This window comes from Kiloniella laminariae DSM 19542 (assembly GCF_000374005.1).
Taxonomy (GTDB): domain Bacteria; phylum Pseudomonadota; class Alphaproteobacteria; order Kiloniellales; family Kiloniellaceae; genus Kiloniella; species Kiloniella laminariae.
In genome coordinates this window covers 1-57,671 of record NZ_KB893139.1, presented here as the reverse complement: position 1 = coordinate 57,671, position 57,671 = coordinate 1, and the positions used below count along the sequence as shown (strand labels likewise).

The 57,671-nt window shown below is 51.9% G+C and carries 52 protein-coding genes and 1 riboswitch (1 of these 53 running past the window's edge); of the genes, 25 read left to right on the top strand and 27 right to left on the bottom strand.

The features are described 5' to 3' along the window. On the bottom strand, positions 1–54 hold the 5' portion of the coding sequence (locus B152_RS0109485; protein WP_020592177.1) for a GNAT family acetyltransferase. 363 nt of this gene lie to the left of the window's left edge; the window shows 54 of its 417 coding nt (coding positions 1–54); it begins with the start codon at positions 52–54; its stop codon lies off the left edge, out of view. A gap of 219 nt (positions 55–273) precedes the next feature. Then, positions 274–474, top strand: a riboswitch (FMN riboswitch). Between the two features lie 137 nt (positions 475–611). Here B152_RS0109485 and ribB point away from each other — a divergent pair. Together ribB and B152_RS0109475 are read left to right on the top strand one after the other, a co-directional pair. Beyond that, a complete protein-coding gene (ribB, locus tag B152_RS23155; protein ID WP_051083003.1) occupies positions 612–1,331 on the top strand; it encodes a 3,4-dihydroxy-2-butanone-4-phosphate synthase in 720 nt (239 codons plus the stop codon). 155 nt (positions 1,332–1,486) lie between these two features. Beyond that, positions 1,487–1,975 (top strand): DUF1203 domain-containing protein, encoded by a 489-nt coding sequence (locus tag B152_RS0109475; RefSeq protein ID WP_020592175.1) that lies wholly within the window; start codon positions 1,487–1,489, stop codon positions 1,973–1,975. A gap of 61 nt (positions 1,976–2,036) precedes the next feature. On the opposite strand, the gene B152_RS0109470 is transcribed toward B152_RS0109475, so the two are convergent. The 4 genes from B152_RS0109470 to B152_RS25275 all read right to left on the bottom strand — a co-directional run bounded on the left by B152_RS0109470 (position 2,037) and on the right by B152_RS25275 (position 5,211). Beyond that, positions 2,037–2,702: a hypothetical protein gene (locus tag B152_RS0109470; RefSeq protein ID WP_020592174.1), complete on the bottom strand. Its 666-nt coding sequence runs from the start codon at positions 2,700–2,702 to the stop codon at positions 2,037–2,039. A 245-nt stretch (positions 2,703–2,947) separates the two neighbouring features. Next, positions 2,948–3,529, bottom strand: a complete 582-nt coding sequence (locus B152_RS23150; RefSeq protein WP_020592172.1) for a FlgO family outer membrane protein — start codon at positions 3,527–3,529, stop codon at positions 2,948–2,950. Between the two features lie 111 nt (positions 3,530–3,640). Continuing rightward, the gene (locus tag B152_RS0109455) at positions 3,641–4,435 is read right to left on the bottom strand and encodes a hypothetical protein (protein WP_020592171.1); all 795 of its coding nucleotides are present in this window, start codon (positions 4,433–4,435) and stop codon (positions 3,641–3,643) included. Between the two features lie 143 nt (positions 4,436–4,578). Beyond that, positions 4,579–5,211 carry a hypothetical protein gene (locus B152_RS25275; protein ID WP_157231018.1) on the bottom strand — a complete coding sequence of 211 codons (633 nt, stop codon included), beginning with the start codon at positions 5,209–5,211 and terminating at the stop codon, positions 4,579–4,581. A gap of 260 nt (positions 5,212–5,471) precedes the next feature. Here B152_RS25275 and B152_RS26620 point away from each other — a divergent pair, with 260 nt between their 5' ends. The 3 genes from B152_RS26620 (at position 5,472) to B152_RS0109435 (ending at position 7,924) form a co-directional block, all read left to right on the top strand. Further along, on the top strand, positions 5,472–5,894 hold the full coding sequence (locus B152_RS26620) for a DUF2834 domain-containing protein (protein ID WP_020592168.1): 423 nt from the start codon (positions 5,472–5,474) through the stop codon (positions 5,892–5,894). 103 nt (positions 5,895–5,997) lie between these two features. Beyond that, complete coding sequence (cysQ, locus tag B152_RS0109440; RefSeq protein ID WP_020592167.1) at positions 5,998–6,861, top strand: 3'(2'),5'-bisphosphate nucleotidase CysQ; 864 nt, start codon at positions 5,998–6,000, stop codon at positions 6,859–6,861. Positions 6,862–6,901: 40 nt separating this feature from the next. Then, positions 6,902–7,924 carry an L-threonylcarbamoyladenylate synthase gene (locus tag B152_RS0109435; RefSeq protein WP_020592166.1) on the top strand — a complete coding sequence of 341 codons (1,023 nt, stop codon included), beginning with the start codon at positions 6,902–6,904 and terminating at the stop codon, positions 7,922–7,924. A 23-nt stretch (positions 7,925–7,947) separates the two neighbouring features. Here B152_RS0109435 and B152_RS0109430 read toward each other — a convergent pair whose 3' ends face one another. After that, positions 7,948–8,553: an HAD family hydrolase gene (locus B152_RS0109430; RefSeq protein WP_020592165.1), complete on the bottom strand. Its 606-nt coding sequence runs from the start codon at positions 8,551–8,553 to the stop codon at positions 7,948–7,950. A gap of 141 nt (positions 8,554–8,694) precedes the next feature. Between B152_RS0109430 and B152_RS0109425 the strand changes: the two genes are divergently transcribed. From B152_RS0109425 to pdxR, 6 genes are all read left to right on the top strand, one after another. Then, entirely contained in the window at positions 8,695–10,167 is a 1,473-nt protein-coding gene (locus B152_RS0109425; RefSeq protein WP_020592164.1) for an FAD-binding domain-containing protein, read from the top strand. Positions 10,168–10,265: 98 nt separating this feature from the next. Then, the gene (locus tag B152_RS0109420; protein WP_020592163.1) at positions 10,266–11,726 is read left to right on the top strand and encodes an FAD-binding oxidoreductase; all 1,461 of its coding nucleotides are present in this window, start codon (positions 10,266–10,268) and stop codon (positions 11,724–11,726) included. Further along, on the top strand, positions 11,723–12,205 hold the full coding sequence (locus tag B152_RS0109415; protein WP_020592162.1) for a GNAT family N-acetyltransferase: 483 nt from the start codon (positions 11,723–11,725) through the stop codon (positions 12,203–12,205). The genes B152_RS0109420 and B152_RS0109415 overlap by 4 nt, the downstream gene beginning before the upstream one ends. 113 nt (positions 12,206–12,318) lie before the next feature. Next, positions 12,319–12,747 carry an organic hydroperoxide resistance protein gene (locus B152_RS0109410; RefSeq protein ID WP_020592161.1) on the top strand — a complete coding sequence of 143 codons (429 nt, stop codon included), beginning with the start codon at positions 12,319–12,321 and terminating at the stop codon, positions 12,745–12,747. Positions 12,748–12,973: 226 nt separating this feature from the next. Continuing rightward, the gene (locus B152_RS0109405) at positions 12,974–13,426 is read left to right on the top strand and encodes a MarR family winged helix-turn-helix transcriptional regulator (protein WP_020592160.1); all 453 of its coding nucleotides are present in this window, start codon (positions 12,974–12,976) and stop codon (positions 13,424–13,426) included. 136 nt (positions 13,427–13,562) lie between these two features. Beyond that, positions 13,563–15,062 carry a MocR-like pyridoxine biosynthesis transcription factor PdxR gene (gene pdxR, locus B152_RS0109400; protein WP_020592159.1) on the top strand — a complete coding sequence of 500 codons (1,500 nt, stop codon included), beginning with the start codon at positions 13,563–13,565 and terminating at the stop codon, positions 15,060–15,062. Between the two features lie 8 nt (positions 15,063–15,070). Here the strand turns inward: pdxR and B152_RS0109395 are convergent, their stop codons facing one another. Then, a complete protein-coding gene (locus tag B152_RS0109395) occupies positions 15,071–15,520 on the bottom strand; it encodes a hypothetical protein (protein ID WP_020592158.1) in 450 nt (149 codons plus the stop codon). A gap of 191 nt (positions 15,521–15,711) precedes the next feature. Between B152_RS0109395 and B152_RS23140 the strand changes: the two genes are divergently transcribed. After that, on the top strand, positions 15,712–16,035 hold the full coding sequence (locus tag B152_RS23140) for a PilZ domain-containing protein (protein ID WP_020592157.1): 324 nt from the start codon (positions 15,712–15,714) through the stop codon (positions 16,033–16,035). Between the two features lie 146 nt (positions 16,036–16,181). Here the strand turns inward: B152_RS23140 and B152_RS25270 are convergent, their stop codons facing one another. The 3 genes from B152_RS25270 to B152_RS0109375 all read right to left on the bottom strand — a co-directional run bounded on the left by B152_RS25270 (position 16,182) and on the right by B152_RS0109375 (position 23,527). Continuing rightward, positions 16,182–20,402, bottom strand: a complete 4,221-nt coding sequence (locus B152_RS25270; RefSeq protein WP_157231015.1) for an ATP-binding protein — start codon at positions 20,400–20,402, stop codon at positions 16,182–16,184. A 134-nt stretch (positions 20,403–20,536) separates the two neighbouring features. Beyond that, complete coding sequence (locus tag B152_RS0109380) at positions 20,537–21,529, bottom strand: GlxA family transcriptional regulator (RefSeq protein WP_020592155.1); 993 nt, start codon at positions 21,527–21,529, stop codon at positions 20,537–20,539. Between the two features lie 423 nt (positions 21,530–21,952). Further along, on the bottom strand, positions 21,953–23,527 hold the full coding sequence (locus tag B152_RS0109375; protein WP_026261425.1) for a trimethylamine methyltransferase family protein: 1,575 nt from the start codon (positions 23,525–23,527) through the stop codon (positions 21,953–21,955). Positions 23,528–24,254: 727 nt separating this feature from the next. On the opposite strand from B152_RS0109375, the gene B152_RS0109370 reads away from it, so the two are divergent. Both B152_RS0109370 and B152_RS0109365 read left to right on the top strand, forming a co-directional pair. After that, the gene (locus B152_RS0109370; RefSeq protein ID WP_020592153.1) at positions 24,255–26,774 is read left to right on the top strand and encodes a GcvT family protein; all 2,520 of its coding nucleotides are present in this window, start codon (positions 24,255–24,257) and stop codon (positions 26,772–26,774) included. A 306-nt stretch (positions 26,775–27,080) separates the two neighbouring features. Beyond that, a complete protein-coding gene (locus tag B152_RS0109365) occupies positions 27,081–28,151 on the top strand; it encodes a hypothetical protein (protein ID WP_157231014.1) in 1,071 nt (356 codons plus the stop codon). 200 nt (positions 28,152–28,351) lie between these two features. Here B152_RS0109365 and B152_RS0109360 read toward each other — a convergent pair whose 3' ends face one another. The 3 genes from B152_RS0109360 to B152_RS0109350 form a co-directional block, all read right to left on the bottom strand. Further along, positions 28,352–29,860 carry an FMN-binding glutamate synthase family protein gene (locus B152_RS0109360; RefSeq protein WP_020592151.1) on the bottom strand — a complete coding sequence of 503 codons (1,509 nt, stop codon included), beginning with the start codon at positions 29,858–29,860 and terminating at the stop codon, positions 28,352–28,354. A gap of 196 nt (positions 29,861–30,056) precedes the next feature. Further along, positions 30,057–30,614 (bottom strand): TetR/AcrR family transcriptional regulator, encoded by a 558-nt coding sequence (locus tag B152_RS0109355; protein ID WP_020592150.1) that lies wholly within the window; start codon positions 30,612–30,614, stop codon positions 30,057–30,059. Between the two features lie 3 nt (positions 30,615–30,617). Further along, on the bottom strand, positions 30,618–31,130 hold the full coding sequence (locus B152_RS0109350; RefSeq protein WP_211212179.1) for a dihydrofolate reductase family protein: 513 nt from the start codon (positions 31,128–31,130) through the stop codon (positions 30,618–30,620). A 266-nt stretch (positions 31,131–31,396) separates the two neighbouring features. Here B152_RS0109350 and B152_RS0109345 point away from each other — a divergent pair, with 266 nt between their 5' ends. Together B152_RS0109345 and B152_RS0109340 are read left to right on the top strand one after the other, a co-directional pair. Continuing rightward, positions 31,397–32,422: a glycosyltransferase family 61 protein gene (locus B152_RS0109345; RefSeq protein ID WP_020592148.1), complete on the top strand. Its 1,026-nt coding sequence runs from the start codon at positions 31,397–31,399 to the stop codon at positions 32,420–32,422. 39 nt (positions 32,423–32,461) lie between these two features. Further along, the gene (locus B152_RS0109340; RefSeq protein WP_020592147.1) at positions 32,462–33,424 is read left to right on the top strand and encodes a UDP-glucuronic acid decarboxylase family protein; all 963 of its coding nucleotides are present in this window, start codon (positions 32,462–32,464) and stop codon (positions 33,422–33,424) included. A 142-nt stretch (positions 33,425–33,566) separates the two neighbouring features. On the opposite strand, the gene lpdA is transcribed toward B152_RS0109340, so the two are convergent. From lpdA to B152_RS0109320, 4 genes are read right to left on the bottom strand one after another with little or no spacing between them, the layout of a single operon-like run. Then, positions 33,567–34,961 carry a dihydrolipoyl dehydrogenase gene (gene lpdA / locus B152_RS0109335; protein WP_020592146.1) on the bottom strand — a complete coding sequence of 465 codons (1,395 nt, stop codon included), beginning with the start codon at positions 34,959–34,961 and terminating at the stop codon, positions 33,567–33,569. A 3-nt stretch (positions 34,962–34,964) separates the two neighbouring features. Then, on the bottom strand, positions 34,965–36,338 hold the full coding sequence (locus B152_RS0109330) for a dihydrolipoamide acetyltransferase family protein (protein WP_020592145.1): 1,374 nt from the start codon (positions 36,336–36,338) through the stop codon (positions 34,965–34,967). Between the two features lie 2 nt (positions 36,339–36,340). Beyond that, complete coding sequence (locus B152_RS0109325; protein ID WP_026261423.1) at positions 36,341–37,354, bottom strand: alpha-ketoacid dehydrogenase subunit beta; 1,014 nt, start codon at positions 37,352–37,354, stop codon at positions 36,341–36,343. Positions 37,355–37,356: 2 nt separating this feature from the next. Beyond that, positions 37,357–38,589: a 3-methyl-2-oxobutanoate dehydrogenase (2-methylpropanoyl-transferring) subunit alpha gene (locus B152_RS0109320; RefSeq protein WP_020592143.1), complete on the bottom strand. Its 1,233-nt coding sequence runs from the start codon at positions 38,587–38,589 to the stop codon at positions 37,357–37,359. A gap of 149 nt (positions 38,590–38,738) precedes the next feature. Between B152_RS0109320 and B152_RS0109315 the strand changes: the two genes are divergently transcribed. Then, entirely contained in the window at positions 38,739–39,236 is a 498-nt protein-coding gene (locus B152_RS0109315; protein WP_020592142.1) for an Lrp/AsnC family transcriptional regulator, read from the top strand. A gap of 38 nt (positions 39,237–39,274) precedes the next feature. Here the strand turns inward: B152_RS0109315 and B152_RS25265 are convergent, their stop codons facing one another. Next, positions 39,275–40,021, bottom strand: coding sequence for a transporter substrate-binding domain-containing protein (locus tag B152_RS25265; protein WP_020592141.1), 747 nt, complete (start codon positions 40,019–40,021; stop codon positions 39,275–39,277). Positions 40,022–40,282: 261 nt separating this feature from the next. Beyond that, entirely contained in the window at positions 40,283–41,872 is a 1,590-nt protein-coding gene (locus B152_RS0109305; RefSeq protein ID WP_157231013.1) for a hypothetical protein, read from the bottom strand. A gap of 319 nt (positions 41,873–42,191) precedes the next feature. On the opposite strand from B152_RS0109305, the gene bmt reads away from it, so the two are divergent. Further along, on the top strand, positions 42,192–43,277 hold the full coding sequence (gene bmt / locus B152_RS0109300; RefSeq protein ID WP_020592139.1) for a betaine--homocysteine S-methyltransferase: 1,086 nt from the start codon (positions 42,192–42,194) through the stop codon (positions 43,275–43,277). Positions 43,278–43,507: 230 nt separating this feature from the next. After that, positions 43,508–44,314, top strand: coding sequence for a substrate-binding periplasmic protein (locus B152_RS0109295; protein ID WP_020592138.1), 807 nt, complete (start codon positions 43,508–43,510; stop codon positions 44,312–44,314). An 80-nt stretch (positions 44,315–44,394) separates the two neighbouring features. On the opposite strand, the gene B152_RS0109290 is transcribed toward B152_RS0109295, so the two are convergent. From B152_RS0109290 to B152_RS0109275, 4 genes are all read right to left on the bottom strand, one after another. Beyond that, positions 44,395–45,111, bottom strand: a complete 717-nt coding sequence (locus B152_RS0109290) for an HAD family hydrolase (protein ID WP_020592137.1) — start codon at positions 45,109–45,111, stop codon at positions 44,395–44,397. Positions 45,112–45,120: 9 nt separating this feature from the next. Then, positions 45,121–46,329, bottom strand: coding sequence for a choline ABC transporter ATP-binding protein (gene choV / locus B152_RS0109285; protein WP_020592136.1), 1,209 nt, complete (start codon positions 46,327–46,329; stop codon positions 45,121–45,123). Positions 46,330–46,345: 16 nt separating this feature from the next. Continuing rightward, on the bottom strand, positions 46,346–47,206 hold the full coding sequence (choW, locus tag B152_RS0109280; RefSeq protein ID WP_020592135.1) for a choline ABC transporter permease subunit: 861 nt from the start codon (positions 47,204–47,206) through the stop codon (positions 46,346–46,348). A 268-nt stretch (positions 47,207–47,474) separates the two neighbouring features. Then, a complete protein-coding gene (locus B152_RS0109275; protein ID WP_211212178.1) occupies positions 47,475–48,437 on the bottom strand; it encodes a choline ABC transporter substrate-binding protein in 963 nt (320 codons plus the stop codon). Between the two features lie 391 nt (positions 48,438–48,828). Here B152_RS0109275 and betI point away from each other — a divergent pair, with 391 nt between their 5' ends. The 3 genes from betI (at position 48,829) to B152_RS0109260 (ending at position 51,566) form a co-directional block, all read left to right on the top strand. Next, positions 48,829–49,461 carry a choline-binding transcriptional repressor BetI gene (gene betI, locus B152_RS0109270; RefSeq protein WP_026261421.1) on the top strand — a complete coding sequence of 211 codons (633 nt, stop codon included), beginning with the start codon at positions 48,829–48,831 and terminating at the stop codon, positions 49,459–49,461. Positions 49,462–49,544: 83 nt separating this feature from the next. Further along, positions 49,545–51,011: a betaine-aldehyde dehydrogenase gene (betB, locus tag B152_RS0109265; RefSeq protein WP_020592132.1), complete on the top strand. Its 1,467-nt coding sequence runs from the start codon at positions 49,545–49,547 to the stop codon at positions 51,009–51,011. Positions 51,012–51,122: 111 nt separating this feature from the next. Next, entirely contained in the window at positions 51,123–51,566 is a 444-nt protein-coding gene (locus tag B152_RS0109260) for an HIT domain-containing protein (RefSeq protein ID WP_020592131.1), read from the top strand. Positions 51,567–51,861: 295 nt separating this feature from the next. Here the strand turns inward: B152_RS0109260 and B152_RS25260 are convergent, their stop codons facing one another. Together B152_RS25260 and znuA are read right to left on the bottom strand one after the other, a co-directional pair. Next, entirely contained in the window at positions 51,862–52,536 is a 675-nt protein-coding gene (locus B152_RS25260; RefSeq protein ID WP_020592130.1) for an ATP-dependent Clp protease proteolytic subunit, read from the bottom strand. Between the two features lie 159 nt (positions 52,537–52,695). After that, the gene (znuA, locus tag B152_RS0109250; RefSeq protein ID WP_026261420.1) at positions 52,696–53,787 is read right to left on the bottom strand and encodes a zinc ABC transporter substrate-binding protein ZnuA; all 1,092 of its coding nucleotides are present in this window, start codon (positions 53,785–53,787) and stop codon (positions 52,696–52,698) included. 149 nt (positions 53,788–53,936) lie between these two features. Here znuA and B152_RS0109245 point away from each other — a divergent pair, with 149 nt between their 5' ends. From B152_RS0109245 to B152_RS0109235, 3 genes are all read left to right on the top strand, one after another. Further along, positions 53,937–54,434, top strand: a complete 498-nt coding sequence (locus B152_RS0109245; protein WP_020592128.1) for a Fur family transcriptional regulator — start codon at positions 53,937–53,939, stop codon at positions 54,432–54,434. Positions 54,435–54,531: 97 nt separating this feature from the next. Continuing rightward, complete coding sequence (locus B152_RS0109240) at positions 54,532–55,437, top strand: ATP-binding cassette domain-containing protein (RefSeq protein WP_020592127.1); 906 nt, start codon at positions 54,532–54,534, stop codon at positions 55,435–55,437. Positions 55,438–55,439: 2 nt separating this feature from the next. Next, entirely contained in the window at positions 55,440–56,240 is an 801-nt protein-coding gene (locus B152_RS0109235) for an iron chelate uptake ABC transporter family permease subunit (protein WP_020592126.1), read from the top strand. Here the strand turns inward: B152_RS0109235 and B152_RS23115 are convergent. Together B152_RS23115 and B152_RS26615 are read right to left on the bottom strand one after the other, a co-directional pair. Next, positions 56,237–57,202: a LysR substrate-binding domain-containing protein gene (locus B152_RS23115; RefSeq protein ID WP_020592125.1), complete on the bottom strand. Its 966-nt coding sequence runs from the start codon at positions 57,200–57,202 to the stop codon at positions 56,237–56,239. The genes B152_RS0109235 and B152_RS23115 overlap by 4 nt on opposite strands. A gap of 325 nt (positions 57,203–57,527) precedes the next feature. Continuing rightward, positions 57,528–57,656: a hypothetical protein gene (locus tag B152_RS26615; RefSeq protein ID WP_083921885.1), complete on the bottom strand. Its 129-nt coding sequence runs from the start codon at positions 57,654–57,656 to the stop codon at positions 57,528–57,530. Positions 57,657–57,671 lie beyond the last annotated feature (15 nt).

The window sequence follows — 57,671 nt, the reverse complement described above, 5'->3', positions numbered from 1 at the left end:
CCAGAGATCAATGACACCTTTGGCATCGCTGTCACGATACAGTCTGATATCCATAAACGGGTACTTTCATAAAAAATTTACTTCACAGAGGCCTCGGGAGAAGAATTATTCCTCCCACAGAAGGATCTGTACAGAACAAGTCCGGCAAGCGTCGCGGATTTTATCAAAGAAGGCGTTTCCTGCTTGCCCCGGATCAAGAGAATGGTCTAGGCTTGTCCTGTTTTTCGCAGCAGAGGGATTTTCTCTTTCTGGGAAAAACATGTGCATTTAGGCGCTTGTTCTCAGGGCAGGGTGAAATTCCCGACCGGCGGTAATCTGTAGAGATCCCGATTGATCCGGGAAGAAACAGAAAGCCCGCGAGCGCCCTTGGTAATCCGGGGTTTCCTCTATGGGAGATACTGAAGAACCAAGGGGTCAGCAGATCCGGTGAAAAACCGGAGCCGACGGTAACAGTCCGGATGGGAGAGGATAGGCGGAACCTTCAGATGGCAACATCTGTGGAGTTCTGGCGCGTGCAGGGTATTTCAGACGGCGCAATCCGTCTGGAAAACCGTGACCTTTCTGAACACGCCCTGATTCTGGTTTACGCCGCTTTTTTAGGAGTGACAACCATGAATCAGATCGCAAACGATCATACTCAAACTCACCAGTCCCTACTGGCGCAGTTCGGCACGGCCTATGACCGTGTGGAAAAGGCGCTTGCGGTCCTGCGGGCCGGACAGGGTGTTCTTGTCGTCGATGACGAAAGCCGGGAAAACGAGGGAGACCTCATTTTTCCCGCAGAAACCCTGACCAATGAACAGATGGCCATGTTGATCCGGGAATGCAGTGGCATTGTCTGCCTTTGCATGACAGATGAAAAACTGCAGGCTCTCGACCTGCCACAGATGGTCAGTGACAACAATTCCTCCATGGGCACCGGTTTTACCGTAACCATTGAGGCCAAGGTTGGCGTGACCACTGGTGTGTCCGCTGCAGACCGCGTGACCACGGTCAAGACGGCCATTGCCGATGACTGCAAGCCGGATGACCTGGCCCGCCCCGGTCACGTCTTCCCCTTGCGGGCCATGCCCGGTGGTGTCCTTCAACGCGAAGGTCATACCGAAGCCACCTGTGACCTCTCCCGCATGGCTGGCTGGAAACCTGCCGGAGTTCTCTGTGAGGTAACCAACCCTGACGGCACCATGGCCCGCCTGCCCGAGATCATTGCCTTTGGCAAGCTTCACGGCTTTCCGGTTGTCTCGATTGAGGACATCATCCTCTATCGCAGACGCGAAGAATCCCTGGCGGGAAATGACAAATCTGCTGTGGCCCGTGCCATCGCCGTTTAACCTCCCGGTGCACAGGCTGACGATAAAAGACAAAGGCTCCTTAACCGGGGCCTTTGTCTTTTAAAATAACAAAGCAAGATTCAGATATTGGCTTTGGTGATCCCCCCGCATTGTCTCTCTATTGGACAAAATCAGGAAACACCAAAGGAGCCGTTATGGGCACTCGGAATAACACCGCCATCAAGTTTATCGCCATATCAAGTGCTGAGGCTTTGGCATATCAGGGAAGAATGCCGGACGAAAACGGACAGAAGCCGGAAGTTCATATTTCCGATGGTCAGGGGAACCCCTGTCGTCACTGCTTAAAGTACGTGGCAAAGGACGACGAGGTTCTGCTTTTGTCCTATCGTCCGTTCAAGACACAACAGCCCTTCGCCGAAGCAGGACCAATATTTCTTCATGCCAGCGCCTGTGACCGGGCCGAAGAAAACAGCGAGGTGCCCGAAGTGTTGCAAAACCGAGATGCCATCCTGATCCGAGGGTATGATGCCAGTGAACGGATTATTTACGGTACCGGACAGATTGTTTCCAGCGAAACGCTGAAAGAAAAAGCACAGCTTCTGCTTGATAGATCCGATGTCGCCTATATCCATGCCAGATCCGCGACAAATAACTGTTATTCCTGCCGGATCGAGCGCGGGTGATTATAAAACTAAACATCAGCCAGTTTGAAAAACTGGCTGATGTTTAGTTAAAAAAGATAGGTTATTTCTTTACTCTAATTTCACTCAGAAAGGTGTTCGCATCTGAAAGAGAGTAAACGTTTGATTTTCTCTCATCACAGACGAACCCTTCCAACAGGTCTGTCGCTCCAGGTGTATCAGACATTCTCTCTCCTTTTTTTGCATCCCTGGCAAACACTAGACATGCGCTATCTTCATTAGGAACTAAAAAAGTAAAACAATTATAGCTAGAGCACTGAAGAGTCGTTACTTTTTCTAAATCAATTTTTTTAAAACCATCCCAACTGTGGATTAGTTCTTTTGTATAATCCTCTTTATTCTTCCAGTATTGATAACTTTTAATCGGAGCGTAGTATATGAAAGAAGCCCTATCACTAGAATCATCTTTCCAGCTCCAAAAAGCTAAATAATAGTATGCAACATTATTGCTAGACAGATAACGGTTACAATTTTTCTCATTCGCTTTTGATAAAATCTCTCCGCCAAGATTGACCGGACATTCACTCGCGGAAAGTTCTTTCCCCTTTTTTCTGTCCGTTTCCGAAGTCGTCTGACACCCAGCAAGCAAAGCAGACAGTAAGACAAAAATTCCCAATTTTTTAAACATACAATACCCCAATTTTTTTTCAATCAGCCTGGCAAGGGCTTTCTTTTCCTGTGATGCGTATAGACTTGACCCAAAATTCACTGTTCAGCGAAAAACCCGCTGACCAGCTATTCCGAATCAAGAAGATACACCTCGTTAAACAGAGGATAATGGACAACATTTACGGGAAAACAAAAAGGAAAAACACCCTGCAGAAGTAAAAATAAAACAGAACTGATCTGGTCTGGAAAGATAACCAGATTCAAAAACGACAAGGTTGCCTGAGGTATAAAAAGTTTGGTCAGAGATACCTATTTGTTAAATTCGGCCTCCCACTCGCAGAGTAATTACTGCACCAAGACCCAGCCGCCTTCGGTTTGTTTTGGCAACATCGCATCCAGATCCGGATCAAGCGGCAATTTAAAATCTGTCGCCGAGAGAATGCGGCCATCACCCGCCCGCAGGAGCTTGAGATTGACATAGACCGTATCCACACCGACAGAATAGGTTCCGGTCAAAACCGCCTGGGCATCCTGGCGGCCAGCGAGGAATGCCAAATCGCGCGACAGCATAAGCTCACCCTGTGCAGGGCGAACCGCAAGGGAATCCCGCATCTTCACCTCCGATACCGCATAGCCAAGCTGGGCAATTCGACCAGAGAGCTGTTCACCAACCGTCCGACCAAAAGTCGAGCTGGTCTCGAGCGCATCAACATTGACAATCGAAGCAACCAGAACCGACGCATTGCGGTCCAGCGGCTGGTTTGAGCTGTAAACCAGTGTATCTGCCGCATTATAGACTTCGGGCAGCAATTTATCGCTGCTTGTGACACTGTGTTCCGGCGCAGGTTCACTGTAGACGTTAAAATATTCGGGGGCACAGGCAGAAATGCCCAGTGAAAGGAATGCGGATACAGCAAATTTATACATTATGGATCTTCCTACTCCCCCGCGACGCAGGTCTCTTCTGATTGTTGCCCTGCAGTCTGGATCTATTGTCTCATAAACTTAGTGTCTTTTGCACAATACCTATTGCGTCACCTATTGCGTCACAATCGCAATCGGCCTGACTTCTAGCGGCTGGTCTGCCGTCGTACCGGTACTGCGGATTGGTCGATCCGCAGCTGTACTTGTCATATAAAGCGAAAGTTCTTCAGGCCGGACATAAAGTACTTCTGATTTCTGGTGTAAAAGTTCGTCCCCATGGGCCACCGCTGTGGTCAAAACAATCTCTGCATCGGTTACAGCACCATCACTGACCAGTTCCTGCAACAATGCAGCAGCACCAATCCCGGCACCAAGGGTTGAAAGCCTGCCCCAGTTACCGTACTCGGTAATGCCTATTGCCGTTGCTATCCCCAGAATGGAATAGGGAGACGCAGGCAAACGCATGCCTTCCTCGTCATAGAAAAAACTCTGGACCTGATAATTGACAATAATCGCCCCTTTGGGCGAAGTTACCACTGGTACACCCTGCTCCAGCAACCGCGTTTCCAGTATCCGTTTGAATGCCCGGCTGAAGGGCATATCCACCGGGCCGGGCTGAACATAAAAAGGTCTGGAGGATACATAGCCCGGAACTGAACCGCTGCCCGTATCGCTGGTAACCTCGACAGAGTTATTAAGAGACGCCACCTGAAAATCCGGTACGACTGCAAGATCGGCCGCAATCCTGTCAGCGGCACGTTCTCCAAGCAGGTTCCAGTCATTCCAGGTCAGGACCTTGTATTGGCTGTGATCGGTTCCTGTGGCCTGATCGCGCGCGACCCAGGGCTTTGCGCAGGCAGACAGGGCAAGACTGGCAAGGGCCAACATGATCACAGCAGGCTTCCGCATAAAGCTCTCCACTAAACAAATTCAGTACACAAGAGGACTATTTCAATCATCCGGTTACTGCTTCTGTTTATCGGAAAACTCTTTCTTTAGCGTTAATAAACCCTAAATATTAGCTCAAATGATCAGGTAAGGGTGATGGGAACTCAATTAACGCCCCCTTCAGGAACCCACCCGGTTTGCCACTGCTCCAGGGGGGCTATGGTCGCATTTTCTCCATTCTTGAAAAACGAACTGTCAACCGACCATTTGCTTCCCTCTTCACGGCCCAATGGATCAACCTCTTCGATCACTGCTGTTGCATGCAGAATATTCCCTGTCACCCAACTGCGTAAAATCGGTCTGCGCAGCTCGTGATACCGGAGCAAACCATCGCGTTGCAACAGGCCGATAAAGTTGCTGGCATTTACCGCTTCATCAATACAGTCGAGCTGATTATCGCCGACATCCCCCATAAAGGTCCCTGCCTTGTCCCCTGAAGTACCGTTTTGGCTACCTGCGTAATATTCAAGTTTTCCGACCGCCATCGCAAGAGCAAGCCGTTCAGCCTCCGGGTCCAAGTCTTTATTCTTGAACATCGCCTGGATTTCTCCCCACTGGGTTTCATCCAGACGCAGCTCCCCTTTGAGGGTACAACCATGACCATAACAGTATCCCACCTGTTCAGGTGTATAGCTGCTTGAAAGGTGGGACAGAGCATTCTCTGATGGTTTGGTGACACTGCATGCCGCCAACAACGATAAAGTAGCAAAAGCAATGATCAGAAGATTCTTGTTCAAGGTAAACTCCAACAGATGGTCGGGCCGAGTTTTACTTACCTCTGTTGCGAGGAAGAAGTCAGGCAGATTATTTTCGATCTTTCAAAAAAATACCAGCAGGTAATGCCACTTACTATCTTTCATTGCAACAAAATCTACTTTCACCTGAGCTCTCTAATGCTTCCCCATAGCAGGAAGCAGAAATTCAGTCCGGATTTAAAGCCAAGAAGAATATAGAAGTGATGCATTGATCAATGCACATTCTTTCTTGTTGAAAGCAAATGAATTTCAATGGCATAAATAGGTTTCATTACAAAGTGTACTACCAAATTCAATTGGGAGGCAAAGATACTGTGCCAAAATCAAAGCCACTTGTTTTTATCTACTTTACTTTATCCATTCTCGGATTATTAGCAACTTGGTACTATAATTTTCAATACTTCTCCACAAGTGACAGCCTCAATTTTGGACCATACCTTAAAGCTCTTCTGGCCAACTCCGCTACTACAGCTGTAACTATAGACATTTACTTTACTGCTGTCGTGTTTTCGCTTTGGGTTTTAGTTGAGTCCAAGCGGGCGGGTATGAAATGGGCATACATATATATACTTCTCTGCTTCGGAGTAGGGATAGCTTTCTCTTTCCCTTTGTTCCTTGCATTTCGCGAAAAAAAATATCAGGAGATGTCTTCTCAGAAGGCCTAGATATAATATGCGAAACCCCTCAAAGGCTGGACAGTTCCCTTCTGATAAGTTAGGAGCAGTTTCATTACTTTAATAGCCTGCTGCCGAGCGAGGAAATAAGATCATGAGCACCTTACAGATCCCAGCGGAAATTCCGGTTCACGATGACAATCGCGATCTGATGAATGCCCTGCTCATGATTGCCCAACGTGCGGGCGAGATTGTTATGGAAGTCTATAACCGTCATGGCGATATCCAGGTTCAGACCAAAGACGATGCCTCTCCCGTTACTGAGGCTGACCAAGCTGCTGAAGCCTTTATTCTCGGCGCACTCAATACCGTCACCCCTGAAATTCCGGTGGTTTCGGAAGAAGCGGCCTCTCAGGGAGAAATTCCCTCGATTGAAGACGGACTTTTCTGGCTGGTTGATCCGCTTGATGGCACCAAGGAATTTATCAACCGTAACGGCGAATTCACCGTCAACATCGGCCTGATCGAAAACGGTGTTCCTGTTGCTGGTGTCGTCCATGCCCCAGCCAAGGGTCAAACCTGGGTTTCTGCCGATCTCTGTGTCTTCTTCGAAGAAGGCTATGAGCCTATTGTTGCCCAGGTCCGGCCAATTCCCGAAGAAGGTGCAACCGTTGTTGCCAGCCGTCGCCACGGCGATAACGAGGATCTCGCCGCCTTCCTTGAAAATCGCAAGGTCTACGAACAGATCTCGGCAGGTTCCTCGCTGAAGATCTGCCTGATTGCTACAGGACGTGCCGACCTCTATCCCCGCTTTGGCCCAACCATGGAGTGGGATACTGCAGCTGCGCACGCCGTGCTGCTTGCCGCGGGCGGGCATCTGAGCGATGCGGATGGCGATCCCCTGACCTATGGCAAACACAATTTCCGCAACCCTTATTTTGTTGCCGAAGGTGAACATCTCGATGCCGGGTTTGACCTGTTTGAAGATGACGCTAACGAAGAACAGGATGAAGCCTGAGCTTCATTGTCTATCCTAGCTAAACGACCGGGGCCATACCATGACAGCCACTCGCTCAGGAACATATGACAATATCATCACCGCAGACACTGCCGGATTCGATCTTGCCTGCGACCTGCTCCGTGCTGGTGGTCTGGTCGCCTTTCCAACAGAAACCGTCTATGGTCTTGGGGCAGATGCCACCAACGGCAAGGCCTGCGCGGGCATTTACGAAGCCAAGGGCCGACCCAGCTTTAATCCGCTGATTGTTCATTTCTCTGATAAGGCCGCAGCAGCCAAACGGGTTATTTTCACCAGTCAGGCCGAGAATCTGGCCCAGGCCTTCTGGCCCGGCCCGTTGACACTGGTTTTACCCCGCCAGGAAAATTGCGACATCGCCCCGATTTGCTCTGCCGGACTTGACAGTCTGGCTGTTCGGGTTCCCGGACATCCGCTGGCGCATCAACTGCTCGAACAGCTTGCCTTGCCCCTCGCCGCGCCCAGCGCCAATGCCTCCGGCAGGATCAGTCCAACGACGGCAGAACATGTCGCCAGCTCTTTGGGCAATCGGGTGAGCTGTATCCTGAAAGGACCAGCCTGCGCCGTCGGTCTGGAATCAACCGTAATCGACCTGACAGGCCCCCAGCCTGCATTACTGCGTCCCGGTACCCTGACCAGAGAACAGATCGAAGCAGTTATCGGCCCAATCCAGCTTGGCCAATCGCTGATGGAAAGCAAAGCCGAAGAGCTTTCAAGGACAAAGCAGGCAGCTTCCGGCCTCAAATCCCCAGGTCTGCTGAAAAGCCACTATGCACCGCGTCTGCCGCTCCGGCTTAACGCCACCCACGTACTCGCTGATGAAGCCCTGCTTTCTTTTGGCTCTACTGTGCTTGCCGGGGCTGCCGTTACCCTGAACCTCAGCCCGGCGGAAGATTTGCGCGAAGCTGCAGCGAACCTATTCGCCGCCCTGCACGAACTGGACAGCAGAACGGACATCGTCGGAATTGCTGTCGTGCCGCTCCCCGAACAGGGCCTTGGCCTTGCCATCAACGACAGACTGAAACGCGCCGCCGCGCCGCGTTGAGCCTGATGCGGGGACAGGTTTGATTAAGCCGGGAAATTATATCTCTTCAGGCTTGTCTCCAACGCGGCCGGGTCCGTAAAGTGGATCGTTTCGAAACCGAGATCCTTTGCCACCATGATGTTGTCGGCCCGGTCATCGATAAAAACACAGTTCTCGGACTTTAGCGAAAAATCTGTCAACAGGCGGAGATAGATCGCCGGATCAGGTTTGGCCAGTTTGACTTCACCTGATACCGTGATCCCGCGAAAGCGCTTTAGAAAGGCAAATCGTTCCAGGGCAAAGGGAAAGGTTTCCGCTGACCAGTTGGTCAGGGCATAAAGTGGCACCCCGGCATGATGAAGCTGTTCCAGAATCTCTACCGTGCCCTCAATCTGTTCCCCGAGTGTTTCCGGCCAGCGGGTCAACAACGCTTCAAGCGCGGCATGATATTGCGGGAATTTTTGCTGCAGTTCACCGATGACATCTTGAAAAGCCTCGCCAGCATCGAGCCGATGGTTCGCTTCAAAGGTAAAAACCCGTTCCAGAAAGCGTTCCATCTCGGCCGGATCACTGAAAATCTGGCGATAGAGATAGCGCAGGTTCCAGTCCACCAGAACACCACCGAGATCAAACACGACTGTTTTTGCCATCCTTTATTTCTTTCCCTATGATCCAGAAGACTTCAGCCCCGGAATTATTCGCAACACACAAGATAGTCGAGAGAGTTCAACTATAGCCTTTAAAGTTGATATAATTTTCAATACATTCGGTCATAGAGCAATATATTTTTGATGACAATGCCTACCCCCGTTATTCACTGGTTCCGCCGCGACCTCCGTCTCGCTGACAACCCGGCTCTCTTTGCGGCGAGTCAAAATGGCTCCCCGGTTATCCTGCTCTATGTCCATGATGACACCACAGCCGGAGACTGGACCAGCGGGGCTGCTTCGAACTGGTGGCTGCATCATAGCCTGCAAAGCCTGACCCGCGACCTTGCCCCCTATGGCAACCGGCTTGTCTTCCGCACAGGACCTGCTGTCGAAGTTGTCCGGGATCTGGCCCTGGAAACAAAAGCCAGCGCCGTGTTTTTCACCCGCTGTTACGAACCCTGGTCCACAGAAGAAGAACGCATGCTGGCACAAGAGCTCGGGGCTGTTGGTATCGCGGCCCGACGCTTTGGCGGAAACCTTCTCTTTGAACCTGAAAGCCTGAAAACCGGGGCGCAACACCCCTTCAAGATCTATACCCCTTTTTACAAGGCCGCCTTGAAACAGCTTCAGACCGAAGGCATAAAACCCCGCCCGGAAATACTTCTCGCCCCTGAAAGTTTTCCCCCGGGTGATGATCTCGCCAGCTGGCAACTTTGCCCCGCAAAACCGGACTGGAGCAGCGGGCTGGCTCAGAACTGGCAGCCCGGGGAACAGGGCGCCGAAGCAGCACTGGAGCACTTCATCGACGGCGCGATTGACAGCTATGGCCGAGATCGCGACTGGCCCGGTATCAGGGGAACATCCCGCCTCTCTCCACATCTGCACTTTGGCGAAATCAGTCCCCGTGTCTGCTGGCACCACGCCCTGACCAGCAGTGCAATTGAAAACGGCTTTCCTTCACAAGGCGCAGAGGTGTTCCTGAAAGAACTGGTCTGGCGAGAGTTTTCCCACCACCTTCTCCATCATAACCCTGACCTTCCGACCCGACCCTTTCGCGAAAAGTACGCGGCTTTTCCCTGGCGCAGGGATAAAACACATCTTGCCGCCTGGCAACGTGGCCTGACGGGCTATCCGCTGGTCGATGCAGGAATGCGCGAGCTCTGGCACAGTGGCTGGATGCACAACCGGGTACGAATGATCACAGCTTCTTTTCTGATCAAGCACCTGCTGATTGACTGGCGGGAGGGCCAGAAGTGGTTTTGGGATACGCTGGTGGATGCAGACCTCGCCAACAATGCGGCGAGCTGGCAATGGGTTGCTGGCTGTGGCGCTGACGCCGCCCCCTATTTCCGGATTTTCAATCCGGTCCTGCAGGGCGAAAGGTTCGATCCCGAAGGCAGCTATATCAAACGCTGGCTTCCCGAACTGGCGCGCCTTCCGGCAAAATATATCCACGCCCCCTGGCAGGCTCCGGCAAGTGTGCTGAAACAGGCAGATATCACACTGGGCAAGGATTATCCGCATCCAATTGTCGATCATTCTGCCGCGCGTAACCGGGCACTCGCTGCGCTTAAATCTCTGGAATCACTATTGGACCAGAACCCTGCAGGGTAAAAGCTGTCGCTTTGATCTGGCGCTCGACTGAAAAGCACACTAGATTTAAACAGACGTAACTTCTGCCCCTAAACCTTTATAAAAGCTCCTGTTCTGCCATGGCCTCACATTCAACCGGCGCCCCGCTGCCCACCCTGCCCGAAGGCTTTCTTGCAGCTCTGAGGCAAATTGTGGACGACAAGGGGCTTCTGACCGCAGCAGAGGAAATCCTGCCTCACGTTACCGAACAGCGTGGACGCTTTGTCGGTGCGACGGCCTGTGTGGTCAAACCCGCAACAACGCAAGAAGTCGCAGAGGTTATGAAGCTTTGCTGCGATCACAACGTTGCTGTCGTTCCCCAGGGAGGCAATACCGGGCTGGTCAGCGCCGGGATTGCCTTTGCCGAAGACCGGGCGATTATTCTCAGCCTCAGCCGCATGAACAGGGTCAGGAACCTCGACCCGCTCAACAATACCATGACCGTTGAAGCAGGCTGTATTCTGCAGAATATACAGGACGCCGCAGCTAGGGTTGATCGTTTTTTTCCGCTTTCGCTGGGATCGGAAGGCACCTGCCAGATCGGCGGAAACATCGCCAGCAATGCGGGAGGGATCAATGTCATCCGTTATGGCAATAGCCGCGCCCTGGTGCTCGGGCTGGAAGTTGTGACTGCTGAAGGCGAAGTCTGGGACGGCTTGCGCTCTCTGCGCAAGGACAACACGGGCTATGACCTCAAGCAGCTGTTTATCGGTTCTGAAGGGACACTGGGCGTCATCACTGCCGCCGTATTGAAACTTTTTCCGGCCACCAAAGAACGCAGCACTGCCTTTATCGCGCTGGGACAGCTGGAAGATGCCCTGCCTCTGCTCAGCCTGGCGCAGTCTGTCATTGGTGAGGCGTTGAATTCTTTCGAACTGATCCCGCGCATCGGTATGGATTTTGCCCTTAAACACGCGCAAGACATTACCGATCCGCTGGCGCAACCCCACGACTGGTATGTCCTGCTTGAAGCCAGCGCCGGGACACAGCAGGCCAACCTGCCGACCCTGTTTGAAAGCTATCTGGAACTGGCACTCGAAAAGGGCTGGATCACCGATGCCGCTCTGGCCCAGAATACAGCACAGGCCGACAGTTTCTGGCGCTTGCGCGAAAACATCACCCTCTGCCAAAAGGCCGAGGGCGGATCGATCAAACACGATATCTCCGTCCCGCTTTCGGTGATCCCCGCCTTTATCCGCAAAGCCAATGCGGCGGTCGAGGCTTACCTGCCCACTATTCGCCCCTACCCCTTCGGTCATATCGGCGATGGCAACATCCACTATAACCTCAGTCAGCCCATCGCGATGGACAAGGACGAATATCTCGCCCACTGGGACGCGCTCAACCGCATTGTCCATGACATCGTCGTCGAAATGGGGGGCAGCATTTCAGCAGAACACGGTATTGGTCGGGTCAAACTTAAAGAAAACCTGCACTATAAATCCCCACTGGAAATCAGGATGATGCAGCAGATCAAGCAAAGCCTTGACCCAAAAAACCTGATGAACCCGGGTAAGCTTTTACCAGATACCAGAAAATGATCATCAGAAAATACAGAACTGAAGAAGCAGAAACCCTGTTCCGGCTTTTCCGTGATACCGTGCGCAAAGTCAATATACGTGATTACAGCCCGGCCCAGATCGCTGCCTGGAGTAGTGGGGAGTTCACCCCGGAAGGCTGGCAGGACAGAACCACCGGGTACACAATTCTGGTCGCCGAAGATGAACAGAACCCAGGTTCTGTCAGCGGTTCTATTGGAGGTTTTGCCGAGCTTGATATCGATGGCCACATCGACTGTTTCTACGTCAGCCACAGACATCAGGGACAGGGTATCGGCAAGTTGCTGATGCAACGGCTGGAAAGCGAGGCAGAAAGCCGGAATCTCCGGCACCTCTATGCCGAGGTAAGTATCACCGCCCGCCCCTTTTTCGACAAGCAGGGTTTTCAGGTTCTTGCCGAGCAGCAGGTCGAACTCCGCGGCGAAAAATTGACCAATTTCCGGATGGAAAAACTTCTCTAGACGGCCCCTGTTTTGTTTCCGTGAAAATAATTGAGAATTTCCCTTGAAGAATATAAATTGTGCACAATATAATTAATCACAATTTATATTCTTCATGCAGACAGGAGCAAAACATGACACCCGAGAAAATTCTCTACACCGCCCGCGCTGAAGCAACTGGAGGTCGTGAAGGCCATATCAAGTCGGATGACGGCGCTTTGGATCTCGCCCTGACAACGCCAAAAGAACTTGGGGGCGCAGGCAAGTTCGGCGTAAACCCGGAACAGATGTTTGCTGCGGGTTATGCAGCCTGTTTTATCGGCGCGCTCAAGGTTGTAGCCGGACAGGAAAAAATCACCCTGCCTGCTGACACCAAAATTGCCAGTGAAGTGGGGATCGGCCCGATCACAGGTGGTTTTGGCATTACAGCCTCTCTGAGCATTTCCCTGCCCGGCATTGAAAAAGCCAAAGCAGAGGATCTGATCGCCAAGGCGCATCAGGTCTGCCCCTACTCCAATGCCACCCGTGGCAATGTCGATGTAAAACTGAGCCTTGCCAGCTAAAGAACAGGTCTTGTGTCCGGATTGCCCGCTTTAAAGCAAGACGGGACACAAGGGGCACGGTGTTCAGGATTGAAAGATTGCCCTTCTATTCAATATTTCAATCCTCCTGCAGGTCGGGGGAAAATCCCCCTTTCCCCCGACCTGATTGTGGCCTAGTTTTTATTGGGAAAGCTGGTTCCCGAGACATTTTTCAATCAACTCGTCCAAGATGCCAAAGAAAATCAAGATGCAGATGCAAGAGACGCCCAAATTATCCTGCCTGGAGGAACAACTCTGTTTTGCGCTCTACTCCAGCTCTCAGGCAATTATCCGGAAATACACTCCTTTTCTGTCTGAACTGGATATGACCTATCCACAGTATCTGGTCTATCTGGCACTGGAACCCCAGCAACAGATCCCGGTCAAGGATCTGGGCAAATCGTTGCATCTCGATTCAGGCACCCTCTCTCCTTTGCTCAAACGCATGGAAAAATCAGGACTGGTGACCAGAGAACGCAGCAGCGAAGACGAACGCAAGGTTATGGTCGGCCTAAGTTCAAAGGCACGTTCTCTTGAACAGAAAATAACCGAAATGCAGCAGGCCGTTGCCTGTTCCAGTGGCCTTGACCTCAAAACATTCCAACAGCTGCTTACACAGTTAAAACAACTGAACCATACTCTGCGCCAGAACGGTTCCTGACTTCCTCCTGATTACTCCCAAAAAATGAGTTTCGACACCAGAATAGCAGCCAAAAGTCTATATCCAGATAGATATCCCTGTTATATCCAGAATAATGAAATATCATGTTACATATCTGGATAGCCTGTAGAAGACCATGACTGATCAAATTTTTGTCCTCGACCGAAACAGTGAAGAATCTTTACAGCTGCAAATCCGGCGGCAACTGGTTAACGGCATTCTGGGCGGGACCTTGCCTCCCGGGGCTGCAGTCCCTTCAAGCCGAAAGCTCGCCGCTCAGCTCAAAGTTTCACGCATAACGGTTACACAGGCCTATCAAGCTCTGATTGATGACGGCTTTCTTGCCAGCAAAGAGCGTAGCCGCATCTGCGTCAGTGACCGCCTGACCTTGCCAAGCCATTCTCCCTTCGAGACCGAAGCCCCTCCCTCCCTTGTGGGCACACCAGCAAAAACTGATTTTACAGCACATCTGAGACGCCAGCCAACCCGACAGGCCAATATTGAAAAACCGGCTAACTGGCGTGACTACCCCTACCCCTTTGTCACCGCTCAGGTCGACAAGGCCCTCTTCCCCATCACGGCCTGGCGGGATTGTTCCCGGCAGGCGCTGAGCCTTAACGCCATGGCTGACTGGACCGAGGACCGTTTGGGAACGGATGACCCCTTCCTGATCGAACAGATCCGCACCCGCCTCCTGCCTGCGCGGGGGATACACGCCCGTGAAGATGAAATCCTGGTAACTGCCGGGGCGCAAAATAGCCTCTTTATGCTCACCCAGCTTTTTCTCGACAAAAACAGTCTGGCGGGGATCGAAAATCCCGGTTACCCCGACCTCAGAAATATGATCGAACTGACCGGGGCCGCCATGCGCCAACTGGAAGTGGATGAACAAGGATTGATCCCGGATCAACAGCTTACCGGGTGCAACCTGCTCTACATCACACCAAGTCACCAGTTCCCCACCACTGTCACGCTGCCAATCGAACGTCGCCGTGCGCTGCTGGCAAAGGCCGAGCGGGAAAATATCATTATCATTGAAGACGATTATGAACCGGAACTGAACTTTATCGGTACCCCGACACCCGCCATCAAATCCCTGGATCAGTCAGGACGGGTTATCTACGTCGGCAGCCTGTCGAAATCATTCTTTCCCGGCTTGAGGCTTGGCTATCTTGTCGGCCCAGCCGAGGTCATTCGCGAAGCCAGAGCCCTGGCACGACTGATGCACCGCCACACCCCGACCAACAACCAGCGCACTATGGCGCTGTTTCTGGCTCTGGGGCATCACGATGCTCTGCGTAAACGTCTGCACAGAATTTACAAAAGCCGCTGGCTCGAGATCAAGCAGGCTTTGGAAACCTCAGAAATCGGTTTTTATGTCCAGCCTGCCTATGGTGGCTCCAGCATTTGGGTCAGAGGTCCACAGGACCTCGACAGTAATATCTTGCGGGAGAATGCCTTGAAACAAGGCGTTGTTCTTGAGCCCGGTAATGTCTACTACTCCGGTGACAAACAACCCAAATCAAATTTCAGACTGGGCTATACCGCGATTGAGAAAAAATTTATTGGCGAAGGAATCCTGCAACTGGAAAAGGCGACAAGGCAAAGCTTGAGCCCGAACAGAACACGCGCCTGATTTATATTTTAATGAAAGACAGAGGTGTAAGGAACCGGTGCAAGATCCTCTTCATCCAGCAAGACGTCCATCGGAACGGTCTCACCATGCTCCTCAAAATCATCGCTATGCATGAAATAAGACAGCATGCCCATGCCCATAAAAGAAGAAGGACGGGGCATGCGGGACTTCACTGCCTCTGCTGTGTCGATGCTCTCAACATCGTCTTCATCTTCAGCACAGAGATCCATCAAAGGTCGGGATCCCGCCTCGGTCATCCGCAAGGCCTGATTGAGATCGGAAGATTTATATCTAGTTGAATTCTCGTACAGGATCGAATTGGCAAGCATACCCTGCAAGTTGTGAACAGCCTGCTCGGAATGCTCAGGCACATAGAGCAATTCTTCCTCCATCTCGAGGAAAGTTTTTCCATCAAGGCAGGTTTCAGCGTAATTCATTTCTTCGGCAACAGCGAGCATGACAATCTCCGTACAAGCTCTGCTATTTTAGGGAATTAAATCTAAAATTTACGTTAAATATTTCTTGACAAAAATTAACCATAAAACAAGGCTCCAGGGATCATATACCCACGATTACACTTTAAAGATTTTTTAAGCCCAATAAGGTATCCATGTGTAATACAGGACCGTAAAAAGAAAGACTCCCGGCAATGACTGACTCAAATGAAGACCGCAGAACTTTCCCTCGTGCTGAGGTCGTTATGGCCGGCAGTATGAAAGGAAGTTATGATCGTCGGGATTGCGCGGTAATAGACATCTCCCTTACCGGTGCCAAACTTGAGCTGGATAAACCGCTGGACAGTAAATCAATCCAGACAATCAGGTTCTCCCAGACAACGGCCCTGAATGTTTCGGTTGCCTGGCATAAAGGCACCAGTGTTGGCGTTACCTTCACCGATGACCCTCATGATATTGCAAATGCGCTTGAACGCCTGTTGCCAGACAGCTGCTTTGAACCTTTCAGCAAATCCTAAGCTTTTCTGTTTCTTGACTGATCGGCTAATCTTTTTAGGGATCAAGCTGACGGCTGCTAAACCAAAAGCAGATTTTGGCCCCCGTCCACGTCATGAAGCAAGACAGGCCATACAAGCGGCCCCCTGTTAACTGGATCGATTCCTGATCACAGTCCATCCAGCTTCTCCAGCAGACCTTTAAAGATATCAAGGGCAGGATCCGGAACGGCAGGATTGTTTTCGGTTTCGTCACCTCTATTCCGGGCTCCAGCCTGTTTCATTCTTTGCGAGGTCTCGGCCAGGCCTTCCGGCGAAACGTCCCCGATGTCGCCAACACAGGCAGAGATTTTGGAAAAAAGCTCACCCGGATTGATCGGTTTTGAAACGTATTCATTCATTCCCGCATCCAGGCAAAGCTCGCGGTCTGTCTCCATCGCATTCGCCGTCATGGCAATAATTGGAATTGTCGCCAAGGCACGATCCGACAAAGCCCTGATACGGCGTGTGGCTTCAAGCCCATCCATCACTGGCATCTGCATATCCATCAGCAGAAGATCAAAACTTTCGCCAGAGGTGACAGTATCAAGTGCTTCCTGACCATTTCCAACGACATGCGCCTGATGTCCGGCTTTGGCCAACATGGTCACAGCCAGTTTCTGGTTTATCCTGTTGTCTTCCACCACCAGAATTTTCAAATTTTGTTTTTTCAGAGCCACTTCGCGCAGGGAGAAGCGTTTTTCCATCGCAGGCTCATCGCGTTCATAAAAGGCAAGGCGAAGAAAATTTTGCAACGAACTATGGTTTATCGGTAACGCCAGCGTGCCGTGATAACCAAGCCCTTTGGCCCAAAGCTGGATCTCGCTGGATTTATGCTGGATCAAAAGTGCCGAATAGAAAGTCTTTTGTTTCCCGAGCTTTTCAAAAGCAGCAGCCAGGGTCTTCAGCTCGGAGTTACCGCAATCGTCACTGGCCAGAAACAGCGAAATGTCTTGCTGTTCAAGAATTGCAACCGCTTTGCTGCACTCGTTGGTCACCTCAACCCGAATACCTGCTTCGCGCAAATAGCGACAGAGATGCTCGGTACAAAAATTGTTTTCCATATAAAGCAGTGCAGACTCACAGCCGAGTTCTTCCTCGGGTTTTACTGTCCCGACCAGCTCAATGTCCCGCGAAGATTTAGTCAGCTCGACAGTAAACCAGAAAGTGCTGCCCTGCCCGATCTGGCTTTTGATCCCGATCTCTCCACCCATGAGGTGGACAAGCTGTTTACAAATAGCCAACCCCAAACCTGTCCCGCCAAATTTCCGGGTCGTCGAGGCATCTGCCTGGGTAAACTTCTCAAACAGATGTTTCTGGACATCCTTGCCAATTCCGATTCCGGTGTCGCGTATTTCAAAACGCAGCCTCACCTTGGTACTGTCGACCGGTGCCTCATCAGCTGAGACATTTACACTGACACCACCCTGCAGGGTAAATTTCATTGCGTTGCCGAGCAGGTTAAGCAGGATCTGACGCACGCGGCCTCCGTCAGCGACGATATGCCGATCAAGATCCGGCGGGAGGTAGGCCGAAATTGCCAGTTCCTTGTCGTTCGCCCGCGAGGCAAGCAGGTTCAGACTTGATTCAACAATCCCGACCAGATCAACTTCCGATACCGACAGCTCCATCCGCCCGGCCTCGATCTTGGAGAAATCAAGCACATCATCAATGATGTTCATCAAGGCCTGACCGGACTCATTGATCATCTTGGCAAATTCGTACTGCTCTGAATCAAGGGTGGTTTCCAGCAGCATTTCCGCCATCCCCATCACACCGTTCATCGGCGTCCGGATTTCGTGACTCATGGTCGCCAGGAATTCGGATTTTGCCTTGTTCGCAGCTTCAGACAGATCCCGCGCGACACTGAGTTCTTCTGCCATATTTGCCAGTTCACCACTCTGGGTTTCCAAAGCTTCATGCGCCATCTGCAGATCGTTTAGATTCTGTTCAAGAGCCAGTTCGGCATTTTTATGTTTGGTGACATCCAGCAAAACACCATCCCACTGTGCTATGCCAAGGTCGTTATGACTTAATTGGGCAATCGACCTCACCCAGCGGGGCTGGCTATAATTATCCGGGGCCTGCTTAAATCGCATCTCGAAATCAAGCCGTTGCGTCTCGGCACCGGCTTCCGCCATGGAAGTCAGCCAGAGCCGATAATCATAGCCATCAAGTGCCGTTGCCAGAAGATCAGGATTGATCTTGATCGAGCTGGCACTTATGCCTGTGATTTTTCGTATCCCGTCACTCACATAGGGGAAAGATATGTTTCCTTCGTCATCAAGCGTCAATCGATAAACGGCGCCTGGCAGGTTCGACGTCACCGCCTGCTGGAATTCTTCGGCAGCCCGTCTTTCTGTCACGTCGCTAAAGGTCAGAACCATCCCGTTATCAATCACCGGGCTTCCCGAAACTTCAAGAAACTGCCGATTGGACATATGTAGAGGCAGGAAGAAAGGTTCCCCACGGATCAGCAAATCCAGCAAACTTTCATCCTGTTTCTGTTTGCCTTTCACACCATAATCACGGTGGGCCTCGATTTGCTCGACAATTTTATCAATGCTGGCGCCGACAGGAAAAGCTTCGAAAGAAATGCCAAGAATACGATAAAAAAGTGGATTGTTCACAGCGATAATGCGCTGGCTGTCAATCATGCAAACGCCCTGATCAATCGTGTTAAGGGTTGTTTTCAAAACCGAGTAATGCCGGGAAATTTCATCCGCACGCTGTTTAAGATCAGATATATCCCGCCACGAGATCAGCTGCCCTTCCTCGCCCAGGGTGATAATCGGTGTTATCGTGACCTCAACCGGGTACTCCTGGTCAAAGGATGAACACATGGTCCACTCAAACCGGCTTATACCTTCGGCTAATGCCTTGTCAGTCATGGAAAGCAGCTTGAAAGAAGACCGTTCTCCATCTGCCTGGAACTCGGGTGCAAGATCCTCCATCTGCAGAGACAGCAACTCGGTCTTGTCCTTACAGCCACTCATCCGTACAGCGGTCTGGTTGCAATCCAGAAACCCGGTTTTCCCCTTGAGTAAAAGCGCATCGGAAGAATGTTCAAACAGGGTTTTGAAACGCTCTTCCGTAATTACCCGGTTTGTCACCTCGCTTGCACTGCCCCGATAGCCGAGAAACTCGCCATCATTTGATAGCAGGGGAACACCGCTGATATTGATCCAGATCGTCTGTTCCGTAACATCCAGACTGCGGCAAAGCAGATTTCTAAAGGGTTGACGGCGCTTCAGAGCATGAAGGATTTTCCCTGAATCACTTTTCTCATCTTCAATAATCAAACTGGAAACGGCTTGGCCAAGATATTCTTTATCTGCCCGCCCGGTGATTTTGGTAACCTGGGGGCTGACAAAACACAGGTGCTGATTTTCATCGCTCTCCCAGAGCCAGTCGGAAGCAACATCGGAAAAAGCCTGTAATCGCGTTTTACTTTCAACCAGGGCATGATTGACCCGGTGCAGTTCACTCGAACGCAATTGCGCCAGACGGGCAAGATGAAAAAGCCCTGACAGTAGAAACGTTAACAGCAAACCGCCGACAAGTCCCCAGACAGGGTATTGCCGGCGGTTTTGATCCAGGACTGTCTCGTTTGGCCAGACTTCTATATTCCAATGCCTGTTTCCAGGAAAAGGCAAAGGCACAGACTGCTTGTAAGCAAGACCAGCGTGGCTTTGTTCGGTAAGCTTATAATAGAGCTGCTTGTCCCCATCGAGAATTGAAATCGAATACCCCCTGGTGCCAAGTGGTTTGGTCACAAAATCCAGAAAAACCGGAAGTTCGATTATCCCGGCAATCAAGCCGTTATAGTGACCTTCAAAATTCAGCGGAAAGTCAATAATAACGGCGCTGCCGGACTGAACCAGCTCGATTGCTTTTGAAATATGCATCCGCCCCTTGCGGGCATGGTTCTTGATGTCATTGCGGCGCCACTCAATTTTGTTGAGATCCAGTCCCAGGGCACTTTCGTTCCCCTTCAGGGGGATAACCCATTGAATGATATTTTCTGGATCAACCCATTCAACAGCCCGAAATCCCGGGAAATCCTCGACAATTGCCCGGGCATCATGATCCCACTTTCTCCGGTCAAGTTCACCGGAAATATGGGAGCGTTGTGCAAAACGTTCCAGAACATCAACCCGGCTTTCGATCCCGTTGAGGATCTGTTGCCGGAAAAGAGTAGCTTCATAGGAAGCATTTCGATGAAGCGTTTCCTCGTTGATGGTATTTAGAAAAACCCACAGGGAAACACTGGCACAAACACCCGTCAACGCGACCAGAAAGGTTGCGGCCTTGGTCAGTTTCATCAGCAAACTCAGTTTATAGCGAGACAACCACACCGTCTCCGCGAGGCGGTGATCACGGGCAGTTTACAAGAGGGTAGGTGAACGCTTCTTTAACAAAAAAAAGCAAACATTACCAGTTCCTGCGCGCAGGCTCTGCTTATTCGAGTTAGGCTTGGAAACGGTTAATCCTCGTCGTCTTCTCCGGCAAGACTCGGCAATCCTCGCTCCTTGCGGGGTGTACGACCAAAGAAATCACGATAACATTTGGAAAAATGCGAAGCAGACACAAAACCACAGGCCAGAGCCACATCAATGACCGACATATTGGTCTGCAACAGCAACAGGCGAGCCTTGTTCAGGCGAAGTTCCAGATAATACCGCGCCGGAGAACGGCTCAGGTACTTGCGGAACAGACGTTCAAGCTGTCGGGTTGACAAGCCAGCGTCACGAGCGAGCTGGATCCGGGTCAGCGGTTCTTCCAGGTTGTCTTCCATCAGTTTGATAACCGCGAGAAGTTTGGGATGGCGAACCCCGAGGCGGATCGGCAGGGACATCCGCTGCTGATCGTGCTGGTCGCGAATACGCTCGTGCATGAACTGATCGGCGACTTCTGATGCCAGTTCATGACCATGCTGGGCCGAGATCACATTGAGCATCATATCAAGAGCCGCCGTTCCTCCTGCACAGGTAAAGCGGTTGCGATCAATTTCGAACAGCTCTGGCGTAACTTCTATTTCTGGAAAATCTTCCAGAAATCCAGCAAGGTTTTCCCAGTGGATGGTACAGCTGTAGCCATCCAGCAGCCCCGCTTTGGCCAGGATATGCGCCCCAGTACAGAGAGCCCCGACATCAACGCCAGTCCGGTCTACCCGACGCAGCCAGGAATAGATCCGCCGATCATCAACTTTCTGGACATCTTCACCGCTACAGACCACCACGGTGTGAAAATGCTGTAATTCGTCGAGCTTGGCATCCGGTGTAAAGGGGATACCACAGGAAGAGCGAACGGGAAGGTCATCGACAGAAACCAGGCTCCAGCTGTACAGCCTTTTGCCGGACTCACGGTTTGCCAGACGCAGAGGTTCCAATGCCGAGGTAAAGGCAATGAGCGAGAAACGGGGAACCAGAAAAAAGACTATGCGTTGGGGTAGTTCCTGCGGGGCCTTACGAATCATTTTATGCTCACCTGACACGTGTGTATTTTAAAACCCATTAACTGATCTTGACGCAAAGGCCTTAACGAAGGCTTTCCTTGCGGACCTGTCTCCAGAAAAGGAACAGAAGCAGCTGTTCCGTGACCTGATGTTGCTCTGGTCGCGAAGAACCCGGAAACAAAACACCAGAAACACAGAAGCATAACAACTTTCGGCTTCCTTCACCAGAAATGACGCATTCAGAACAGTTAATCGTTATTTCGTTTTTACTGTTAAGACGCCAGATATCAGAAAGAATAGAGGTCGACAAGCCGCGTCATCATACTTTCACGCGGTTTTTTCAATAAAAAAGAGGCAGCACCCGGCTGCCTCTTTTGTTAAGTCGATTAATCGCTGTTATTTTTCAATATCTATCCAGCGACATAATCTTTTTACTGGTCGATCTTAAGTGAAAGCATCCGGCATGGATGTTTTTTTATTGGCAATAAACTCCAGTACTGCCTCATCAATCGCCGGATCAAGCTCCGGTGCCACATACTCTTCCAGAATCTTCTTCACCAGCCCACTTGCCCGCTGATAGGCATCTTTGGAGCCTTCGGATTCCCACTGCTCAAAAGAGTTATTATCGGCAATGGTCGACCGGAAGAATGCTGTTTCAAAGTTGGCCTGGGTATGGGCACAGCCAAGGAAATGGCTGCCCGGACCAACTTCGCGGATCGCGCTCATCGCCTGACCGTTTTCAGTCATGTCATAGCCATCCAGCATCCGCTGCATCATGCCGAGCTGATCCGCATCCATCACCAGTTTCTCATAGGAGGAAATCAGTCCTCCTTCGAGCCAGCCAGCGGCGTGCAGGGTAAAGTTAACCCCGGCTAGTGCTGTCGGGATAATGGTGTTGGCAGATTCATAGGCGGCCTGTGCATCCGGCGTCTTGGACCCACAGAGCGATCCGCCGGAACGGAACGGCAGCCCCAGACGACGGGCCAGCTGTGCCATGCCATAGAGGACCAGCGCAGGTTCAGGCGTACCAAAGGTCGGCGCCCCGGACTGCATGGAAATCGAGCTGGCAAAAGAGCCGAGTACAACAGGCGCGCCCTTGCGGACCATCTGGGCGAAAGCAATCCCGGCCATGGCTTCGGCCAGCGTCTGGGCCATAACACCAGCAGGTGTCACAGGCGCCATGGCACCGGACAGAATAAACGGCGTAATGATACAGGCCTGCATGTTACGCGCATAAACTTTCAACGCTCCAAGCATGGTATCGTCAAAAGTCATCGGCGAGTTGGCGTTGATCAGGCTGATCATCACCGTGTTGTTTTCAACAAACTCGTCGCCAAAAACCAGTTTGGACATGGCAATGGAATCTTCCGCACGTTCCGGCGCCGTGACAGAACCCATATAGGGTTTGTCCGAATAACGGATGTGCGAATAGAGCATGTCGAGGTGACGCTTGTTCACCGGAATGTCGACCGGTTCACAGACAGTTCCGCCCGAGTGATGCAGTGCTGGCATTGCATAGGCCAGCTTCACAAAATTGCGGAAATCCTCAATCGTGGCATAGCGGCGCCCACCATCATAATCCCGGACAAAGGGAGGACCATAGACCGGAGCAAAAACCGTATTGTTCCCGCCGATGATGACACTGCGTTCACTATTGCGGGCGTGTTGGGTAAACTGGCTCGGCGCATGTTTGCACCACTGACGCGCCAATCCACGGGGAAAGCGAACGCGCTCCCCCTGAACATCACACCCGTTATCTTTCAGAATCTGGAGCGCTTCGGCATCATCCCTAAACTCGATCCCGATTTCCTCAAGGATGATTTCCGCATTTTCCTCGATAATTTCAAGCGCTTCTTCGTTCAGCGTTTCGAAATAAGGAATCTTGCGGGTAATGAACTTCAGCTGTGCCGATGAACCGCCAGAGCGGGCAGCACGACGTGACGCCGCTCCCCCGCCACTACGACCACGGCCAGCGCGACCGGCACGACCAGCCTGTTGTTCTGTATCACTATCACTCATAAAAAGCCCTCCCATAGACTCTTCGAAATATTCCCCCCGGACCGTTTCCTCTCTGTCGAGTTTGCGACAGTCTGAAAACCAAAAGCGGCAAGCGGGAGAAACTGGCTGTTTCCTGGGAAAAAAAACCACTGACCGTTGGCTTGTTGCGTATCATTAAAACAGATTTTGACGTTTTTTTGTACGAAACTTTCCTCTCGTCCGGAAAGAGCAGGTTTTAAAGAAACGAGTCGCTTTGCTGCAGGAGACATATTTTTTCACTTTTATTCCGCAAAAGGACAAAGAGGCAGATCAGAAAAAAGTTTGTACTCGTCCCCGGCAAACTTCAGCGAACCAATTCCAAAATGACTTCTATTTCAGCCATCTGGTACTACCATTCTGTTGCCGCATCATCCGCGAATACACCCTTCGTCCCGCCCGGTTGTTGACTGTCCCAGCAAGTATACGGTTCCCAATCCGAGCAGGATGAGAATGGAAAAAATGTCGCAAAAAATCATTCGTGTCGTAATATGCAATGCTGATGACGCAAACCGATAGGACGTTTACAGACCTGTTCTCCATCATCATGGCGCGTACTTCTGACAAGGGTCTGTTGTATTGAACAGCTGCCGACCACAAGGTCACCAGGGCTGATCGATTTTCCACTACCCGTCATCAGAAGCACAATGAAACAATCTGGAACGCGTGTTGTGTTAAGACACGTTAGTCGCATTAAACTTGGAGTCAGGCGATGAAATCTCACTACAAAGCCGTGGTTATCGGTGGTGGTGCTGTCGGCGTAGGTACCCTGTACCACTTGGCGAAAAAAGGTTGGTCAGACGTTGCGCTTCTCGAGCGTCACGATCTCACCTCCGGTTCCACCTGGCACGCCGCCGGTCTGCTTCCCCTGTTCAACATGAGCTACTCTGTTGGTAAAATCCACCAGTACTCGGTTGATCTTTATGCTTCGCTCGAAGCCGAAACCGGTCTGCACTCCGGCCTGAAACAGGTCAGCAACATCCGTCTGGCCCGTACCCAGGACCGTATGGACGAGTATCGCTACTATGTCGGCGTTGCCAAAACCCTTGGTGTGAACGTGCGCTGGCTTTCAGTGGAAGAACTGAAAGAGATCTGGCCGCTTTGTAACACTGACGGCATCCTTGGCGCGATCCAGCACATGGACGACGGCTACGTTCAGCCTGCTGAACTGACCCAGGCCCTGGCCAAAGGTGCGCGTAACCTCGGTGCCGAGATCCACCAGCACACTGCGGTCATCGGTATGGAACAACAGGACGATGACAGCTGGCTGGTCCAGACCGATAAAGGCGACATCACCTGTGAGCACGTCATTTCCTGTACGGGTAACTTTGCCCGCCAGACCGGTGCCATGGTTGGCCTCGACATTCCGGTTATTCCGGTCGAGCACCAGTTCATCGTGACCGAAGCTCACCCGGAAATCAAAGCCCGTCACGCGGCTGGTCTGCCTGAAATGGGCGTTCTGCGCGAGTCTGATTCCTCCTGGTACATGCGTGAAGAAGCCGGCGGCCTGCTGCTCGGCCCTTACGAAGTTGGCGCGCCGTGCTGTTATGTTGATGGCCCGGCCAAAGATGCGAAGTATGAGCTGTTCAACGAAGAACTCGAACGCCTTATGCCTTACATCGAGACCGCTTTCACCCGTGTTCCTGCCTTTGCTGAGGTCGGTATCAAGGAAGTCTACAACGGCGCGATTGCCTACACTCCTGATGGCTCCCCGATCATCGGCCCGGCTTGGGGTCTGAAAAACTTCTGGCTCAACGAAGGTCACTCTTTCGGTATCACCGCGACCGGTGGTGCAGGCTGGCAGCTAGCAGAATGGATCGTCGACGGTGAACCGACCATCGACATGTCCGGTGTTGATCCCCGCCGTTTTGGCCCTTACGCAAGCCGTGGCTTCCTCAAGGTTAAAAACGAAGAAGCCTATTCCAACGTCTTTACCCCGCACTTCCCGGACGAATCCCGTCCTGCAGCGCGTGGCCTGAAACGTTCGCCCTGTTATGACCGCATGAAAGAGCGCGGCGCTGTCATGGGCACAATCTATGGCTGGGAACGTCCAAACTGGTTTGCTCCGGAAGGCTATGGCCTGACCGCAGAACAGCTCAACCAGGACGACACCATCACCCGTGAAAACCACGCTCCTGCCGAACCCGGCAAGCTGCCTGTGGAAAAATGGTCCTTCCGTCGTTCCAACTACTTCGAGTTCGTAGGTCAGGAATGTAAAAACGTTGAAGAGAACGTCGGTCTGCTCGACATGTCCGCCTTCTCCAAGTTCATCGTTCAGGGCCGTGGTGCCGAAGCCTGGCTGGAAAGCCTGGTGGCCAACAAGATCCCGAAAAAGATCGGCCGTATGGCACTGACCCACATGCTGACCCTGCACGGCGGTGTCCGCGCGGAATTCACCATCCTGAAAACTGGCAAGCAGAGCTACTATCTGGTTTCCGCGGGTGCTCAGGAACGTCACGACTGGGATTATCTGACCAAGCTGAAGCCAACTGACGGCTCTGTTGATCTGCAGAAAATCACCACCCAGCAGGGCGTGTTTGTTATCGCCGGACCAAAATCCCGTCTGCTGATGGAAAAACTGTCTGACGCCGATTTCTCCAACCAGGCTTTCCCGTGGCTGACTGCGCAGCAGATTTCTGTCGGTATTGCTCCGGTTACGGCCGCCCGTGTTAACTTCGTTGGTGAATACGGCTGGGAATTGCATCACCCGATCGAAATGCAGAACTATCTCTTTGATGTTCTGATGGAAGCTGGTGAAGAATTTGGGATCAAGCCGTTCGGTATTCGCGCCATGGATTCCATGCGTCTGGAAAAGTCCTATCGTCTGATCCCGACCGAAATGTCGATCGAGTACGCTGCTCTTGAAACCGGTCTCGACCGCTTTGTCCGCCTGGACAAGGAAGAAGACTTCATCGGGAAAGCGGCTCTGGCTGCCTGGAAAGAACGCGGTTTTGCAAACCAGTTCGTCACCATGGAAGTTCACGGTATCAAGGACGTCGACGCCCGCGGTTCCGAGCCGATCTATCTCAATGGCGAGATGGTTGGTCGTGTGACCTCTGGTGGCTACGGCTGGCGTACCGGCAAGTCCCTCGCCCTGGCGATGGTCCGTCCGGATCTGGCCGACATCGGCACCGAGCTGGAAATCTACATCCTCGGCGATCTCTACAAAGCAACTGTTATCGAGGAATCACCCTACGATCCCGAAAACAAAAAGCTCCGCGCTGTCGAATAATCCCGGCAACCGCGTACTCGCTGAGAGTAACAAATCAAAAGGCGTCGGATTTTCCGGCGCCTTTTTTGTTTAAGAACGTTAGCCTATTATTTCTGAAAAATTAACCGTTCCGGTTGTACAAAACAGTCCTTTAATCCTCTAGTACAAAGAGGAACGCAATCACGAGGCTTCGCGATCATGCTCGGGAGAATAGTTCTCACCATAATAGGCATTATAGTTGCCACACCGATTGCGCTGATCCTCCTCACCATGTGGTTGCAACGTGGCGAGCATGAACCAACCTTCTATGTCCGAGTTACTGTCGACATGGTCGTCAATGATCAACCCGTACATATGGAGCGAGTGATTACCTGTGAAACTGTAGCCTTGGGCAATGCGGGGTTGGAAACCTTATTCAAGCGCGCTTATACCGAATACCGCCCTTATCCCTTGGCATTTGGTGAACGCTTGCCCGATCAAAGTGCCGTGATGATGTGGACCCCTTATGAATGTGATCGTGAGGAATTTCTGGATACAGAGGGCAAGACACAAATTCGTGCACGTCAAAATGCCCCAGACTATGTTCCGCGTATTGGCTGGACTCCAAGTTATAGCCCAATTGAAACTTTAGAATATTATATCGACCGGAAATCCTTCACACACCCGAACCGACGCATTAAAAATATAAAAATCCACAGTGAGTTGCTTTCTGATAGTGGATTTCCCTTCTATAAACCGATCGAAAAACCTTCAAAACCAGATGATTTTGTTTGGTTCACTGGAATTAAACCACCAAATAAACACAAGAAGGTGCTCTTTGTGGCTTTTTATGCTCAAGTTCTAACAGAAAAGAAATGGCGCGGCTATAATACGCTAATTGATGCAGAGCTTGATAGTTACAACAGCCCTCAACGTGTTGCGCATCGACCTGAATTAAATCAAAACTCACCAATATACCTTATTGATAAAATGTTTCGCGATCTTGGCTATTCTCGTGAATTAGCAACGGGTTATGGAGGGCACGGCGTAAGTTCTCAAAGCTTGAATAAAAATACTCCAGTTCTTGGTTTTGGTGTCGACTTAAGTGAGCAAGATTTAATCGTTCAATTATTACCTGAAGATGGTGTCATAACCGTTTCAAATAATAATACTTGGGATCGCCTTGTTTTCCGGAAGGAACCTGATGGTCAAAAAAGAAATGACAGCTCTTGGATGAAATATTCAGACAAAGATTTTCTTGTTAATGGTCAGTTAATCAAACCAAATAAATTCAATACTTCAACTTATTTTTTGTTCGATCCAGAATCACAGGATCTTTTTTCTGTCAAAAGGTCCTTATTCCAAGTTTACCCCGAAAGGGATAACCCCCTTTTCCAAAGCGCTAATGAAGGGCAGTAACCCTCACCCCTTGCCATTCAATTATTGGGTATTCACACCCGGTTCAATACATTGCCTTACTCGGGCGACCACGAAATTGTTGAGAAATCCCGGGAAGTGAAACGAGCCTTGATTTTGTAATCCACCAAGTCAGACACAATCTTCTCGAATACCCACTTCCCATGCCCCAAGCCGGGCCTGCCAAATCGCGTTTCTAACCGTCACTCCGCCGCCTTGATCAGTTCTGGTTCGGGATAGAGGTCGGCCATGGAGATGCTGCGGCCGTTGTCCATCACCACGCGGGCATGTTTGCGCTTCAGACCTCGGACATCTGCAGCGCCACAGCTGTGGGCAATAGTACCGACTTCCTTGTGCATGTTTTTGGCGTACCAGGCCACACGCTGGGCCTTGTCAACAGGATCAAGGCCAAACTGCAACTTCTTGTCGTGGGTGGTAATGCCCGTCGGGCAGGTGTTCTTGTTACACTGCAGGGCCTGGATACAGCCCAGCGCAAACATAAAACCGCGTGCGGAATTGACAAAATCAGCCCCGGCGCAATAGGCCCAGGCTACATCCGAAGGGGTAATCATCTTGCCACTGGCACAGACCTTGACCCGCTCGCGCAGGCCATGACGTTTGAGGGTATCGACCACCAGCGGCAGGCTTTCACGCAGTGGCATACCCATATTGTCGATCAGGCTCATAGGGGCTGCACCCGTGCCGCCATCAGCGCTGTCGATGGTGATAAAGTCCGGGGCAGTTTCCGGCCCGCGTTTATTGATTTCCACGCAAAGCAGATCAAAAAAGTCATAAGCCCCGACCACCAGCTTGAAGCCAACCGGCTTGCCAGTGATATCTCGGATATAGGCCAGCATATCAAGCAAGTCACCTTCGCTGCGCACCTCGGGATGGCGGTTTGGGCTGATGGCATCAAGACCAACAGGCACACCACGAATTTTAGAGATTTCCTCGGTCACCTTGGCTCCGGGCAGAATCCCGCCCTTGCCCGGTTTGGCGCCCTGACTGAGCTTGAGTTCAAACATTTTTACCTGCTCATGTCCGGCAACCTCGCGCAGTTTTGCTTCGTCAAAACCACCTTCGGGTTTGCGCACACCAAACTTGGCTGTGCCGATCTGGAACACAATATCGGCCCCGCCTTCGAGGTGATAAGGCGACAGACCGCCCTCGCCCGTGTTCATCCAAATCCCCACCTTTTTTGCACCAGCAGAAAGCGCCCGGATTGCAGGGATAGAGATCGCACCGTAACTCATGCCCGAGATATTAAAGATGCTTTCGGTTTCATAGGGTTGCCTGCAATAGGGGCCGATGACCACCGGGCCGGGCTCAACCGCGTCTTCGTCCAGGGTGGGAAAAGCGCAGTTGACAAAGTAGACCGTGCCCGCCGGACGCAGATCGCGGGTCGAACCAAAGGCCACAGTGGAATCAACATTCTTGGCGGCGCGGTAAACCCAGGAACGTTCGGCCCGGTTAAAGGGCATTTCCTCGCGGTCGAGGGCAAAAAAGTACTGGCGAAAGAACTCGCCCAGATGCTCAAAGAGATAACGAAAGCGGGCAATGACCGGATAGTTGCGTCGCAAGGTACTTTCGGTCTGGGTCTTGTCCTTGATATAGGCAAAGACCAGCCACAGCACCCCGACACCAATGGCCGTGATAAAGAGAAACGACAGCAGCTCCATAAAGCCGACCACAAACTCTGAAATCTGTCCCATTGCTCTGTCCCCCGCGTAATTCCTGATCTTGCTCTATAGGTGATCGCCAAACACTGCGCTTAAAAAACCACGCTTTGGTTATTTGAGCCAGCCATACAAACATGATCGCATAGAGAGTATGAATTTTTTACTCCACCATTTTCTCGAAAATTTTTAAAAGTCAAATTGAGTGTGATCTTTGATTGTAAAAACGACATCAACCTTCAAGACGGTCCAATATCCAGTCCAGACTTTTCAGATAATCCTGCAAAGATAACACACTCTCTTTTGGGGCGGCAGCCGCCGCTACGGCAAAACCATGTGTATAATCAATAAGAAGATTTAGAAGAATATCATCATTAGATTGATTAGCTTCCTTGAGGTTTAACCGGATCAGCTCTGTAAGGGACAGCAGCTGTTCATCCATCAGGGAAAGATCTGCGAGCACACACTGAATAAGATTTGGGTGTAACAGAACCTGTTCGCAGTAGCGCGACAATAACATCCGCAGTCTTGCTTGTGGTGTCTTACCCTCTGGCTTTTCCCCAACACCGTCGAAAACCATTTTCACCAGACTGGACAGCATTTTCTTACGGTTGCCAACATGGTGCGACACTGCCATAGGCGTTACGTTCAAGGCTTTGGCAAGAACCCGAAAGGAAGCAGCATCAGCACCACCTTCATCAATAAGGCACAAGGCATGCCTGAGTATAAGATCCTTTGACAGGTTCTCCATATTTTTAAAAGGCCGTCCAGCAGATCCCGTTTTTTTCATCACTCACAGCAGCCTGTAACTATTCTGCACGAACCCACATTTAAAAGATCTGGATCCTGTCAATTCAAGATCGATATCTCTCTCAAGGGCACCAAAAAGTCTGTGGCCTGTTCCAATTAGAATGGGGATGACAGTTATAATCAGATCTGAGATCAGACCTTCCCTTATAAAAGACTGCACAAGAAGCCCTCCATCGACATAGACCCTTTTCCACCCATCACTTTCAAGCGATGCCATCAACGCCTTCGGCCCTCCTCTGGCGATACGAACCTTGCTCTGAATATTTTCAGGGACAGCATCATCCCTGAGCGACTGGCTCATCACAACAACCGGTTTTTTATAGGGCCACTCTCCTAATCTCAACACATTCAGGAAAGACCCGCTCCCCATCACAATCCCGTCAATCCCGGCTTCAAATGTGTCGTACCCGAGATCCTCCCCTCCGGTCTTTTGTTTCATCAACCAGTCCAGGTCATGATTTTCTCTCGCCACAAAACCATCCAGACTCATCGCCATAAAAATATGTCCAGAAATCATCGTTTTATTCCCATGTAAGTCAATCACGTCACATAATTATACATCGTATAATTATGTGACGTGATTGACAATGATTATTGCTTCCCAACCAAAAAATTTATGTATAAACCTTCGTAACATTGTGACGAGAAAATCTGGTGTAATTCAGCGTGTCTATAAATAAGTTGCGACAAAAATTGGATTATGTAATAGGACAAGCGTTTTAAGTTTTTGCAAAATTTAGAATACCAGAGGCAAATTTCTGTATGAAGCGCGGAAAAATTCATAGAACTCCCCTGACCGAAACAACGCAGGCTCGTCGGGAGTACCCAGTCAATATTTCTGCTGCGGATGAAGGCCTCTTCCAAGAAGCAACAGAGCAGACAATTCCGGCAAGTGAGCTACTGGAAATCGAAGATGCCGTTGTTCTTGGCAATGGCTGGCTGTGGTCAAACAATAGTGTCGTGAGAGAAGCTTTTAATCCTTTTCGTATGCCTGATGCTAAAAAGAAAAGGATTAAAGGTAAGCTTCGATTGTGGCTCTCCAGCCTTCATAGAAGCAAAGCCGTAAGCGGTCTTTGGGTCAGCGACGTCTGGAGTTATAATTACTACCACTGGCTGACAGATACGATTCCACGCCTATACCTCGCCAGGGAACAGGGCGTTAACGCACAGCTATACCTGCCGAAGATTTGCCTTAAACCCAAATTTATTCCGGAATCTCTCAAGCTTCTTGGAGAGGAACAGCCTCTCTATATCAGCCAAAGCATTGCCTCAATACGTTTTGGAAAACTGTTTCTCCCTACCTATGCGGGCGAAGTCGGAAATAACCATGGGCCAACCATTAGAGCTGTCGCGGAAAAATTCAGACGTTCCTGGAGCAAATCCTCGCCCCCTAAGCGCCGGGTCTATATAAGCCGAAAACTCGCCCCCAATCGGCTGGTCCAGAATGAAGATGAAATACTGCCCGTTCTTGAGAAGTTCGGCTTTGAAGCAATCTCTTTCGAAACCCTCTCATTTACAGAACAGGTTGAGCTCGCGGCATCCTGCGAAATGATCGTCGGTCCCCATGGCGCAGGTATGACAAACATTATGTTTATGCCAGAGGGAGGAAAGGTGATTGAACTCCATCCCCAGAGAACAGAGCTAAACACCTGTTATTTTAACCTCTCTCATGTCATGCACCACAGCTATCAGTATTTGATCGCCGAGAGCATTGACGATAAAAGCAATATGATGATCAATCCGGCTTCGCTGGAGGAATGCCTGTCCAGGGTACTCAGTCTTTCTTAAGCCCTTACAAAAGGGCGTACGCCCGAGGTAAAGAGTAAAATGAACAAAAGAATATTGATTACCGGCGGAGCAGGCTTTCTTGGTTCGCATCTCTGCGAGCGTCTGTTGCAACGGGGCGATGAAGTACTCTGTGTCGACAACTACTTCACCGGCACCAGAAGAAACGTAGAGCATCTTATTGGCCACCCCCGCTTTGAGCTCATGCGCCATGACGTCTGTTTCCCACTCTATGTCGAAGTCGACGAAATATACAACCTCGCTTGCCCGGCCTCACCCGTTCATTATCAGCATGATCCCGTGCAGACGACGAAAACATCCGTACATGGCGCCATTAACATGCTTGGGTTGGCTAAAAGAACCAACGCCAAAATTCTCCAGGCCTCGACCTCTGAAGTTTACGGAGACCCTGTTGTCCACCCGCAGACCGAAGACTATTGGGGCAACGTCAATCCGATCGGCATCCGCTCGTGTTATGACGAAGGCAAGCGCTGCGCGGAAACCCTGTTTTTTGACTACTGGCGCCAACATAACCTGCGGATAAAAGTACTGCGTATCTTCAATACCTATGGGCCAAGCATGCACCCGAATGATGGTCGGGTTGTTTCCAATTTTGTCATGCAGGCACTGCAAAATCAGGACATCACGATTTACGGGGACGGCTCGCAGACCAGATCCTTCTGCTATCGTGACGATCTCGTCGAGGCCATGATCCGGATGATGGATACGCCTGATGACGTAACCGGGCCGATAAATGTCGGGAACCCGAACGAATTCACCATTCGCGAGCTTGCTGAAATCGTTATCGAACTGACCGGATCCAGCTCAAAAATCATCAACAAACCTTTACCACAAGATGATCCAACGCAAAGAAAACCCGATATTTCCAAAGCAACAAGTGAACTATCCTGGTCCCCTACAGTTCAGATTAGAGAAGGCCTGGTCAAAACAATCGAATATTTTGAGAATATCGTGCGGAATGAAGCTGCTGAAAGCACGAACTAATCCCACATGTTTTTATTATTACATATAAATTCAATACTTTCGTGAAACATCAGGATCAGAACAGGACTTGAAAATGAAAAAGGCGCCGGAAATTTCGGCGCCTTTTGAACTTTACCCAGAGATCAAAGCTGAACTGTCCAATCTATATATGCAGCGCATGTCCCAGCGTTCGCAGGGCGGCTTCCTGCAGAGCTTCGCTTTGGGTCGGGTGGGCGTGGATGGTGGCGGCGATGTCTTCGAGCCTTGCGCCCATTTCCAGCGCCAGGGCAAAGCTGGCCGAGAGTTCGGACACGCCTGATCCCACCGCTTGGATACCCAGTACCAGATGATTGTCGGCACGGGCGACAATGCGGACAAAGCCTTCTTCGCGTTCCATCGACATGGCCCGGCCATTGGCCTGTAGCGGGAAGAGATCGCTTTTGATTTCGTATCCACGGGCACGGGCTTCGTCGGGGGACAGACCCGCGGTGACAATCTCGGGGTCGGTAAAACAGACCGCCGGGATACAGACCTTGTCCCAGGACCGTTTTTCCCCGGTGATCAGTTCGGCCACCATTTCGCCCTGCGCCATGGCGCGGTGGGCCAGCATCGGCTCACCAGTAACATCGCCAATGGCATAGATCCCGCGCATCGACGTCTCGCAGCGATCATTGATGCGGATAAAACGTCCCTCCATAAAGAGGTCGATTTCCTCCAGCCCCCAGCCCTCGGTCACCGGCTTGCGCCCCACCGTGACCAAAATCTTGTCTGCCGGGATTTTGACATCCTTGCCGCTGCCATTTTCCACCAGCAAGGCATCACCCTTGCTGGAAAGGCCCTTGGCCTTGGCCCCCGTCAGGACCTTGATGCCCAGTTCTTTCATCCGTTTGGTTACAGGGCGGATCAGATCCTTGTCATAAAGTGGCAGCACCGCTTTGGCGGCTTCAACCACGGTGACTTCACTGCCCAGCTTGGCATAGGCGATGCCCAGCTCCAGCCCGATATAGCCGCCGCCGACCACAGCCAGTTTGGCCGGAACCTCGTTCAGGGATAGAGCTTCGGTCGAGGAAATCACGCGCCCGCCAAAGGGTAGGAAAGGCAGTTCGATCGGTGCAGATCCGGTCGCAATAACGATATATTCCGCGCGGATAACCTGGGTACCTGTCGGGGTTTCCACTGCAACGGTTTTTCCATCCCGGAACTTTGCCCAGCCCTCGACGGTTTTCACGCCGTGTTTTTTGAGCAGTCCAGCAACACCGGAATTCAGACGGCTGACGATACCGTTTTTCCACTCCAGAGTTTTTTTCAGATTGATCTTGGGCGCGGAAGCCGAAATACCCAGGGCATTATCGCCGGAGAAATGCACCGCCTTTTCAAACTCCTCCGCCGCATGGATCAGGGCTTTGGAAGGGATACAACCGACATTCAGGCAGGTGCCACCGGGTTTGCCTGCCTCGATAATCACCGTATCGATGCCCAGCTGTCCCGCACGAATGGCACAGATGTAACCACCGGGACCAGCACCGATGATCAGAAGCTTTGTCTTGATTTCTTTCACGGCCTAGCCCTCCATAAAGATCATTGCCGGGCTTTCCAGAAGCGATTTGATCTTCTGGACAAACACCGCTGCATCCCAGCCGTCGATCACCCGGTGATCAAAACTGGCCGAGATATTCATCATCTTGCGCGGGACAAAGGTTGTACCGTCCCACATCGGCCGGATCGCCATCTTGTTGACGCCGATGATCGCCACCTCAGGGTGATTAATCACCGGGGTTGTGGCTATGGCTCCAAGGGGACCGAGCGAGGTGATGGTAATGGTTGAACCACCCAGTTCCTCGCGGGTGGCTGTACCGGTTTTGGCAGCGGTTGCCAAACGATTGACCTCGGCGGCACAGCCCCAGATATCACGTGCTTCGGCATGTTTGATCACAGGCACCACCAGACCGTTCGGGGTCTGGGCCGCCATGCCGATATGCACACCACCGTACTGATGGACCACCCCGGCTTCATCATCAAAAATCGCGTTGAGTGCAGGTTGTTCGCCCACCGCCTTGACCAGAGAACGCATCAGGAAGGGCAGCAGCGTCAGTTTGGGTTTGTCATCTGATTTGGATTTGTTGAGCGTACCACGCAATTCTTCCAGCGCGGTCATGTCCACTTCCTCAACAATAGTGATATGCGGGATGCGCGATTTGGAAATCGACATCTTTTCCGCAATCTTGCGCCGCAGTCCCACCACCTTGATATCAGTAACAGAGGTGTTGGCCTGCAAGCCGCCGCCGGATTGAGTCGTGATGGTGCTGCCATCAAAATAGGCATCCAGATCTTCGTGGGAAATCCTCCCTGCCGGGCCGGTACCCGGCACCTGTCGCAGATCGACCCCGGCTTCCTTGGCCCGTTTACGGACCGATGGCGAGGCCAGCGGTTTCTCGCCCTCGGCTCGGGTTGGGCCGGAAACTGTGCGGCGCGCCTGAGAAGCGGCGGGTTTTTCAATAGTCACTTTGGTTCGCACGTCAGCAACAAAGGCAGAAGCAGGAGCCGTGGTTTCCGCTTTTGCACTCACCGGAGCAATAGATGCTTTCGCCTTTTCTTCTGCAGCGACATCCTTGGCGGCTTTTGCTGCTTTGGCAATCAATACCTCAGCTTCAGATCCTTTGGCCGCCTTGTCAGAAGCAGAGACATTGCCTTCACCGCTGACTTCCAGTCGGATAATCGGCGCACCAACCGACATAATATCACCGGGTTCCGCGCCGAGCCAGATCACACGACCGTCCACGGGTGATGGGATCTCCACCGTGGCCTTGTCGGTCATTACAGCGGCCAGCACCATGTCTTCCTGGACCACATCGCCAATGGCGACTTCCCATTCTACAATCTCGGCTTCGGCAACGCCCTCGCCCACATCGGGGAGCTTGATGACATATTCACCCATGATCAGGCCTCCATCACTTTAACAAGGGCCCGACCCACACGGGCTGGTCCGGGGAAATAGTCCCATTCCTGGGCATGGGGATAGGGCGTGTCCCATCCGGCCACGCGAATGATCGGAGCTTCGAGATGATAGAAGCAGGTTTCCTGCACCCGCGAGAGCAGCTCGCCCCCGAAACCCGAGGTCAGGGTTGCTTCGTGAACCACCACACAGCGTCCGGTTTTCTGGACCGAAGCAATGATAGTCTCTTCGTCCAACGGCAAGAGCGTGCGCAGGTCGATAATCTCGGCATCAATCCCGGTTTCGCGGGCGGCAGCTTCGGCCACATAGACCATGGTGCCATAAGCAAGAACGGTCACAGCAGAACCTTCGCGGGTGACCTTGGCCTTGCCCAGCGGAACAGTGTAATGGCCGTCCGGCACCTCGCCCAGCTCGTGCTTGGACCAAGGGGTGACCGGCTGTTCGTGATGGCCGTCAAAGGGGCCATTGTACAGGCGCTTGGGTTCGAGGAAGATCACGGGATCGTCGTCTTCAATCGAGGCAATCAGCAGCCCCTTGGCATCAATCGGATTGGAAGGCACCACCACCTTGAGGCCGGAAACCTGGGTAAAAACTGCTTCCGGGCTCTGGCTGTGGGTCTGTCCGCCGAAGATCCCGCCGCCTGTCGGCATGCGGATCGTGATCGGTGCGGTAAAGTCCCCGGCGGAACGATAGCGCAGACGGGCGGCTTCGGACACAATCTGGTCATAGGCCGGATAGACATAATCCGCGAACTGGATCTCGACACAGGGACGCAAGCCATAGGCCGCCATGCCAATGGCCGCGCCGACAATCCCGGATTCATTGATCGGGGTATCGAAACAGCGATTGCGACCGTATTTTTCCTGCAGGCCCTGGGTACAGCGGAACACCCCGCCGAAATACCCCACATCCTCACCAAAGACGACGACGTCTTCATCCTGGCCCATCTTGACATCCATGGCATCACGGATAGCCTGAATCATAGTCATTCTGCTCATGGTCAGATCCCCGCTTCCTGACGTTGCCGCCTCAGGTGTGGCGGCATTTCCTTATAGACATCCTCGAACATGTCGCGCGCAGAAGGGGCACCACCGGAATGCAGGGTGCCATGACTTTCGGCTTCTTTCTGGGCAATCAGAACCTGATCGCGGATTTCGGCTTCGGCCTGTTTGTGTCGCGCTTCGCTCCAGATCCCCTTGCCAATCAGGTGCAGCTTCATGCGCTCGATCGGGTCGCCCAGCGGCCAGGCATCGGACTCTTTCTTGGGACGATAGGCGGCGGGATCATCCGAGGTCGAATGACCGCCAGCGCGGTAGGTGACATATTCGATCATCACCGGGCCGAGGTTACGCCTGGCCCGTTCTGCTGCCCACTTGGCCACGGCATAAACCGCCAGATAATCATTGCCATCAACGCGCAGCGACGGAATACCAAAACCATGCCCACGGGCAGCAAAGGTGCCGGAGCCGCCCTTGGCAATGCCCTGGAAGGTCGAGATCGCCCACTGGTTGTTAACCACGTTCAGGATCACCGGAGCCTTGTAGGTCGAGGCAAAAACCAGTGAGGCGTGGAAGTCAGATTCCGCGGTGGAACCATCGCCGATCCAGCCCGCGGCAATCTTGGTATCGTGTTTGATCGCCGAGGCCATGGCCCAGCCAACCGCCTGTATATACTGGGTGCCGAGGTTGCCGGAGATCGAGAAGAAACCATACTCCTTTTCAGAGTACATGATCGGCAGTTGGCGGCCATGCAGGGGATCTTCCTCGTTGGAGTAGATCTGGTTCATCATTTTGACCATCGGATAGTCCTGGGCGATCAGCAGTCCTGCCTGTCGATAGGTCGGAAAATTCATGTCGCCCTTGACCAGTACCTTCTGGAAGGCGGTAGAGACCGCCTCTTCCCCAAGATGCTGCATATAGAAAGATGTCTTGCCCTGGCGTTGCGCCATCATCATACGCGCATCAAAGGTTCGCAGCGTCATCATATGGCGCAGGCCTTCGATCAGTTCTTCGTCGTTCAGTTCCCCCGCCCAGGGACCAACGGCTTCACCTTCACGGTTGAGTACCCGGATAATTGAATAGGCCATGTCCCTGATTTCTTCGGGAGCCACATCAATCTCTGGTCGCCGCACAGAGCCGGCACTGGGAATGTTCACATTGGAAAAGTCCGGGGTATCCCCGGGACGGAATTCTGGTTCTGGTACGTGAAGATGTAGCCGCTGTTCTTCCGACATGTATCACTCCCTCGGTGTGTCGCCCGTTTTTTGTCCGGTTATGTCAGCCAGTATGCCATATATGCACTGGTGTTTTTTGCTAAACTGAATAGTATGAAAAAAATATTTCAGCAGTTATTCACTAATATAGCCCCGTAAAGTAGAGATTTATGCAACTCGACGCCATTGACATGAAGATTCTCCGAATCCTGCAGAAAGAAGGCCGTATCCGGTCGATTGATCTGGCTGAACGGGTTGGTCTCTCGCCGACCCCCTGTGCCCGACGGGTCAAGATGCTTGAGGACGAAGGGGTGATCAAAGGCTATTCGGCCATCGTCGACCAGACCAAGCTTGGCTATATGATCAACATCTTTGTCTCGGTCGAGCTGGAAAAGCAGGCCTCGGAAAACCTCAAACTTTTTGAAGAGGCGATTGAGCGTTTTGAAGAGGTGGTGGAGTGTTATCTCATGACCGGAAGTCAGGATTTTTTGCTCAAGGTCGTTGCTCCGGATCTGATGGCTTTTGAAAAATTTCTTCAGGAAAAACTGACCCGCATCCCGACGATCCGTGCAGTCAGATCCCGCTTTGCCCTGCGGTCCATTGTCGAACGAAACTCCTTGCCCAATCCTCTGCAACAGGCCGGCTCCAAATCCCAGTTTATCAAGTAACGATATACCGAATAACGATTTTTTATCGTAAACCCGTTTCAGCTTGCATCATCAACTCTTTCTTCATCCAGCGCCTCAATAACACGGTCAAGGGCGTTCAGGATTATGCTACTGACCTGCTGGCTGCATATAATATGACGTTTATTGCCTTCCGGCATGTCATCCAAAGTATGTAAAGCCAGCCCACCACCATCAAAAGCCAGTTCTCCCAGCAGGGCAGTGGCTTCTTCCTCTGCCATAAACATATAGTCTGCCCGTCCCCGAAGGATCATGTCAGCCATTACCGCGTTTGTTTGGCTGGTCGCAGTCATTTTTGGTTTGATTGCATCGATCCTGCCATCAAGAAAACTGCCATAGGAATAGCCATCCCGGATCAAAAGCGATGCCCTGATATCAGCCAACAGCCCGTCAACCCGCTTGTGAACAAGAACTGCCATGGCATCCTGCCGGGTCAGAACCACGGCGGGTCTGTCCTGATATATCGGCAGGCTGTAACGGGCAAACATTTCACGCTCAGGGGTTTTGAACCAGCCTGTGGCACAAACCGGTTCAAGGTTTTTGCCAATTGTTACCAGCTGTCTCTTGGGTGGCATCTCTTCCCAGAAAAAAGAAACGCCTGCCTTCTGGAAAATCTCTGTTGTCCGGTCAGCAATCAGCCCGGTAACCTGCTCGCCAGACTGGCTGTAATAGGGGGCACGGGCATGAAACAGAACTTTGAGATCGGCAGCCCTTGCCGGAGCAGACGCAGCACAGAAGACAAGCAACAGAAGAACGAGAATGCGCAAAGCTAACTCTCCAACGGAGAAACACCTGCATATGAATGACGACAACAGAGCAACTTTCCACTGCCCCGAAACACCAAGTATAGAGTATATTTAACTTCCAGGCAGTCCAAAATTTGCAAAACCATTTATGGCGACCAGTTAAACAGCGTCTAACCTCATGGTTGTGAATTTAAACTTTTTTGTCAATCACCAGAATATTAATGGCGGAAAGAACAGCCGGACAGGCAAGGTTTTTAAAAGCAAAAACCCGCTATAGTATACTCAAAAAACCTGCTTCTCATGCAGTTCTGGCAAGGGCGCACGTTTACGGACCAGCAAATCCCCGAGGCTGTTCAATTTATGCTCCACCAAAGTGTCCGGGCCACCCCAAATCGGAACAGCCCGGCCAAGACGGGCCATCAGATCATAGATGATAAACTTGGCAACCGCATTTCCGCCCCGCGTCCCCTCATAAAGCAACTGCAGGGGATAGGCTGCGTTACCAACGACCGGGAAAAAGCCGACAATCAGTGCCAGCCAAGGCCGATGGGCCTTTCTGCCTGTCGAGGCAATAATCCGGCAGGTGGTATAGGTGGTCCGTACGATCACACCGGCTGAGAGATAGCCGATAACCCCGCCAAGAATCCCGATAACATCCAGAGCACCCAACGTAAAAAGTATCGCCAGGGTGATAACCTTCACAAAAGGTTTCGCCGCCATAAGAATACCGAAATCAGTAATATAGAGGCTTGTCTCTCCGGTTTCGATTTCATGCTTGAGCAGATCAGCTTCGCGATCATTGAGCTGGCGACGTTTGTGCCAGTCCTCAATGCCACGGGCAACCAGAAGACGACTGAGCTGGCTGCGATAGGAGGGTAACAGCAAAAATGCCCGTACCTTGGGCACGATATGGGTCAGCTGTTTTACCAGCTTGCTATCCCTCAACAGTTCTCCGACCTTGGTCGCAACCTTGCCCAGTCCCTGTTTGGCGAGGCGGCTGTACCAGCGAACAGGCCGGGTTTTATAATAAGCTACTTCTTCTTCAGAAATCCTGCTGCGGGCGAGGCGCGACTGCAGACTGCGTTGCAGACGCGACATAAAACGCCAATCCGTGGCATCCGGCAGTAATTCTTCGACATCACCCGCCAGCTCTGCCAGCTCTTCAGCATTCAAGACACTGCCCAGTTCCTGCTGATGCCGGGCAACATAGTCCCGCAGCCGCGGTACATCAACATCATCATAAAGCGGACGACCATTGGCCAGCGTGCGCTGAAGATAGAAAGTAAACAGCAGTATCGGGTTGGCCGGAAACAGAGCGGGAACTCCGGACTCCAGATCAACCCAGACCCAGCGGGTTTCCCCTGTATCTGTGGTTTCAAGCAGAAAGTTACTGGTTGCAACCGGGTTGCCATAACCTGCCTGCCAGGCCAGACCGTCAAAACCGGCATCAAGCAACAGCCCCTGCAGCGGCTTCATAACGTTCTCGACCAGATCCTTTATCTCGCCTTCTTTTGCCGAAGAGAAGGGATGGTGCAACGAAGGTGCCCGCCCATCGATAAATTCCATGGTTATTTCATTGGCCCGGAAATCTTCATTCCAGGAAACCGAAATAATTTCAGCAATCCGCAGTTTGCCCGGCAGCCAGAGCTTCATCAATTTTGAAAGGACCCGACGGCGACAGGCAGCCTCGGCGATTGATCCACGGTGCCAGATGTAGGGATTGTTCGCACCAAAAATTACATTGTGCACCAGGCCAGCAAGGGTCGAGCCAACAAAAATTTTCCGGGCAGTCGCCCGTCCGTCCGGAAGATAGTCCAGATATACAGTTGCGGATCGGCCTGCGCCGATCTTGCGATCTTTTAAACTCGACATGAACCCGTTTTCCAACCCTTGCATCACACACAAGCTCCCTGTCCGGCCGAACGCCAGAGCAACTTAGCGTCACCCAAACAGCCGGGAGAGCGATTGCGAGGGGCCTATATGTAGTCCTTTTTCCAACCGATGAACAGTCGTGACCGAACAAAAGATCATTTTTTTACCACTGCTCCGTCACAAACCCGTCATCACCATCACCTTGATCGTCCATCAGACATATAAAACCATATAAAGAATTCCTGATGTAGCTTGCGCCGCTTGCCAAAAAGGCCTAGTTTCAGGGATATCATTTTATTCTTCGTTAGGTAGGTGACACATGTCGAACAAATTTCTGGAGCTTCTGAGCAAGCGTGACTGGCTGCTTGCCGACGGGGCAACTGGGACAAACCTTTTCGATGTGGGTCTGGAAACCGGTGACTCGCCCGAGCTCTGGAACATCGAACAGCCCGAAAAAATCTATAATTTGCAAAAAGCCTTTGTCGATTCCGGGTCGGACATCCTCCTGACCAATACCTTTGGCGGAACGCGGAACCGGATGAAGCTGCACAAGATGGAAGACCGGGTTGCCGAGCTTAATGCGGCTGCCGTAGAAATTACCAGACGTGTCGCCAATAGTGCTGGTCGTCCCGTCATTGTCGCAGGCTCTATGGGCCCCACAGGGGATATCTTTGAGCCCGTCGGCAGCTTGACCCGTCAGGAGGGAATAGACGCCTTCCGTGAACAGGCCGTTGCTCTGGCAGGCGCAGGTGCCGATGTTCTCTGGCTTGAAACCATTTCCGCCCCGGAAGAACTTGAAGCCGCCGTTACAGCCTGCAGTGAAACCGGCCTGCCGATTGTTACCACGCTCAGCTTTGATACCAATGGCCGGACCATGATGGGGCTGACCCCAAGTAACTTTGCCCGCAAGGTCAAAGAACTCTCACCAGTCCCCGTTGCCTATGGTGCCAACTGTGGTGTTGGTGCCTCCGAAATGGTTGCTGCGCTGATCAATATGGCGATGGCGGCAGAAGAAGGCGATATCCTGGTCTCGAAAAGCAACTGTGGTATCCCCGAATATGTGGATGGCGCCATTCGTTACAACGGAACGCCGGAACTGATGGCTGACTATGCCAGAATTGCCGTCGATGCCGGGATACGCATCATTGGCGGCTGCTGTGGCACCTCACCAGATCACGTACGCCATATGCGCAATGCACTGGACAATCACACCCGGGGCAAAAAACCGAGCCTGGAAGAAGTTGTCGCCCGATTGGGAGAGATATCCAACGGCGCCCGGGAACAGAACAGCCTGGGTCCCCTCGGCTCGAAACCAGAAGCACCGGCTGGCGAAGGCCGCCGTCGCCGGGGGCGTGACCCCAAACGCAAGGCTGCTGACGACGGAAAATTCCCCGGCCAGCTCTGACCCGGCCAACTTGCGCAAGATGATCAATTAGAAAAGCCCCGGATAGAGATCCCTCTTTCCGGGGCTTTTCTATACAAACAATCAATTTCACCAAAGCTTAACATACAAAGTGATATACTCGGTTTCTACGACAATCTTGAGGTACCTTACCTGCTTCCAGGGTCGAGGATCAGGATCAACCAAAGTTGAGACCTTTCCTCTCGTTGCGTTTCTTCCTGAGGAAAAGTTTGATGATCAAAACACGCTTGAGAAAACCTGGTTTGCGATGTCTTTGGTTATCCTGCCTGTTTATGGGCGTAGTTACTCTGTTTTCAACCACTCAAGCGCGGGATCTGATCCTCTTGGCCACACCGCAGGCCCCCTTCAAGTATGAAGAAGATGGAGAACTTAAAGGGATAGATGTAGAAATCATCACTGAAGTCATGAAAAGACTTGATCTCGGCTTCAGGCTGCGCCTGATCAAGTCTGATGCCCGAATTCAGGAAGAAGCACGCCTGGGCAAGGCCGATATGCTTCTGCTCTTTTCAAAAAAGCAATCGCGGCTCGACTATCTGATTTATCCCGAAAAGTCCTACATTGATCTGACCTGGAATTTTTTCCTCCGCCGGGAAGATGCCGGAAAGTACAGGTTCAACCAGTTATCAGACCTTAAGGGGGTGACCATCGGCGCAACAAAGGATGTCGCCTATACGCCGGAATTCTGGCAGGCAGGCCTGTTGCTGGATATCACAACCAATAATGACCAGCAGATCACGAAACTGCTCGCCGGTCGTTTTGATCTGGTCCCGCTGAATACCATCAGCACCCTCTATGAGGAAAAGCGTAACGGTAATCTCGGCAAGATCTCCTATCTGCCTCATCCCTTAAAATCCACGCGTTATTACAATGTCTTCACCAAGGCTTCTGATTTTCCAGACCAGGAAAATCTCATCCGGCGTTACGATGAAATCATTGGTGAGCTACAGCAGGACGGTACAATCCAGAAGATCATGAACAAGTACCTTGGAGACCCGGAAGATATGGATATTACAGGCTAGATAATAAAAAAAACCTGCACCGCCACTGACAATCAACAGCAGCAGTACAGGGAATGGCTTCTTAAATCTTCCACAGTCTTTTATGTGAGAATAGTTTCCAGCTCTTCAATCGATCCCAAGACATGGTCTGCCAAAGTTGCAAGAACATCCCGCTCGGATGTCCCGGTCAGAACCCCGACCTTGAGCCCCGCCCCGGCATTGTGCCCCATTTCCATATCATGCAGATTATCACCGACAACCATCACCTGATCAGGGTCAAGGGACATTGCAGCACAGAAGCCCTGCACCATGCCCGCTGTCGGTTTCAGACCGTGTCCGGAATCATATCCGGCAATAAAATCAAGCTTTTCAACCGCCCCAAACCGCTTTAGCGAGCGGCGAGCGCCCTGCTCACTGTCACTGGTTGCCACCCCCAGCTTCAGTCCCCGGGCCTTCAGACGATCAAACAGCACCGAAAGATCGGTCACGGCAACAGCCGCTGTTTCCCCATCTTCCTGGAAAATTTTCTCTACCCGCTGCAACAGATCTTCATAGGCGACGCCAGGAAGGAATTCGCACCACTTGGCAATGATTTCGCCGTTGCTGCTGGCTGCGAGCATGGAACCGGGCAACACCCGATCCTGTACCGCATCATAGCCCGTCGCTTCCAGAATTCTTGCCGCCAGTGTTTCGTCTCCGGCCGCAGCCATAAGAGATGCCTTCCTGTTCAAAGGCATCCAGCTTTTGGCATAGTCAAGCAGGGTTCCGTCTTTGTCGAACAGGATACCCTTGATCACGGGACTGGTATTTTCAGACATTTTCAATTCCTATTGCGCCGCATCGGCAATCGAACTTTGCCGCAGGATGCCTTGATAGATCTCTTCATCCCCGACCACACCGACAAGGCGGCCATCTCTCACCAGCAGAACGGGATTCCCCGTTGCCTGACGCAATTCAATTGCCCGTTTCATCGTAATATCAGGCGATGCCAGAGCAACAACACAATCCGAGACAATATCCGCAAGCTCGGTCTCTTCCGAATAGGAGAAGAGCTTCAAATCAAGCTTGCCGTCAAAAGTTGCCTTGACCACGGCCCCCTGCCCGTCGAGATCCACTTTGAAGGCATCGTATTTATCCAGGATCAGCTGATCCCCATCGCGACGCATGTTCTCGACCTCGGTCATCAGCGAAGCACAGCGCAAGACATTGAGCGGGTTCATGTGGGCGACAAATTCAGCCACGTATTCATTGGCCGGATTAAGCACAATCTCTTCGGGCTCACCATACTGTACGATGCGACCACCTTCCATGATGGCGATATGTGTTCCGATTTTCAGTGCTTCGTCCAGATCGTGGCTGACAAAGATGATGGTCTTTTTAAGATTGCGCTGCAACTCCAGCAACTCGTCCTGAAGATGGTCACGGATCAAAGGATCAAGCGCGGAGAAAGGCTCATCCATCAATAGAATATCAGCATCGGTCGCAAAGGCACGCGCCAGACCGACACGCTGCTGCATCCCGCCTGACAGCTCGTGTGCATACTTGTCTTTCCACTTGTCGAGGCTGACCAGTTTCAGCTTTTCCTCGACGATGGCTTCGCGTTCTGCCTTCGGCATGCCTTTAAGTTCCAGCCCGAGCCCCACGTTCTCGGCGACGGTACGCCAGGGCAACAGTGCAAACTGCTGAAAGACCATGGAAACCCGTTCTGTCCGCATATGGCGCAAGGTTTTGGCATCACAGGACGCCACATCAACCATGGTATCGCCGTCCTGTACCAGCACTTCGCCCCGGGTCACCTTGTTCAAGCCATTGACCGCGCGCAACAATGTAGACTTGCCCGAACCGGATAGGCCCATCAGCACACAGATCTCGCCTTCCTCAATCCTGATTGAGCCATCAGCCACCCCGAGTACACAGCCGGTGGCATCAAGAATCTCTTCGCGGGTTTTCCCCGCATCGACCATTGGCACGGCTTCTTTTTGCCGATCACCAAAGATAATATCGACGTTTTTAAATTCTACTGCAGTAGATGTCATGCTTTGTTTCATCCCTTTATGCGCCCTTGACCGGAGCGTTACGCTGCTTGCACAAGCGGTCCAGCAGGATTGCGATGATCACAATGGCCAGACCTGCTTCGATCCCCATATCAGGCTTGACCTGGGACAAAGCCCGGAGCACCGGCACACCAAGGCCCGGTGCACCAACCATGGCGGCAATCACCACCATCGAAAGTGACAGCATGATACACTGGGTAACCCCGGCAATAATCGTCGGCAGGGCAAAGGGAATCTCGACCTTCCACAGCAGCTGGCTTTTGGTCGCGCCAAAAGATTCAGCCGCCTCTATCAGAGGTGTCGGCACCGAGGAGACGCCCAGGTGGGTCAGACGGATCGGGGCAGCAACAGCAAAAATCACCGTCGCAATCATCCCCGGAACCATACCAAGCCCCAGAAGGATCATCGCAGGGATAAGATAGACAAAGGTGGGAATGGTCTGCATCAGATCAAGGATCGGGCGCAAAATAGAGAACAGCCAGGGGCGATGCGCCGCAGCAACGCCAAGAGGAACCCCCACAAGCATACAAACAAGGGTCGAATAAAGCACCAGAACCAGCGACTGGATCGCTTCTTCCCAATATCCCTGATTGATGATGAAAAGCAGAGACAGAAACACAAAAAGGCTCAGCTTCCAGGATCGCTGTAAAAAATGGGCCAAGGCTGCAATCAGGGCCACCAGAACAATCGGCGGAAGATAGAGCAGGCCTTCAACTGACCCCTTGATCAGAAAGGACATAACATCCGAAAACAGATCAAAAAATCCTGAAAAATTATCGATGAGAAAATCAAAAAAACTCTCGCCCCATTTACCGACAGGAATTTTATGACCAATCAACCACTCTTCGATGCTGGACATAGTGAAACCCTTTTTGTTCTTTGAGGGTGATCCCGATGTCCTTCTCCCCTATTCCTTGATGACATGTCACCCCTGTTACATGTCGCGGAACATCCCGGAGAGAGGTATCAGGCTCCAGCCCTGATTATTTTTGTTCTGGCAGTCAGACCGTCTTCTTGCGTCGCGGACGGTTTCTTACTGTCGCTGGATTTGTTCTTGCAATGAGAACATGCAAGAGGGCTGACAGTAAAGCCAGCCCTCTGCAATCAAATGAAACAGGCAGGCAATCCTATAGACCAAGATGACCTTTTACAGCAGCCAGACCGTCGCTACCATCAAGGGTAGTCACGCCTGCAAGCCAAGCATCAAGAGCAGCCGGATTGGCTTTCAGCCATTCAGTCGCAGCAACAGGACCGTCTTTACCCTCATCCAGAATCGCGCCCATGATTTCGTTTTCCATGGCGAGAGAGAATTTCAGGTTATTCAACAGCTGGCCCACGTTCGGGCACTCGGTAGTGTAACCCTTGCGGACGTTGGTATGTACGTTTGCCCCACCAAAGTTTGGTCCGAACACATCATCCCCACCAGTAAGGTAGGTCAGCTCAAAATTAGAGTTCATCGGATGTGGTGCCCAGCCAAGGAAAACAACACCCTTGTCACGGCGGGTCGAACGGGAAACCTGCGACAACATGCCTGCTTCGGAAGATTCAACCACTTCAAAGTCTTTCAGGCCAAAGCTGTCACCATCAATCATGCCCTGAATCAGACGATTACCGTCGTTGCCCGGTTCGATGCCATAGATTTTGCCCTCGAGTTCATCCTTGAACTTTGCAATATCGGCAAAATCTTTCAGGCCCTTGTCTGCCAGGTATGTCGGTACGGCAAGAGTGTACTTGGCCCCTTCCAGGTTTGCACCGAGATCCTCAACAGAACCTTCTTCGCGGTAAGGTGCGATATCGGCTTCCATTGTTGGCATCCAGTTGCCAAGGAAAACATCAACATCACCATTTTTCAGACCAGCGTAGGTAACAGGTACGGAAAGGATCTGTGTTACTGGCTTGTAACCGAGGCCTTCCAAAACAACGGATGCCGTTGCAGTCGTTGCGGTGATATCAGTCCAACCAACATCCGAGAAAGTGACAGCCTGGCATTCCGCCGGATCAGCAGCCTGTGCAGTTGCTGAAAAGCCTGCTACCGCGATTGCCGTTGAAATTGCCAGTGTGCTGGCCGAAATCATATGCTTGAGTTTCATTCCACTTGCCTCCATTTTTCCCTCCAGAGCGGTCCAGAGGGCTATATATTATATTTAACGGCGTCTCCCTGCGAGCTTCTTATTGTTTTTTCGCAGGATAGATTGCCCGAATACGCTCCCTTTGACACGGTATAAAATTATGCAATAGGAAGCATAAAAAATATCCATGACATCTCTATCAATAATTTATTTTGATTGAACGTTCAATAAAAATAAATTATTGATGAAGGAACAAACAGACAATAACGCTGCAAAATGCCGGGATCGCCCAAAAGAAACATGCGACTGGCAAGCTGGATCTAAAGGGCAAAGGCCCCTCCAGAAACCAAGCACGCCCCTAGGACAGATGCCCCAAAGGGAACACTGCACAAGAACAGAGGAGTCGCAGGCCTTGCCGAAAGTCGGGATGGAAGAAATCAGGAAAACCCAGTTGATCGAGGCAACCATTGCTTTGATTCACGAAGAGGGTTTCACCAATGCCAGCATCTCGAAGATCAGCAAACGCGCCGGCCTTTCCTCTGGCATCGTCGCCCATTATTTTGATGACAAATCCGGCTTGTTGACAGCGACACTCCAGCATCTGATGCGCCAGCTGGGTGAAGAGACCTCTATCCGTCTTGCCAAAGCAAAAACCCCTATAGAACGTCTCCTCGCCGTCGTTTATTCCAACTTTGCCCACGACCAGTTCAAACCTGGCGTTGTTGATGTCTGGCTCGCTTTCTGGGCACTTGTTCCAACATCGCCAGAATTGGCCCGCCTGCACCGGATCAACGAACGCCGGATGCACAGTAATTTCCAGCATGCACTTAAACCGCTGTTGCCAGCCTCAATGGTACGAAGCACAGCAACCGGGCTTGCCGCGATGGTCGAAGGGCTCTGGATCCGCTGCGCCCTGACAGCTGGTGGCGTGACACCGAAAGAAGCGATCTCTATTATGGAAAGCTATATCAACAGCCAGATCCTTGTCTTCCAGGATACAACCGGCAAGACAAGCGCCACTACGGGCAGGCTTCTTACCGAGTAAGCTCCGCTTGCCTTGTAATCAGCCCCCCGTTTTAAAACATGCACGTAAGTTAATGCGACATCAGACCTTAAGGACACGCGATCATGAGTAAGCTCCCCACCCAAAAACTTTACATCAATGGCGGGTACGTGGATGCCACCTCGGGACAGACCTTTGAAACCATCAACCCGGCAACAGGCGAAGTGATTTGCGACGTACAGATCGCCTCGGCAGCAGATGTCGACAAAGCCGTTGCCGCAGCCAAGGCGGGCTTTAAAGTCTGGTCAAAGATGAGCGGGACAGAGCGCAGCCGTATTCTGCTGCGGGCCGTGGCGCTGCTGCGTGAACGCAACGATGAACTGGCAGCGCTGGAAGTCACGGATACAGGGAAGCCCTTGCAGGAAGCCAACTGTGTCGACGTTGAATCCGGCGCGGAATGCATTGAATATTTTGCCGGGCTTGCCGCTTCGCTGAACGGCGAGCACATCCAACTGGCCAACGGCAATTTTGCCTTCACCCGCAAGGAGCCTTTGGGTGTTTGTGGTGCGATTGGCGCCTGGAACTACCCGATCCAGATCGCCTGCTGGAAATCTGCTCCCGCTCTCGCCTGTGGCAATGCCATGGTCTACAAGGCGTCGGAAGTCACCCCCTTGACCGCACTGAAATTGGCCGAGATATACACCGAAGCCGGACTGCCTGACGGCGTCTTCAATGTGGTTTCCGGTCTTGGTCCGGTTGGACAGATGCTGGCAGAACACGAGGGCATCGAGAAGATCTCCCTGACGGGCTCTGTGCCAACGGGCAAACGCGTGATGGAATCAGCGGCCAAGACCCTCAAGCACGTCACACTTGAACTGGGCGGGAAGTCCCCGCTGATCGTTTTTGAGGATGCCAAGCTCGATAACGCGGTCTCCGCCGCCATGCTGGCAAATTTCTATACCCAGGGTGAAATCTGTTCCAACGGCACCCGTGTCTATGTTCACAAGGACATCAAGGACAAGTTCATTGAGAAGCTGATTGCCCGTACCGAGAAAATGATCATCGGCGATCCGATGAACCCGGAGACCCAGGTTGGCTCCCTGATCCACCGCGATCACATGGAAAAGGTACTCGGTTACATCGAGATCGGACAGAAAGAGGGCGCAACCCTCGCCTATGGTGGCAAGCAGGTAACCGTGAAAGGCTTTGAAAAAGGCAACTTCCTCCAGCCCGCAGTCTTCACCAATGTCACAGCGGACATGCGCATTGCCCGCGAGGAAATCTTCGGTGCTGTCATGTCCGTCATCACCTTCAGCGATGAAGATGAAGTGGTCGCTGCGGCAAACGACACGCAGTTCGGTCTTGCCGCCGGGGTCTTTACCCAGGACATCACCCGCGCCCACCGCGTCATCGCCAACCTCGAGGCAGGTACCTGCTGGATCAACAACTACAACATCACCCCGATAGAAATGCCCTTTGGTGGCTACAAGCAATCGGGCATCGGACGTGAAAACGGCACTGTTGCAGTGGACCACTTCACTCAGTTGAAGTCGGTTTATGTGGAAATGGGGGACGTGGACTGCCCTTACTAGGGCCAGTCTGTTGCCTGATCACTTTTACCAGGCCCTTTCCAGAGGGTCGAAAACAACTGGTTTCTGAAGGCGCACTCAAGAACAGCACCCCTCAGAAACCCTGACGACAACATGGACAAAAGAACCTTGAGCGAAACCTTTGATCTGCATCCACGCCTGAAAGCCGATACGCTTCTTGTCACAGACCTGCAGCATTGCCGGGTCCTGCTGATGAACGACAGTCGCTATCCCTGGCTTATTCTGGTACCGCGGAGCAATGGCTTGCGCGAACTGCACGATCTGGGGGCGACAGAACTCGCTGCCGTCATGGAAGAAGTTCGCAAGGTCTCCGAGGTTCTGGTGCAGGATTTTTCGGCTTTCAAGATCAATGTTGCCGCCTTGGGCAACATGGTTCCGCAACTGCACATCCATGTTATCGCACGTTCACAGAGCGACCCGGCCTGGCCGGGTCCGGTCTGGGGCGTTGGAGCGCCGCTTGCCTACAGCGATGAAGCAAGCAGCGTTCTCCTGCTAAAACTTGAAGCCGCAATCGGGGACGGGAAGCTCTCAACCTGAGAAAGACAGCCTCCCTGAGCACTGCTCAAGATCGTCTTTCTCAGGCTCCTGCCTAACCTCAGTCCCGCACACCCGTTGCGGCTTCTTTTTTCATCGGCTTCCGAAAACCGGATCGCTTATCCCGTTGTTCGGGATATAGCAGATACTGCTTTGGACAAACGCCAGCCAGTGAAGTCTCTTCTATACCTGCAGAACACGGATCAGGAAAACCCTATCTGCTGCATGGAATTGTCCATTCGCGACAGCTGGCCCTAAAATCAGCCATGGCCCAAGCCTCGATTATCGTGTTTGTCATCTAGTTGGAATAGTCATCCCGAATGGTGTAGACCAACTCGCTGGTCGGGAGCTTGTCGATAACACCGGTCGATAATTTACGGGAGATAGCCTCTTCCTGGGAGATATACAGGCGATTGCTTTCGCTGTTGAGGAAGGCCTCGATCTCGCTCTCGTTAAAGCTGGTACAGCTGCCATAAATCTTTTTAAACAGACTGTTATAGCGCTTGTTTTCCTGAAGAAGTTGCGAAATCGCCGTTGGGTCCTGCCAGGAGGAATCACGGATCTTGGCCGGATGCAGCAGGAAGTAGGAACTGTCTACACCCAAGCGACGCGTTCCTGCACAATAAAGCATGGTCGCGGCTGAGCTGACATCCGAAAGATTGATCGTGGTTACCGGCACAGGCATGCTGCGGATCGCCTGATAGGCAATATACCCTGCATCCATGTCTCCACCGTAGCTGCTGATCAACAGATAGATATTTTTAACATTGGGGTAATTCATCTCGATATTGTGCAGATCCAGCACCAGTTCATTGACACTGGGCATGGAAACATCGGCAAGGAAATAGATCGACACACTTGCGACCTCATCCTTGCCGATTTCCTTTTCAACCGAGCCAATGACAACCTCGTCTGCAGACGCTGTAGCGATCCCCAGGCTCATCATCAGAGCAGCCAATATCGTTTTTCCCATTATCCCCTCCCGGTAGCAAAGCAGCCAAATGACGAAGCGGGAAGCAGTCAGCCTCCATCGCGGGGGCACCCTGCCCTTTCAAATCGCCATGCGCAGGCATATTCACACCAATTACAGGAACAAGTAAACGACAATATCCAAGCTTGCCCGGGAGGTTAGCTATTTTTTCGACAGACAGCCCGATAGAGAATCTGCCAGTCCCTTCATCAGGCGCGGATAGGCATCAGCCCCTTTTTCCAGGCTTGCGCCAAGAGGATCAAGTTCGCCAATCTCTACAGGAAGGTTTTCGCTCAACACCTCAACCACCGCAGGCTGGAACTGTGGTTCCCGGAACACACAGACCGCCCCACTTTCCTCAAGCAGGTGACGCAGTTCACTCAAGCGCTTTGCTCCGGGCTTACGTTCAGGATTAAGCGTCACAGCTCCGACGACATTCAGGTCAAAAGTCTGCTCAAAATATTGATAAGCATCATGAAACACCAGATAGGGCTTTGTGGAAACCGGGGCGAGTTTCCCGGCAATATCCTGCTTCAAAACGACCAAAGAAGCCTGGGTTTTACTGACGTTTGCCGCATAAATCTCGGCATGAGCAGGATCAATCCGCGCCAACTCCTCCCCAACCCGGGCGACAATCACCGCTGCATTATCAAGCGACAGCCAGATATGGGAGTCATACTTTCCATGATTATGATCATGATCTTCGTCATGATGGTGGGCCTCTTCGCTATGCGCATCATGCCCCGGCCCACGATCGTGGTCGTGGTCGTGGTCGTGGTCGTCGTCCTGATCGTGGTCGGGCTCAGTTTCTGCTCGCCCAGCATGATCATGTCCTTCTGCTTCTTCCGCGTGATTGTGCCCTTCTTCGGTTTCCCATGCCCCGGCCGTCCGATTTTCCAAAAGCGTAATACCAGCAATATCCATCAGCTCAAGCGCATGACCCGTCCCACCATTTTCAGCTTTCTGATGCAGGGACTTCACCAGAAATGTTTCCATACCCTCACCAACCCAGACCACCAGATCAGCCGAGTTGAGGGCACGCACCTGGGAGGGACGCAGACTATAACCATGCGGAGAAGCGCCCTGGTCAATCAAAAGCTCGGGTTCTCCTACCCCTTCCATTACCGACTGGACCAGCGCGTGGATCGGCAAAATCGAAACAGCAACTCGGGGAGCTTCATCGGCCAGAGCACTCCCGGTTATCAGAACTCCCAATGGCAGGGCGAACAGGGTTGAAAACGATTTCTTCGGCATGAGGCTCAATAAAGCAGCGGATGTTAGCCTGGAAAAACGGGACATTGGGGTTCCTCGAACGAATCATAGTTTACGAATTATTTTGAAAAATATAATATTGTTATGTTATAACATTTACAGTTCTGTCAAGACACGATATTTAAAGAGCCATGAAAAACTTCGACACCGTTTCTCTTTCTTTTGATACCAACAACCACGATCACGGGCGCTGTATTCATACCGCCATGAAGGTGGCAGACAAGCTGTGCCTGTCGCGGAGTGTACGCCTTACCCCGGCTCGCCGACGGGTACTTGAGCTGATCTGGGAAAGCCATCATCCTGTCGGAGCTTATGATGTCCTGTCGAAATTATCCCAGGAAAGCGGCAAAACGGCCCCACCGACGGTCTATCGGGCTCTCGAGTTCCTGATGGAGCAGGGCCTGATCCACCGGATTGAATCGCTGAATGCCTACGTCGGCTGCGCCCACCCCGCCGAGGAACATGCCGGACTGTTTCTGATTTGCACGGACTGCGGTTGTGCTGCCGAGGTTCATGACGAGGCAATTGATCAGGCGATTGTGACCAAGGCTGCAACACTGGGCTTCCGTCCAGAGCAGCGTACCCTTGAAGTCAGAGGCACCTGCCCGGACTGCCGCCCCAATTCGTAGAGATCCGAATTCAGTAGAGGCTTTTTATCATTAAGCCGGTGCTTAAAACACCTGAGCATTTCTGCAAGACCAGATAAAACAAGGAAACACGGCCAAAATGGTCAGAGAAGTGGCAAGTCAAAAAAACGGTTCCCCAACATCTCCCCTTCTCCAAAGTGAAGTGGACTGCGGTTGTGGACATGATCATAGCAGTGTAAACCCTGCCAGTGGAGAACCTCTGATCCAGGCCAGTGATCTGACCGTGGAGTTTGGTGGCCGTGTTGCCCTTGACCAGGTAAACCTTACCGTTCATCGCAACGAGATTGTTACACTGATCGGCCCCAATGGCGCGGGAAAATCAACCTTGATCCGGGCCCTCTTGCAGGCAATCAGGCCAAGCAAGGGCGAGGTATGGCGTCGTCATGGACTGGTGATCGGTTATGTACCGCAAAGACTGAACATTGACCCGATCATGCCCATGACCGTCGAGCGCTTCCTTTCAATCCCGTCTCCCCATTCTCTTGCCGACCGCAAGGAAGCCCTGCTCAGTGTCGGTGCAGCACAAACCCTGGAACAGCCGGTACAGAGTCTGTCAGGGGGCGAGTTTCAACGGGTTCTGCTGGCCCGGGCAATTCTACGCAAACCGGACTTGCTGGTTTTGGATGAACCTGTTCAAGGTGTTGATTTTCAGGGACAAACTGAACTTTATCGCCTAATTTCCCGACTGCGCGAACAAAACGGCTTTGGCATTCTGATGGTTTCCCACGACCTGCATATCGTCATGGCTGAAACCGACCGTGTGGTCTGTATCAATGGACATGTCTGCTGTTCCGGTGCACCGACCCAGGTCAGCGACAGCCCGGAATATCTGGCCCTGTTTGGCGGCCAGACCAAACCGGGACTGGCGGTCTATCATCACCTGCATGACCACTCCCATGACGGGACAGAAGCCCATCAGCACATACACGGGTCTGATTGCCACCACCCTGACGAACCGGAAACCGCCCGGAAAGAGAGAAACTGATCATGGAAGATTTTCTGCTTCGGGCTCTGATCGCCGGGGTTGGGGTTGCCTTGATCTCTGGACCTCTCGGCTGTTTTGTTGTCTGGCGGCGCATGGCCTACTTTGGCGACACCCTTGCTCATTCCGCCCTGCTCGGGGTCGCACTGGGCCTTCTGCTTGGTTTTAATCTCACGCTCGGGATCGTTGCTACGGCTATCATGATTGCTCTGCTGGTCACCCTGTTCCAGCACCAGAAACGTATCGCCAGTGACACCCTTCTCGGTATTCTTGCCCATTCCAGTCTTGCCATCAGCCTTGTCGTGCTGGGTCTGTTACAGGGCTATCGGGTTGATCTGCTGTCTTACCTTTTTGGCGATGTTCTCGCCGTAACCCTTGAAGACATCTACTGGATCTATGGCGGCGGCACCATCGCTCTGGCGTTGCTTGGCTATATCTGGAAAGACCTGCTCGCCCTGACCCTGCATGAGGAGTTGGCCCGAGCTGAAGGCATCAACATCACCCTGACCCAAACCCTGTTCATGGTAACAGTGGCGATTGTCATAGCCATTGCCATGAAAGTTGTCGGGGTCCTGTTGATCACTTCGCTGCTGATTATCCCCGCTGCGGCTGCCCGCCGCTTCGCCCGAACTCCGGAACAGATGGCGGCAATCGCCGCCCTGATCGGCGGCGCTTCTGTCGTCGCAGGTCTGTTTGGCTCACTGCAGTGGGACACCCCTTCGGGGCCTTCCGTTGTTGTCGCACAGTTGATGTTGTTTCTTGGCAGTCTGCTGGCTGGCTCACTGCTGCGCACAGTGCGACCCTAGCTAACAGACAGGGGTTTTGATATTTTCAGACAGCCCTGTGCTTTAATCGCCAGTTCCTCATTGATAAAGCTCTGTTTCAATTCAGCTTCCAGCCAACTGCGGAAGATTTTGATCTTGCGTGAATTCCGGCGCGCTTCAGGATAGACCAGCCAGTATCCACAGCCCTCAATATCTTTACAAACCAGATCGAAAGGCTGGATCAGACTCCCCTCATTCAGCGCCTTGCGATAAAATAACGGCGTGAGAACAGCGACGCCTTGTCCCGCCATGGCAGCTGTGGCTTCAAGTGTCTGCGACCCCAATCGGTTCCTCGGGCGTGTGCTCAAATCATCTAATGATGTTCCTGCTGCATCAAACCAGACTTTCCACCAGGGATCACTTGCATCAATAAACGGCAGCCTGAGCAGATCGGCAGGCTCTTTTATTCCCCCAATGCTTTCAGCCAATCCAGGGCTGAGCATCGGGGTGAAGGATGCCGGCATTAGCAAATGATTGACAAGTCCCGACCAGTTTCCCATGCCTGAGCGTATCCCCAGATCGAACTCTTCCCGCGCAAAATTTCGCATCTCCTGCGAGGCATCAAGCCGAACGGCCAGGTTGCAATGTTCCATCTGAAAACGCCCGATACGTTCAACCAGATAGTTGGCGGCAAAAGTCTGAAGCGTCGAGATTGTCAACAGGGACTGGCTGTCGTCTTCTTCTGCAGCAAAGGCATTGTGCAGCAGATCAAAGGCCTGACTGACCACCGGTGCCAGCCGCAACCCTGTTTCCGACAGGCTCACCTGCCGGGGCTTGCGCAAAAACAGATTGGACCCAACCCGCTCTTCAAGGATCTTGATCTGGTAACTGACAGCAGCCTGGGTCATGCCCAGTTCTTCCGCTGCACGGGTAAAGCTACAATGTCTGGCAGCCGCTTCAAAAACCCGAAGCGATGACAGGGGGGGCAATCGAGATGGCGCCATACATAAATCCTCCTTATGCAATGTAATCGGATTTTAGTTGGATATCCAGCCTGGAAAAGCGCAAATTTCTTTCATGTTCAACAAGATTATATTATCAGAAAGAGAAGAGAACATCATGACTGACATTTGTAACAGCTGTATCAAAATTCAGCCAAAACGAAGAAGTGTTTCCGGAGAATTTTTCAACTTACTTACTGTAAGAGACCTCAGCAAAACGTCTTTATCTGAGTAATTTACGAATAATGTGTAATGCTTTTGGCTTCGAGCAAAGGCTTTACACATTATTCGTTGTCACAAAGAGATCATTTTGGGTTGTTTAGTCGCTTTACCCATAGGCTTTTCGAAACCTTTCGCCCTTATTTAAATTCCATCCGATAGCTGCGAGTGTAAAGTGTACATGGGTTCGAGCCAGCCCCATAAAGCGGGAGCGGCCCATTCCCCAGAGCCGCTTCATCGATCCAAAGATTGC

What these genes read in the sequence shown, in the direction of transcription:
- ribB (WP_051083003.1), top strand. Translation starts at nt 612, where the DNA reads ATGAATCAGATCGCAAACGATCATACTCAAACTCACCAGTCCCTACTG.
- B152_RS0109475 (WP_020592175.1), top strand. Translation starts at nt 1,487, where the DNA reads ATGGGCACTCGGAATAACACCGCCATCAAGTTTATCGCCATATCAAGT.
- B152_RS23150 (WP_020592172.1), bottom strand. Translation starts at nt 3,529, where the DNA reads ATGTATAAATTTGCTGTATCCGCATTCCTTTCACTGGGCATTTCTGCC.
- B152_RS0109455 (WP_020592171.1), bottom strand. Translation starts at nt 4,435, where the DNA reads ATGCGGAAGCCTGCTGTGATCATGTTGGCCCTTGCCAGTCTTGCCCTG.
- B152_RS26620 (WP_020592168.1), top strand. Translation starts at nt 5,472, where the DNA reads ATGAATTTCAATGGCATAAATAGGTTTCATTACAAAGTGTACTACCAA.
- cysQ (WP_020592167.1), top strand. Translation starts at nt 5,998, where the DNA reads ATGAGCACCTTACAGATCCCAGCGGAAATTCCGGTTCACGATGACAAT.
- B152_RS0109435 (WP_020592166.1), top strand. Translation starts at nt 6,902, where the DNA reads ATGACAGCCACTCGCTCAGGAACATATGACAATATCATCACCGCAGAC.
- B152_RS0109430 (WP_020592165.1), bottom strand. Translation starts at nt 8,553, where the DNA reads ATGGCAAAAACAGTCGTGTTTGATCTCGGTGGTGTTCTGGTGGACTGG.
- B152_RS0109425 (WP_020592164.1), top strand. Translation starts at nt 8,695, where the DNA reads ATGACAATGCCTACCCCCGTTATTCACTGGTTCCGCCGCGACCTCCGT.
- B152_RS0109420 (WP_020592163.1), top strand. Translation starts at nt 10,266, where the DNA reads ATGGCCTCACATTCAACCGGCGCCCCGCTGCCCACCCTGCCCGAAGGC.
- B152_RS0109415 (WP_020592162.1), top strand. Translation starts at nt 11,723, where the DNA reads ATGATCATCAGAAAATACAGAACTGAAGAAGCAGAAACCCTGTTCCGG.
- B152_RS0109410 (WP_020592161.1), top strand. Translation starts at nt 12,319, where the DNA reads ATGACACCCGAGAAAATTCTCTACACCGCCCGCGCTGAAGCAACTGGA.
- B152_RS0109405 (WP_020592160.1), top strand. Translation starts at nt 12,974, where the DNA reads ATGCAGATGCAAGAGACGCCCAAATTATCCTGCCTGGAGGAACAACTC.
- pdxR (WP_020592159.1), top strand. Translation starts at nt 13,563, where the DNA reads ATGACTGATCAAATTTTTGTCCTCGACCGAAACAGTGAAGAATCTTTA.
- B152_RS0109395 (WP_020592158.1), bottom strand. Translation starts at nt 15,520, where the DNA reads ATGCTCGCTGTTGCCGAAGAAATGAATTACGCTGAAACCTGCCTTGAT.
- B152_RS23140 (WP_020592157.1), top strand. Translation starts at nt 15,712, where the DNA reads ATGACTGACTCAAATGAAGACCGCAGAACTTTCCCTCGTGCTGAGGTC.
- B152_RS0109380 (WP_020592155.1), bottom strand. Translation starts at nt 21,529, where the DNA reads ATGATTCGTAAGGCCCCGCAGGAACTACCCCAACGCATAGTCTTTTTT.
- B152_RS0109375 (WP_026261425.1), bottom strand. Translation starts at nt 23,527, where the DNA reads ATGAGTGATAGTGATACAGAACAACAGGCTGGTCGTGCCGGTCGCGCT.
- B152_RS0109370 (WP_020592153.1), top strand. Translation starts at nt 24,255, where the DNA reads ATGAAATCTCACTACAAAGCCGTGGTTATCGGTGGTGGTGCTGTCGGC.
- B152_RS0109365 (WP_157231014.1), top strand. Translation starts at nt 27,081, where the DNA reads ATGGTCGTCAATGATCAACCCGTACATATGGAGCGAGTGATTACCTGT.
- B152_RS0109360 (WP_020592151.1), bottom strand. Translation starts at nt 29,860, where the DNA reads ATGGGACAGATTTCAGAGTTTGTGGTCGGCTTTATGGAGCTGCTGTCG.
- B152_RS0109355 (WP_020592150.1), bottom strand. Translation starts at nt 30,614, where the DNA reads ATGAAAAAAACGGGATCTGCTGGACGGCCTTTTAAAAATATGGAGAAC.
- B152_RS0109350 (WP_211212179.1), bottom strand. Translation starts at nt 31,130, where the DNA reads ATGGCGATGAGTCTGGATGGTTTTGTGGCGAGAGAAAATCATGACCTG.
- B152_RS0109345 (WP_020592148.1), top strand. Translation starts at nt 31,397, where the DNA reads ATGAAGCGCGGAAAAATTCATAGAACTCCCCTGACCGAAACAACGCAG.
- B152_RS0109340 (WP_020592147.1), top strand. Translation starts at nt 32,462, where the DNA reads ATGAACAAAAGAATATTGATTACCGGCGGAGCAGGCTTTCTTGGTTCG.
- B152_RS0109330 (WP_020592145.1), bottom strand. Translation starts at nt 36,338, where the DNA reads ATGGGTGAATATGTCATCAAGCTCCCCGATGTGGGCGAGGGCGTTGCC.
- B152_RS0109325 (WP_026261423.1), bottom strand. Translation starts at nt 37,354, where the DNA reads ATGAGCAGAATGACTATGATTCAGGCTATCCGTGATGCCATGGATGTC.
- B152_RS0109320 (WP_020592143.1), bottom strand. Translation starts at nt 38,589, where the DNA reads ATGTCGGAAGAACAGCGGCTACATCTTCACGTACCAGAACCAGAATTC.
- B152_RS0109315 (WP_020592142.1), top strand. Translation starts at nt 38,739, where the DNA reads ATGCAACTCGACGCCATTGACATGAAGATTCTCCGAATCCTGCAGAAA.
- B152_RS0109305 (WP_157231013.1), bottom strand. Translation starts at nt 41,872, where the DNA reads ATGTCGAGTTTAAAAGATCGCAAGATCGGCGCAGGCCGATCCGCAACT.
- bmt (WP_020592139.1), top strand. Translation starts at nt 42,192, where the DNA reads ATGTCGAACAAATTTCTGGAGCTTCTGAGCAAGCGTGACTGGCTGCTT.
- B152_RS0109295 (WP_020592138.1), top strand. Translation starts at nt 43,508, where the DNA reads ATGATCAAAACACGCTTGAGAAAACCTGGTTTGCGATGTCTTTGGTTA.
- B152_RS0109290 (WP_020592137.1), bottom strand. Translation starts at nt 45,111, where the DNA reads ATGTCTGAAAATACCAGTCCCGTGATCAAGGGTATCCTGTTCGACAAA.
- choV (WP_020592136.1), bottom strand. Translation starts at nt 46,329, where the DNA reads ATGACATCTACTGCAGTAGAATTTAAAAACGTCGATATTATCTTTGGT.
- choW (WP_020592135.1), bottom strand. Translation starts at nt 47,206, where the DNA reads ATGTCCAGCATCGAAGAGTGGTTGATTGGTCATAAAATTCCTGTCGGT.
- B152_RS0109275 (WP_211212178.1), bottom strand. Translation starts at nt 48,437, where the DNA reads ATGAAACTCAAGCATATGATTTCGGCCAGCACACTGGCAATTTCAACG.
- betB (WP_020592132.1), top strand. Translation starts at nt 49,545, where the DNA reads ATGAGTAAGCTCCCCACCCAAAAACTTTACATCAATGGCGGGTACGTG.
- B152_RS0109260 (WP_020592131.1), top strand. Translation starts at nt 51,123, where the DNA reads ATGGACAAAAGAACCTTGAGCGAAACCTTTGATCTGCATCCACGCCTG.
- B152_RS25260 (WP_020592130.1), bottom strand. Translation starts at nt 52,536, where the DNA reads ATGGGAAAAACGATATTGGCTGCTCTGATGATGAGCCTGGGGATCGCT.
- znuA (WP_026261420.1), bottom strand. Translation starts at nt 53,787, where the DNA reads ATGCCGAAGAAATCGTTTTCAACCCTGTTCGCCCTGCCATTGGGAGTT.
- B152_RS0109245 (WP_020592128.1), top strand. Translation starts at nt 53,937, where the DNA reads ATGAAAAACTTCGACACCGTTTCTCTTTCTTTTGATACCAACAACCAC.
- B152_RS0109240 (WP_020592127.1), top strand. Translation starts at nt 54,532, where the DNA reads ATGGTCAGAGAAGTGGCAAGTCAAAAAAACGGTTCCCCAACATCTCCC.
- B152_RS0109235 (WP_020592126.1), top strand. Translation starts at nt 55,440, where the DNA reads ATGGAAGATTTTCTGCTTCGGGCTCTGATCGCCGGGGTTGGGGTTGCC.
- B152_RS23115 (WP_020592125.1), bottom strand. Translation starts at nt 57,202, where the DNA reads ATGGCGCCATCTCGATTGCCCCCCCTGTCATCGCTTCGGGTTTTTGAA.
- B152_RS26615 (WP_083921885.1), bottom strand. Translation starts at nt 57,656, where the DNA reads ATGAAGCGGCTCTGGGGAATGGGCCGCTCCCGCTTTATGGGGCTGGCT.